The sequence below is a fragment of the Dyadobacter sp. CY261 genome (assembly GCF_021440085.1).
Classification (GTDB): domain Bacteria; phylum Bacteroidota; class Bacteroidia; order Cytophagales; family Spirosomataceae; genus Dyadobacter.
Window position 1 is genome coordinate 1 of the sequence record NZ_JAKCPW010000001.1, and the last position, 57,671, is coordinate 57,671.

Genomic DNA, 57,671 nt, shown 5'->3' on the forward strand with positions numbered 1-57,671 from the left:
GATACTTGGATCAAACCTGGTAAAGTAGGTAGCCGCCACAATACCATTGCATGAAGACCATCTCAAAAGGATGGTCTTTTTTTGTGCCTTAGGGCTTGGTTCGGAGCGACGTTCGCTTCACCTCTTCCAGTGGTACGCCACCCCGGCCCGGAACAGAGAAGTTAAGCGCGGCTGGCTAAGCGCGGCTGGCTAAGCCGGGGGCGGCTAGCCGGGGGAACCTAGCCGGCGGCACCTAGCCGGGGGCGCCTAGCCGGCGGCGCCTAGCCCAGAACCGCCGATGATACCGCGCCGCGCAGGCTTGGATCAAACCTGGTAAAGTAGGTAGCCGCCACAATTTTAACAAACAAAAAGCATCCCCTCAAAAGGATGCTTTTTGCGTTTATAGGCTGTTCTGGATGACTTATTTTACGTTAAAACAACAAAATACAGAACAAGCGATAGCGGTGTGTTCAGGCGAAGTTCTTCCGAAAGTATAAGGAGAGACCACTTTTTGTGATGTATCCCAACTATTTTCTTTTGCTGGGGTCTTTACTGTAATCTCCAAGCAACATTTTATATGCGTCTCATCCTCAACGCTCCATTCTACGGCATCTTATTGCTTTGTTTTTTATCATCATGCTCAAAAGACGAGCAAGACTGCGGGTGTGATGGTTCAACACGCCGTATCTTCGAAAACGTACAAGCAAGGTACGTCGGTGAAGGCATGTTCGTGGTTCCAGATACGATGGCGGGCTTCCTACGCCTGTACCCATGTGATGTAGATACTACCTGGGAAGTAAGTGAAGATCGGAATACCTGGAACTATACGATCTCGGGCAATCTTAAAAAGTATTGTCCCGGCCCTAATCCAGAGCTTGAGCTCCCTTATGGCGGGGGAAAAATTCAGCTTACAAATATCAAAAAGATGTAATATCTCCCTCCATACAGCAAGGTTACGTTGGGAGGCTACTTGTAGCGGCTTTATGTTGCACGGAGGGTTATGCGACAGCGGGAGCAGCTCCCAGCTTCGGCCATATGATAGTCCCTTATCGCACCACCTGGATCATCCCGCTTCCAACTGTTAAATTGTTCTCAATCCGGATCAGATAAGTGCCAGAACTTAGACTCGATACATCAATGTTCTCTCTCTTTTTTAACTTACCTATCTCCTTTGACAAGATCCTTTTGCCGTCTGCTGTAAAAATTGTCATTGTGCCTGGCTGGTTAATCAAGTTGGATCCTACCTTGATTTCCAACTCGTGGCTGGCCGGATTGGGATAAAAAAACATTTCTTCCATACTGGAGAGATCAACAGCAATTATTTTAGAGTAGGCGAAGTCAGCATCGATTTCTATGGATTTTAACCTATAATAATTTAATCCGGCGGCCGGGTTATAATGGGTAAGACTATAAAAAGTGGTATCAATGGCAGGTGTTTCGCTGATGGCCCTGAACGTTTTCGCGTCGGTACTGTGCTCTACAACATACTTTGACATCTCGATCTGATCCGCCACTTTCCATTTCAGCGTCACCAGATTACTTTCCGCAGAGGCCATAAAATCCCGCACCGTTACCGGAAGTGCCGCCTCGGAAGCAAGAATAGATAGTCCATATCGGTTTGCTATCCAGAAGCTTTCGTTTTTATCGATCCAGAGATCACCACCAAAGTCTTTAAAAGGTAGTGCGGCCCCGGCCTTTTCCCAGCTACCACGATTAAATTTGTAAACCTGTGTATCATTGCCTGATGCCAGGATATAGGCGCTGCCGGAAGGCGAAATGCTGAGGCCGGTAACCCGGCTGCCGAAAGGAGCGTTTCCTGAATGGAAACCCGACCAGCTTGAACCGTCATAGTAGGCAATCGAGTTCTGACCAGTGGAATAATCTGTCTGACGGAGCCAGATTTTTCCGTCGTTCCGGATTTCGATCTGTTCGATGAAGTTCCCGATAGCCGGACTGGTTGATGAATTAATGGTGTAAACCTGGTTGGGATTGTTAAGGTCCATTACCAATATCTCACTGCTGTAAACCGGGGATGGAGTTGACTTGAATGATCCATGCCTTATTGTTGTAGAACCGGATGTCTTTAATGGACTGGCTGCCGGACACCTGACGAAGTAAAACCGGGCCGCCAGGTGTTTCTCTGAATATCTCCTTTTGTGTCCAAAAAATTGCATTCTGCGGGTTGTAATCCTGTATACTATTCGTAAAGACCTGCGTCACAGATGCGCCAGGCGAAGGTATTTCATTCACAAGCTTAACCTTACGGAACTCGCCCGAAGCTCCGGAGTTGAGCACATAAACATTCTGGTCATCATCCGTACGAATTGCGTTTTCCAGGCCGACACCCAGCAATCCATCGGTATTATTCCGGTTGAAAGTCTGGTAGGTGAGCGCTTTCGGGTCAATTTTTAGAAATCCTGCATCAACCACCCCGAGCCAGATATGTTCGTTGGAGAGCGTAATTTTCTGGTTCATGCGACCGAAAACGAGTTGGTTCTTTTCGCTCAAAAACGTGTGCGCCGGTGGCGTGTTAAGACTGCCGGTGGTAAATTCAATAGTGTAATCAATCTGATTGCGATCAGGATAATTGATCAAATCATCGGGCCGGCCCTGCACGCGGAGATATAACTTTGTATTGGTCGGCAGGCCCTTGAAAACATCCACAACCTCCATATATGGCGTATAGTTCCTTTGGAAAAGAGGATTGGTCAAACCTGGGTTGTCGGCGATGGTGATGGTGAGATTGGGATAAGTTTCATTGTGCAAATAGGTGAGCGGAAGCGTTCTCGGTACATTGAGCATATCCTCCCGAATGGGTAAGAATAGCCCGACCGCGTTCAGTTCCGGATTAGCCGAAAAGTATCCTGTTTCCGACCATCTTCCTGTTTTTCCGCCTTGAATTGCCTTGACGCGCCATTGGTACCCGCCCAGATAAGTGGAAGCTATAAATTCGTTTTGGGTGATGATCTGGTCCGTCGAATTGGCGAACTCGAAATCATACAGTGTTGTTACCTGAATCCGGTAAGCCGTTGCACCCGGAACCTCAGAGAATGACAGTACAACATTTTGTTGTGAAGAAAAAATTGTCCCTATGGCAGGGCCGAGGATCACAGGCACATCAGGCTGACCGGGATCGATCCTGATTTTGACTGTATTTGACCAGTTCGAAGCGCCGAAAGCGTTGAGCGCCCTGACCCGGACAAAATATTCCGTACCCAGAGTCTGCTTTAATAGCGAGATGCCATTAGATGCAGTCGGCTGGACGATCTCGTTTGCGAAATTACCATTTGTGGAATAGCTGAATTCGTAGGAACTGGCGTTTACAGATACCGGCCAGGCGTAAAAATCCCCTTTGATTGCCGTGATGTCACCAGCAAGGGAAACCTGCATTGGTGCAGATGCTATTGGTAGGAAAGTTGTCTCGGCATGCTCTTTGATCACGGCCTTTATCACCGGATGGAGCGGCCGCCCGGCGACGTTGCCGCCACATAGGCTCATCAACGAGTTCGTCGTGCTTGTTTCCAGCGATTTGTCATAACAGCCGCCTTCCACAACACCGCAGTGGTCGAACGGCCCACCCGGCCAGGAGCAGTTATTGGAATGGTAAGACCCAAAGTTATGTGCCAGTTCATGCAGGATGATCTGAATATTTTCGAGCGGGGACACATTGAAGGTACCGCCAATGAGAGCTAAACCCGCATAACTAGTCACGGATTTTGTATAGAGGTATATTCGTTTATCAAAATCAGAATCGGACCTGACGCGGCTGATCAGGATGTTAAACAGCGTGTTCATGTCGTTCTCTCCTGCGTAAGGATCTGATCCGCCGTCCTTGAAAATCCGGATGTTGGTGACCATCAGCCTGATGTTTGCTTCTCTTTCATAAAATTTTGAAGCCTTTTCGATGTTTTGAGTTACTTTTTGAATGATCGCGGCAGTATCCCGTTCGTACTTCACATAGGTGTCCGAATCGATGTCCACCGTAATGCGGCAAATCCTGGTTTCCCCGGCGGTAGTGCGTGCATTTTGCAGTGCCATAATTGCCGGGAGCCTACTTACCATTTGCTTTACTTCTTGTGGCGCGTCGGCGTCTTTGGTGCCGCACATAAGTGTTTTTTCCTGACTGAAAGCGGATCCCCAGGAGAGTAGAAGGCTTAAAAGAAACTTGAATCCGGTCGAGGAGAAAGTAAATCCGTTCATAATGATGCGAGATTACTTGTGAGGATTATCCGAGGTGTCCGGACAATCAAATGACACGATCGCAAACATCTGCGCTGCACTTGCTTTCTTATTCATTGAATTGTTGCGGAGAGGTTCCGCGCGAAACCGTCTGGCCGTTAGCGGCCGTATGATAATCAGCTGGTAATTAGCCCAATCCCCGGCTCGGCGCTTCCAACCCGCGACCAACTGTGATTTTGATCACAGTTTTTTTGTGATTCACTTCCTTCGAATCAGGTATCAAGTCGACCTAATTTTGAAAGATGAAAAACGAAGACCTTTTGAGCAAAAAACAATCAATCCAGTTTTGTCATGGAATACAGAAAGCTCGGTCATATGGATATTGATGTGTCAGTGATTACCTATGGAAGTTTTGCAATCGGCGATACGATGTGGGGTGGTACGGAAAAGAATGAGGAGCGCTTTTTATCAATACTGAATGTGCGTAAAATCACTTTAATGGCATTTTGCGTAATGATAAGTTTCGCCGCGGATGCAAAGCATGTGGTAGGAACAACCGCAGAGGCATTCGGTACGAGAACCGTCGAGCCAATAGTAGCCAGGCTGACCAGATTTGAAGTTAAACAGGAACGCGAGCAGGAATTTCGTAAAATACTCACGGAAGCCGTGTCGTTTGCAATGACACTGGAAGGGAATATTATGGTGGAAGCCTACCATGAAGTAGATCAGCCTTTGGTACTCTGGTTTCTCGAGCGTTGGGTAGGGCCCGAAGACCTGGAAAAGTTTTCAAAAAGCAACCAAGGGCGCTCGTTGGAAGCAATGCGGAAAGAAGCACTAATTAAGCCGCCTAAAACCTATGTGTTAAGGGACTTAGAGTCACTGACCAAACAACAGTGGCGTGCGGTTCCCCGACGGGAAGACAAGCCGCTTACGGTAATGCTGTTCGTTGACGCCCGGGTAGGCACCCAACAACAGTTTAAAGATACCTACCACATTGCCATGCCGAAATTTCGTGGTGAAACTGGTGTGGTGACTTATCAACTATCTGAGATTGAAGGGGATGGGACGCAGTTCGTTACCTACGAAAAATTTAGAAACCCGGACGCATTCCAATACCACCTGAATTTCCCACCTGTCAAACCAGTAATCGAATACCTGGAATCGAATGTCAAACATCCTCCATTTCAGAATGGCCTTCACAACTTGGTAGAAATCGCGCCTATGACGCGTGAATAGTCTAAAACCAGCGTGTAATTTTTAATTAAATGTCAAAATCGATGAAAAAGTCAATTCTGTCCCTGGGAAGCCTGGTTCTTCTCTTTTTTGCGGGCCAATCCCGTGCCCAGCAAAACACTGCAAATGAGCTCGAAGTGATAAACCAGCTTTCTTCTCATGCAGCAGTCTCCTCGATGCCGGTATCGCAACTATTGAATGCCCCGGGCAACGAAGCATTGAAAGCATTTTTCTTTACACCCGTTAAGAACAAAGCTGCACTGAAGGGTAAAAAGATGGCTGTCCTGGCGGCGGATGGTTTCGAGGAAATTGAACTACTGGGTCCGGTCTGGTATTTCCGACAACTTGGGGCGCAGGTGGATATTGTTGCTCCGAAGTTCAATCCAGCCCCGGCCAGGTATGGCCTGAGCACTCCTGACATGGCTAAAAACCACATCATGGCCATTCAATACCTAAATCCGGTGGGTTGGGTAAAAGTTGACCGTACGGCGGATCAAATAAAAGTGGAGGAATACGATGCTATATTCATTCCGGGAGGGGCTTGGAACCCCGATAACCTTCGATATGATAAGGACATAATACGCTACATCCAGGAATTCAATAAATCCGGAAAACTGATTGCCGCGATCTGCCACGCACCGGTAGTGCTGGCTTCGGCAGATATTCTGAGGGGACGCAAGCTGACTGGCTACTGGAACATCCAAACAGATCTAACTAATGCAGGCGGCATAGTCACCGATGTACCAGTAGTGACAGACGGCAACATTATCACCAGCCGTCACCCGATCGACGTTGCAGATTTTTCGAAAGCTGTTGAAAGTTGGCTAACAAAAAAATAGAAAACCTAATGAATGCACAATCGATAAAGACGACGTATATGTGTTATCGTTAATAATACCGACAGGGTTGATAACCGATGCGCAGGGCAAGTCCTGAGTAAAATCGCCATTGATAAGGGCGACCTCGCTCAATAGTTGTTTGCAAAAACTTAGGCACAAAAAAGCCCGGCTTGATAATCAAGGCCGGGCTTTTTGCACTAGTTCGTGGTGCGGCGCTAGCTGATCCGCTTACTAAAAACAAAAACGCCCAGATAGTGGAACATTAATCCAATGGCCCAGCCGGGGGTTGACCACAGGGGCCACGGATAAGACTTCCCTGTAAAATACCAGATAAGCCACATTGCTGGGGTGACTAACACGAAGGCAAGCAGGTGTATCCTGAATCCCTTTTTTGCCTTCTCTTTCGCTGTCTCGTCCCAATTACTAAGGTTTGTCATATAACTACGTGGATAGGTTTGCCAAGGCTGTAAAGAGGCAGGAGGTGTTGTGCTACGAGCCTGAATATCAATCCAAATTAAGGCATAGCCTAAGTGAAGAACAAGGATTCAAATCACTATAAATGTGTGATTGCAGTCACACAAACGACTGCTAACGGCTTATTGATTACCAGTAGGATATGACTTGCGGATACCAAGCCTTTTGATCATAGAATGCAGCGTGGTGGGTGGAACACGCAATGCTTCGGCGGCACCTCCCGGGCCGGCGACCTTCCCTTCACATAGCCTCAAAACTTGCAGGATGTGTTCTCTGAGTACTTCATCGATTGATTTAATCCTGCCGCCCAACATAACAGAACTTAGGTGCTCGTCATCCGGGGAAAGGAACAGTTGTTCGATTACGGGGCCAGAACTCATCAGCATGCTTTGTTCTATCAGATTTTCCAGTTCTCGTACGTTGCCTGGCCAACTATGTACAAGCAATTTTCTAATGACCCTGCCCGATATACGCGGTACTTTTCTTCCGATTCTCTGGGCGTGTTTCTGTAAAAAGTACTTCGTCAGCGTCCCTATGTCTTGCTTTCGTTCACGAAGGGGTGGGACAATAATCGGGAACACATTCAATCTAAAAAACAAATCGCTCCGGAAATTGCCTTGCCGTACATGGTCTGACAAATCTTTATTGGTGGCCGCAATCACACGGACATTGGTTTTGATCACCGTTTTTCCGCCTATCCTTTCAATCTCTCTTTCCTGCAACGTGCGCAGCAGCTTGGCTTGCACCTCCAGTGGCATTTCACCGATTTCATCCAGAAATAAAGTTCCATTATCGGCCAGTTCCCACTTCCCGATCCTGGTCTCTGACGCGCCGGTAAAGCTACCTTTTTCATGGCCGAATAATTCACTTTCAATCAGATCAACAGGAAGTGCCGCGCAGTTAACTATAACCAGTGGCTGACTGTTTCGGGGCGAGTTCCGGTGAATGGCCTTCGCAACAAGTTCCTTGCCAGTACCTGTTTCACCAAGTAAAAGAACGGTGCTATGTGTGCCCGCAACCTGTGCCATCAACTGCCGCATATGTTCGATTGGAGCTGAACTACCAATTATTTCCGGAAAATTTTCTGGGATTTCCATTTGCGTATAAAGCCAATATATCTTCTAATTTAGTAAAGAATGTCGCCTCAATTGCTTATTTTTATCCCTTATCCCGCAGCACTGCCACATTATGGGTTTGAGAGTATTCATCGTTGAAGATCAGTTCATCGAAGCAAATGACTTGCAACTGATCCTGGAAAGTGCAGGCCACTCCGTGTGTGCTATCGTGAAATCCGTGGCGGCCGCACTGGATTTTTTAAGAACACAAAAGCCCGACATTGTGTTACTGGATATCTTTTTAAAGGGGCCGCAAACCGGTATCGACCTTGCGCCAGTTTTGTCGGCAGCAAACATACCCTTCATTTACATTTCTGCCAACTCCGATCCGCTGACATTTGAAGCTGCAAAGACCACCCGGCCAGACGGTTTTTTGATCAAGCCTTTCAGAAGGCAGGACATTCTCGTGGCGCTGGACATTGCGACCTACCGTCACCAATATTTCGTTGAGCATTTGCTCCAAACAAAGCAAGGAGCCCAGCACGATGTCGGAAAGAAGAAAGAACCCACCGACAACTTCGGTGAAATCATTGGCAGAAGCCCGAAACTTTTGCAAGCGCTCGACCTTGTGAGTCAGGTCGCCCCAATGGATACTTCGGTGCTCATTTTGGGGGAGACGGGCGTGGGAAAGGAGGGCATTGCGAAGGCGATACACCGGCTTTCTAAAAGAAAAAGTAAGCCACTCATCAAAGTCAACTGCGCGGCCATACCACCGACCTTGATCGAGTCGGAGCTGTTTGGGCACGAAAAAGGCGCATTTTCAGGCGCATCAGAAAGGCGCATAGGGAAATTTGAACAGGCTCAGGGCGGCACTATTTTTCTGGACGAGATAGGGGAGATGCCCTTGGAAACCCAGACCAAACTGTTGCGCGTGATCCAGGAAAAAGAACTGGAAAGGATCGGTGGCCGAGCGACGATCAAGCTCGATATCCGGATTGTGACCGCCTCAAACCGCAATCTTTACAAGGAAGTAGCCGCAGGCAAATTCCGGATCGACTTATATTATCGCATCAATGTGTTTTCAATAACATTGGCGCCATTAAGGGAGCGGACCGAGGATATTCCAGCGTTGGTTGATTATTTCTTGCAGAAGAACTCCCGGCTGACCGGAAATCCACCAAAGCGGATCGAGCCGCAAGCACTTGCCCGATTGATTGGGTATTCCTGGCCCGGCAATATCCGCGAGCTTGAAAATGTGATCGAGCGCGAAATTATCCTGGCGCGTTCAGCTGTCATTTCGTCGGTAGACCTGCCCGGAGACGAGATCAACATAAACGATACACATGCCGGAAGCCTCAAACCGGAGCCGGTTGCCGAGCGTGAAAAGCAGCTAATCATAGCGGCATTGTCCAAAAGCAATGGAAAAGTGTCCGGTAAGGGAGGGGCTGCCGAAGTCCTTAATATGCCAGCCCCCACGCTGGTTTCAAAAATGAAAAAGCTGGGCATTACGTGGCGGTTTGTTTCCGATTAACCGCGCCATACACCGAACCTTTCGGCTCATTCCAAATAATACTGCCAATATTCAGAAAGTAGATAGACTTTCGCCGTTTCCTGTTTGGTAACGAGCGCGGGCAAATTGTACCCAGCAAAACGTCTCAAAAAATGACGATATATCGTATTGTAATGTCCCGAAAACTATTTTATTAGTCTGTAAATGAACAGTTTAATTATTGGCACAGTGTTTTCTTATTTTCAATGTTTAATACCACCTCACTGTTGGCTACTCACATTCTTGATATGGAGAAACTGCGAAAACATATTGAAGAAATTACTCCTGTCAGCGATGACGAGTTCGAGTACATAAAAGCTTTTTTTACCAAGAAACGGGTCCGGAAGCACCAATTCTTAATCCAGGCGGGGGAGAAGGTAGCCTGCGAGTACTGGATCGCAAATGGCGTATTTCGTGCGTTTTACACCGACGAGACCGGCAGAGAGCATATCCTGCAATTTGCGCTGGAAAATTCCTGGCTGTCGGATTACAATGCCTTTTTTCATCAAACAGAATCAACCATGAATATCATTTGCATGGAAGAGGCGGAGGTATTAAGCCTTACACTGCATGCCAGAGAGAAATTGGCGTCAGACCTTCATAAAATGGAGCATTTTTTTCGAATGAAAGTTACCAGTGGTTATACAGCACAACAGCACCGGATTATATCCTTGCTATGCCGAAACCCCAAGGAGCGATATGAGGAATTTGGGATCCTTTTTCCCGAGATAGTAAGGCGTATACCCAAGAAATATATTGCGGAATATCTGGGTATCAGCCGCGAAACGCTAAGTAGAATTCACCCCGTCCAAAGGAGAGGTATTCCTGTTAAACAGTAGTCCGCTTTATTTTACCGATCCTTCAAGGCTGTGACTTTGATCACACTTTAATAGTGATTCGCTACCTATTTTAATTCGTACATACAATTGATCTTTGCCATCAATAGACCCCACTAAAATTCCAATTTGCTCATTAGAAACCATGACTCGTTGAGATATGAAAGCGTTGATAATTGGAGCAACCGGTGCTACTGGCAGGGACCTTGTAAATTTATTGTTGCAAGATCCGGAATATACCAGGGTTATCAGTTTTGTTCGTCGCCCGGCAGGTATTGTTCATTCCAAATTAACCGAACACGTTATCGATTTCAGCAACCTCAATGGGGTGGCCGCCTACATTCAGGGCGATATCTGGTTTTCATGCCTTGGCACTACGCTGAAGGCAGCCGGTTCCAAGGAGGAGCAGTGGCGAATCGACTACGAGATACCCCTTACGTTTGCACATATCGCCAGGCGCAACGGCGTATCAACGGTCGTGTTGCTTTCTTCGTATGGAGCTTCGTCGGAAAGCAGTGTCGTGTACTTAAAAATTAAAGGCCAGCTGGAAGAGCAAATTGCCGGCCTGACGTTTGACCGATACATTATCTTCCGCCCGGGCCACCTCTTACGTATAAACACCGACCGTCCGGTAGAACGACTCACCACAGGTTTACTGGCGCTGTTGAACGGCTTACGTATGTTCAAGAAATTCCGCCCCTTGCCCACCCATATGCTTGCTAAAAAAATGGCCAGAGCGCCAAAGTTTCTTGCCAAAGGTGTACATGTTATTGAGCTGGAAGAAATCTTCGGATTCTAGGACTGATTCCGGTAAAACCTATAAAAAACAAATCCATGAGCGAAAGTCAGAAAACATTCAGACGCATTGTGACTGGTCACGATGCAGATGGTAAGGCAACGATTATCTCGGATGCGCCACCGGTTCGTACTCAGCTTGTTGGAGGGCCTGGTGGCCCTACCTTCTTCGAAGTGTGGCATACCCTGGAAACGCCAGCCTTGATCCATTACCAACCCGACGACTCGGACGAGAATGGCTTAGTCCTGCCACCGCCGAAAAATGCGACTCGTATAAGGGTTATCGAATTCCCACCGGAAGGTGAAGAGGTCCGAAAGCTAACGGTCGCCGATGCAGCAGCGAAATTTAAGGCTATGGGCGACGAGAATGCATCAACGTTCGCTGTGGAAGCGCCGCATCCGCTCATGCACCGTACCCAAACCGTTGACTATGGTATCGTACTCGAAGGTGAAATAACGTTGGTTCTCGATCGGGAGGAAACAACCATTTACCAGGGGGACATTGTGATTCAAAACGGAACGAACCATGCGTGGGCCAACCGCTCAGATAAGCTTTGCCGGATGGCATTTGTGCTGATCGACGGGGAGTTTTCCAGTTTATAACATCTTTCAGAAAGCACTTTTATGCGTATTCAACCATTGAATCCCGAAAACCTAAGTCCGGAGCTCCGTTTAGTGCATGACGAAATCGCCAGTCTTGTTTCATCAAGCCAGGGCCAGGTCAGGATGATCGATGATCAGGGAGCATTGCTTGGCCCGTTTATACCAATGCTTCGCTATCCGCAGTTTGGCGTACCCGCTCTAAGTTTTTTGAGAACGCTTGATAGGCATGCCACGCTCGCAAAAAATGTTCGCGAAGTGGCAATTCTCACAGTGGGCGGAACATTTGGTGCGCGATTTGAACTGTATGCTCATGAAATCATGGCCGAAGCCTTCGGACTTTCGGCCAGCGACATTGCCTCGCTGGCGGCTGGTGGCCAGCCTAATGGGTTGACGCCACAGGAATTCGTTGCACACCGCATTGCAACTTGCCTTATCAAAGGCCACATTGTTCCTGATTCAACCTACGATCATGCCGTAAACTTACTCGGCCGTGATGGCGTGGCGGAGCTCTATTTCTTGATTGGCGGCTACACGCTTATTGCATTCATGCTGAATGGGTTCGATATCCCTGCACCCGGCCAATCACTTTGAATAATAATTTAAAATCGATTAGCTCCAATTCAATTTAAAAACAATGAAAACAACAGGCTTAGTGCTGCTATGTGCGGCATTCACGCTTTCAGCCATGGCATCTTGTTCACAAGACGACCATGTTTCAGCCCCTTCGCAGACGTATGTGTTGGTACACGGTGCATGGCAAGCGCCATACGTTTGGGATGATGTTCGTACGCAACTGATCAGTTCAGGTCACAAAGTGATTGTCGTTGAGCTACCTGGTCACGGCTCTGACCAAACCCCAGCCCATCAGCTTTCTTTGGATGTTTACCGGGACAAAGTCATAGAGGCCATTTCTACTGTAAATGAAAAAGTAATTTTGGTTGGGCATAGTATGGGTGGAATGGTTGTGACGCATGTCGCCGAAAAGGTGCCTGCCAAGATCAACAAGCTGGTCTATGTCGGCGCGTTTGTTCCAACAACAGGTCAGGCGCTTACGGACATAACCGATCCTGATTCTAAACTTGGCCCTGCCCTGATTCCATCGGCCGATCAACTGACGCTTGACGTAAAACGCGATGAGCTGACCAACTTATTTATCCAGGATGGCTCGCCCGCGGCCAAGAACAAGGTTACAGCCAACTATCGGGCCGAGCCGGCCATACCGTTCACAAATAAAGTGAACCTGAGTGATCAAGGTTTCGGTTCGGTAACAAAAGTTTACATTAAGACTCTTTCAGATGTAGTAATTTCCCCGGGACTCCAAGATCGGATGATAGCAGCTGCCGGAATTAGATCAGTTTATGAAGTCAACACAGGGCATTCTCCTTTCCTCTCCCAGCCGAAATCTGTGTCCGATTTGTTGATAAAAATTGCCAAATAAAATGCGGTATGGCATGATTAGACATTTCCTTCGATCCCTAAAAGACATTTTTAACGACCAGGCACACAGTCACAAATATCAATTCTTCAATCATAGAAGCCGTGCAGTCGGCTTCTATCGTCTCAGGCCCTTCGGTAATAATCCTTACCGGCAATTCAATTTACGGCAAGGCTCAGGTCGCTTTTGAAACAGATCGGTACTGAGGTCGAATTTCATGTTGGCAGATTGACTGATGGCAATGAAGAGAATAGGAGTTGTTCAGAGTAAATGGGAATGCAGGAGATAATTCGGAACACCGAGTAAAAATAATTTAGCGTGAAACCATGCAAGTATATACGCAAGAAATGCGCGTGTGTTGTAAATTGCCGCGAATTTTACTCATTGTTACATACTCCATACCCATAACCTCCTTTGTTTTGAAACCGCCAATTTTTTTCATTGAAAAGGCCAACGAGTACATTGCCGAAATCGATCGCCTCACTGCCAACTACGTGCCCCCAAGTTCCGCTCGTGAAAAACCTGGCTTGCAGGAACAAACTGATGAAATGTCCGACTTGAAACTGAAAATCAAGTTATTGTTTTTTGAATTCGAGCATGGGCATCTTTTTGTCGAAAAAGTGGTCGGCGCTCAAAATAACAACAAGTATAATAAGGGTACCAATGACCAGCTCCTGGTGATTTTCCGGCGGTATCTGGGCCTGTTTGTCGAGCACCTGCAGCTTTTCAGGGAATGAGTGCCGCATGATGATATCGGCCTGGCTTTCTGTGTTCTGGTCAATCAGAAAGTTGTTAGCAGCATTATAACAAAATAGAGCAGTGGATAGCCCAGTGCTCTATTTGATTTACTCAACGTTATTATGAAGCAAAGTTATGATCCATTCGTCACAAATAAAATTATTTATCGTAGTATTATGTCTACATTACTTCTTTTGTTTGTGCTGGAATCAATGGAAAACCCTGCTTAGAAGCACGCATGCATCAGTTAAGATGGTGTCGCTCAGCCGAAACCACAAACTCCGCAATAAAAAAGCGAATGCCCAATCAATCCCGGCGGCATTCGCTTTTTCTTTGAAACGAAAGCACTAAATTCCTCAGTGACCTTTGGTTTGCAATAATTCCACCCGTTTAATTGTCGGCTGGACCAAAGCACTTCACCGGTTCGCAAATTGTTCCCGTACAGGAACCAGCATTTGTGTAAATATATTAATGCGATAATGCTATTAGCGTTTTGTCCAGCGTCGAAGGCATCGTTTTACTAAGATCGAAAGATAGAAGAAATCGAAGCTGCTTGAACAGACGTAGTATTTATTGGGAATTATTCTCCGCTGGATAGCCTTGCCTGATCACACTGTTCGACATGATGGTACTGGCGGGGGAATTTCTCGAGTAGAGCCTTTTGAAAAGACTTTTACGAGAGTAACCGCTAGATAATTAAATTGTAGAATGTACTATCATTTTTATTTATGGTACGAATTGGTTACTACTTTCATACCGAATTTACTCAACGATATGAAAAAGGGGGTCTTGCGCAATGCAGACCCCCACTTTTTTATCACAGAATCTTCGACAGGCTATTTTGGCATTCCCGACCGTCGCCAGAGGTCTTGCCGATAAGCTCTGACGAAACGTTCCTCCGGAGAGGGGATCTCCAAGAGAATCTAAATCGTCCCGCTTAGTTTGCCTTAAACTTTACAACCTTATTATCCAAGGGTTTCACCGTTTGCAGGTAAGCGAATATCGCACGTAAATCTGTTTCCTTCATGCCCGCATACATCATCCACGGCATGGCGGTGTTCATATCTTTCGGTCCGATCTTATGCGGCTTATAGGTTGAATCCGCATAGGCCTTAAATCGTTTGACGAATGCGTCGGCCGTCCACGAGCCGATACCATTGGTTTTATCCGGCGTGATGTTGGCTGATGTGGTGACGCCGTTCGGCATCGGGAACTCCATCCCGCCGCCATATTCGCTACCCGGCACCTTGGTCCCTTTTTCGCGTTTGCTGTGACATTCCACACAGCCCGCCGCATTGGCCATGTAACGACCATACTCGACAACGTCCGTTTCGGCAGGTCTTGTCGTAAAATTGGGCTTGGCAGGCATAGTGTTGATCAGAATGCTGACCGGAAAATCCGCTTCCGCGGCCGCTATGTCGTGCTTTACGGGAGCGAGCGTGCGTATGTAGGCGATGAGGCTGTAAATATCCTCCTTGTCGAGCTGGCCGTAGTTGAGGTAGGGCATAATGGGGAACAATGCGTGGCCGTCCTTACTCTGACCGGAGGTAATGGCGCGGAAGACTTCACCGTCCGTCCAGCTGCCAATGCCATAGGGCGTTATATTACGGGCATAAAACACGCCTGGAAAGCCTAGGTCGCGGCTGAAGAGCTCACCACCGCCACCGAAATTTCCAGGAGCCAATGGGCCCGAGAACAGCGACCAGTCGCGGGAGCTGTGGCAATCCATACATACATTGACGTGGTTAGCGAGGTACTTGCCCCGTTCTATCCGTTCGGGTGTCCTTTCGATTGTGAGAACGGGTGCATCACCTACATCGGGAAGTGCGGTTTTCACATAAGTGGCAGCAGCAGCGGCGGCCAGAATGACCACCAATAGCAGGATGCCCACGATCTTGAGCAGCTTTTTCATAATAGAGGGGAACGGTAAATGGTGAGTTTGAGGAATAGTCAAAATGTACTACAATTTCTGTAAAGTACAAATACATAATTATTTACCGAACAAGCCGGAAAAAGTCTGCAACGTTTATATGCAACAATGTGTCTGAGTTGAAACTCTAATCAGACCAGCCATGAAAAGGATTTTACTCGCTGTGGGTATCGCGTTGCTGATGGTATCGTGTTATATCCGGGATTCTCAGCCGTTTGTTGGTAGTGTAAAGTTTGAAGGGACTGGCTACCGCCCGGTTTACAAAGATCCCGAGGATGTAGCGAAAGTCGAGGTTTCGGCGGCACAAGCGCTCAAAGAACCCGGCAAGATTTACACCTTTGACCGTTATCTTTTTATCAACGAGCTAGGCAAAGGCATTCATATTGTGGACAATGCCGATCCAAAAAAGCCCGAGAATGTTTCCTTTATCTCCATCATAGGAAACTACGACATTGCGGTAAAAGACAACTGGCTCTACGCCGACAATCTCTCGAACCTGCTGGTGATCGATATCTCAAATCCAAAGGTGCCGAAACTGACGAAAACGATCCCTAATGTAATTCCGGTTGTCAGCTACCCGATGCTGACAGGCGTGTACTTTGAATGTGCCGATCCAAAAAAAGGCGTCGTTGTTGATTGGGAGAAGGTGTCTATGGATGAGCAACCTAAATGCTACCGATAATTTTTAGCGGATACGCATCAATCACTATAAGAAACTAATTGTACCAATGAAAAAACTGATTCCACTATTCTTTCTGGGGCTCGCCGCCATTGGCATGATGCTCATTCTTAATGCTTGCCAGGAAGGTGATGCTTCTAATGACGTGAGCCCCCAAACCGGTACGGGCGGCTCCATGGCGCGTTTCGCCATTACTGGCAACACGCTTTACATTGTTTCCAGGCAATCGTTGGAAGTTTACGATATCAAAGACGGCGGCAATCCGGCCAAGGCAGCGACCCGAAACCTGGGCGTGGGGATTGAAACGATATTCCCGTATCAGCAAAACCTGTTCGTGGGAGCAATGGATGGGATGTACATTTATAATAACAGCACTCCGGACAATCCGGTGCTCATGTCTAAATACACACACGTGATGTCGTGTGACCCGGTGGTGGTGCAGGGAAAATATGCCTATGTGACATTGCGTGCGGGGGTGAATTGCCGGCCGGGAGGGTCTTTCAGCTCGCTCGATGTGGTCGATATTACAGATCCAACGTCACCGAGCCTTGTAAACAGCCAGGTAATGGAATCGCCTTACGGTTTAGGCGTTTCGGGAAACAAGCTTTTTGTATGTGAAGGTGATAAGGGATTTCGCGTCATGGATATCAGCGATCCGACCAAGCCCATCAGGAAGCATTTTTACCAGGAAGTACCTGCTTACGATGTCATCGTCCGGAACAAACACCTGATCATTACGGGCAAGAAAGGGTTGTATCAATACGAATACGACGATTCCGACAGCCTGGATTATCTTAGCCAAATCCCCGTTTTATGAGTGCGGCTTCTGCGATCGGGGTTTTGAAGTGTGTCGGCACGGGTTGAAGTTATTACCATTCCCGTGCCTTGACTAACGCTGAGTAAATAGATTACTCGAAGGTAATTATCAACCGGCAAATTATCTAATTGGTTGTAACTGCTTGTTAATAAATTCTACTTGATTGCCAACATTTATTGATTAAACGGTTGAGTTTTACCCAAATTTGTAGTAGTCCGGCATGTGCAACATGTTGGGGAATTGCATTAAGGTGAGTGTTATTGTGGCGAGACGGGAAAATATGACTTAGAAAGAAGCCGACTGCCACTTGGAATAGGCTTAAACTAAAAATCATTTTTCCGATTGTACGGAAAAATGATTTCAATTACTTACTCAACGTTATCCGATTGCTCGGCTAATGTGACGCAATGTAGTTTTTTATGTCTAATTGCGATTTAAAAGAGTTAGAAATTCGACTAATATTCTGAAACTATCGACTAATGAATGGACTATTTTATTGTAACTGTCCTCGTTCAGCAGAAGTGTTGCCGTTAATTGAAATCAAATCCTGACTTGTTAAGTCAAATAAAAATCCCGTCCGTCAGATGGCAGGATGCCCGGCCCGGGAATAGCTTGTGGCTCGGCGGGTTAGCTTCTCTCAGACGGAATGTCTTCTTTTACTCACTCAATCCGGAGTGCGGCCTCAGCTGCCGGTTTCCGGTTTCTTTTTACTGTTGAACTTTTTCTCAGCCGTTTTAGCTTTCTCGAAATCCAGCACAACGCCATTAATGCAGTAACGAAGGCCGGTAGGGGGCGGGCCGTCGTCGAAAACGTGGCCCAAATGCGATTTGCAGCGGCCGCACATCACCTCAATGCGGCGCATTCCCAGGCTGTTATCGGTTGCTTCGATAATTGATTTTTTGTTGATTGGCTCAAAGAAGCTAGGCCAGCCGCAGCCGCTTTCATATTTGGCGTCGCTCTTAAAAAGCGGGTTGCCGCATACGGCGCAATAGAAGGTTCCGATTTCTTTCGAATGCTCGTACTCGCTCGTAAATGGTCTTTCGGTGCCTTTGAGGCGTGCTACCCGGTACACTTCGGGCGAGAGGACCTTTTGCCAGTCATTGTTGTCTTTTTTGACCGGCGCGGTTTCAGTATGCGAATATTCGGGTGCTTTTTGGGCAGGTTTGGTTTGTTCAGGGGAAGACTGCCCGTAGCAATTTTGCAGCGTCAGGGCGAAAACTCCCGCTATGGCAAACATGAGGATGTTTTTCATGCGTCGTGATCTGTTGTTTACAAGATATACGCTAAAAACACGCGCGTAGGTCAAACAAATTCCCGAAATGTTATAACTAAAATTATTGAAGGCAATCAGATGAAAACCGAAAGGTCGCGGACGCCCAGTTTTCGCGCCGTTGTGAAGCCTTCCCCGTATCTGACGCCGATAGCATGACCCATTTCCTGCGCACGCGCAATCACGAATTCAAGGAACTCGGGCGTCGAAATGTAGCTCTGCGGCTCGTTATCGCCTTTGTAATCGGGCACGTGGAACTGACTTTTGAAGGCTTTAATGGCTTCCACCTTCTTGTCGTGGAAATCGGTGATGTCGACGATGAAATCGGGCGTAATATAGCGGTCCTGAATGGAATGGAAAACTTGCTTGGGACGCCACGCTTCTTGTGGATTGCCTTGCTCGTCGAAAGTCTCGATCATACGTAATCCCGAATAGAAACAAGCTTCGGCTACAAGTGCGCTGCCACGGCCGTGGTCGGGATGGCGGTCGTTGATTGCATTGGTAATGACAATGTCTGGGCGGTATTTGCGGATAAATGGAATGATCGCCTTTTGGTGCGCTTCCTCGTTTTTGAAGAAACCGTCGGCAATGCCCACATTCTCGCGCACTTCCACGCCCAGGATACGTGCGGCGTCGAGGCCCTCCTGAATGCGGCCTTCGGGCGTTCCGCGCGTGCCAAGTTCGCCTCTTGTGAGGTCTACAATTCCTACTTTTTTACCCAGCGCCATTTGCGCAAGCAATGTACCGGCGCAGCACAGTTCCACATCGTCGGGATGTGCTGTGATGGCAAGGATATCTAATTTCATATTTAGTTTCAGATTACTTGATGCGCAGCTTCTGTCCGATCCGCAGGGTAGTTCGGGTGGACATCCGGTTTCTGCGTGCAATGGAAGAAATGCTCACGCCATACTTGGAGGCTATAGAGCCCAGCGTATCGCCGGAACGTACTTTATGTAAAATGGAGCGGGAATAGGCGGTAGGTGCGTCGCCGGCTTCAAATTCGCTTTTCGTCGATTTGCCGCGAATATGGCTCCAAGCTGCGCTCGTTAGCATGAAATGGTCGGAGCGGATCGCTGTCCCCGGCCAATCGAAAATATGCTCAGGGTCGAACGGGTTACCTTCGTAGCGGTTTTCATAATGCAAATGGGAGCCTGAGCTCCGGCCTGTATTTCCCCCCAAACCGATTACTTCACCTGCTTTCACAAGCTGACCTGATTCAACCATTTGTTTGGAAAGGTGCCCATAGAGCGTTTCCAGGCCATTGTAATGCCTTATCACTACGAAACGGCCATACCCGCTGCCGTCCCAGGCTACAATCCGAACCATACCGTCGTAGGTACTACGGACCGAATCACCTGTTTCCAGGTCGAGGTCGGTACCGTTGTGCCAGCGGCCCCAGCGATAAGCGAAATGGGAGGTGACTGGCGTACGTTCCATCGGTGCGGCCCACATGCGGTTGGCAGCCTGGTCATATAGTTTGAGATCCACCGGCTCGTCGAATTCAGCAGGGCTTAGGCCGTAGGGGTTGATGGTGCGCGCATCCCAGATCACGTAATATTCAGCAGCTTTTACCCATTCATCTGCAACAAGCACAGAGTCTTCGGCGATCACAACTTCGGTTTCCCCTTCGTCAATGGTAGTAGTGTCTTCATTCACGACGGGGTTCAGCGGTTTGACCGGCTCAAACTGGTTCTGGAATTTTAGGTTGGAAGTTTCTACTTCGTATTCGTCCTCAGGCTGCGGCGTAGCTTTGGTGGTCGGGCCCTCATTGGCGTTGTTGCCCGACTGGTTGATCTTGGGGTTTCTTCGGAATTTTCCTCGCTCTTGCGCTTGCGTGTTCCAGGATATTAAACACACGACCATTAGCAAACATACAATAAGCTTTACTTTCATAAGTATCATACCAAATCAGACTACGCTGCGGGTGAACATCCAGCGTAGCCTGACTCCTATTTGGGTTGTGCAATTGATTTAAGCTGCTTCTTCTTCGATTATAACGTCCACTTCCCGTTCCACCAGAAATCTTTCCGCATCCAAAGCCGCCATACAGCCTGTTCCCGCGGCGGTGATCGCCTGACGGTAAACATTGTCCTGGGCGTCACCACAGGCAAATACGCCTTTGATGTTGGTGCAGGAGCTTCCTTTAATCGTCTGGATATATCCGGTTTCGTCCATGTTGACGTAACCTTTGAAAATATCCGTATTAGGTTTGTGGCCAATCGCAACAAAGAAACCGGTTGCTTCTAAAAGTTGCTCCTCGCCGGTTTTATTATTTTTCACTAAAACCGATTCAAGTCCGTCTTCGCCGTTCAGCTTCACGGTGTCAGTATTCCAGAGGATCTCAATGTTAGGCAACGTTTCGAGACGTTTCTGCATGATCTTCGACGCGCGCATTTCGTCGCGGCGGACGAGCAGATACACTTTCCGGCAAAGTTTGGCCAGATAGCTGGCTTCCTCGGCCGCCGTATCGCCGGCACCTACAACCACCACATCCTGTCCGCGGAAGAAGAAACCGTCGCAAACGGCACAGGCAGATACGCCGCGTCCGTTCAAGCGTTCCTCTCCTTCAAGGCCAAGCCATTTGGCAGAAGCGCCGGTAGAGATAATGACTGCGTCGGCGGTGATTTCGTGCTTGTTGTCGATGATCACTTTATGCGGGTAACCCGTAAAATCAACCGAAGTTGCCAGGCCGTAGCGAACGTCCGTACCAAAGCGCTTCGCTTGTTTTTCAAAATTGATCATCATTTCCGGGCCGGTAATACCGTCGGGATAACCAGGGTAATTGTCAACTTCTGTCGTGATGGTCAATTGGCCACCCGGCTGGGCACCTTGGTAAAGTACAGGATTCAATCCCGCACGTGATGCATATATGGCGGCAGTATAACCGGCAGGGCCGGAGCCGATAATTAAGCAGGAAACTTTCTCGGATGACATGATATTATAAAAACTACTGTTAATGACGAATGTTCTCTATTTAACTGGAAAACCAGAGGTACCATGAAAGGCGGATCTTCGTGTGTGAACGTGGATTTTACCTTTGTGTACCTATCGGTACAACATTGTTGGACTGACAAAAGTGCAAAATTTCAGCCCGTTATGCAAATGCAGTTAGAGTATACGCCATTCGATTCTTCGGTTTTTCTGGCGGTCTTCATCCGAATCATTGGGCGTCATCGGCTTGGTTTCACCATAACCTTTGGCCAAAATCCGGTCGGCCGCAATTCCGGACTGTTGTAGATAATATTGGACCGACTGCGCCCGGCGTTGGGACAGTGCCATATTCTCGGTATCCGAGCCCACATCGTCGGTGTGGCCGGAAATTTCGATCTTTATGGTTTTGTTTTTATTCAAAAAATCGCCCAGCTTGTCCAGCTCTACTTTCGACTTATCGTCCAGAATGTATTCACCTGTTTTGAAAAATATGTTGTTCAAAATCTCAGCGCGGTCTTTTTCTATCGCTTCGAGCGGAATATCGAGATCGACCACCGAATGATCGTCATTGACAGAAAAAGACAGGCTTTTAAAAAGATAGCCCTGTCTTGAAACATAAAATGCATATTCCCCGCCGCTATTAAGCACGGCCAGAAACGAGCCATTTTGGCTATCGGAAGTGAATGAGCCGACTTTGGTCTGCGTTTTCAGATCGAAAAGGTCGATGTCGGAGGCCAGCACAGTGCCCGTTTTTTTGTCAAAAACTTTACCCTTTGCATAGCGCGTCGGCGTGATGATCTTTTGGAGGGATTCGGGTACCTGGAAGGTGTATAGCAACGAGCGGCCATTGCCTTTATCGGAATTGTCATCGGTATAATAGGCATTCTTTCCATTGGAAGCAATGAAAAGGCCCACCTGGTCGGAAGCAGTGTTGATGGGGTAGCCGATGTTGGTGGCGGGCGCCCAGGTCGTGTCTATTTTTTGAGTAACAAATATATCGAAACCACCCATGCCCGGCAGGCCATTGGAAGAATAGAATAATGTGCGGCCGTTGGCATGAATGAATGGGGCGTTCTCCTCGTCGCTGGTGTTAATGGCCGGGCCCAGGTTTCGCGGCGCAGTCCACTGTTTTTTGTCATTCAGATAACTCACCCAGATATCCCGCTTACCCACGCCTCCTTTTCGGTCGGAGGCGAAATAGAGCGTGTGGCCGTCGGCAGACAAGGAAGGCTGTGACTCCCATTCGCGGGAATTAACTTCCTGGCCAAGGTTTACGGGCTGACTCCAATCTTTGCCTTCTTTATGGGAAAGATACAAATCGCAGCTACCTAAGCCGTCGGGCCGGTTGCAGGCCGTGAACACGAGCGTGCGCCCATCAGCGGAAACTGTGCAAGTCCCTTCGTTGTTAGTGGTATTGATGGTTTTGGAAATCTCCTCGGGCACATCCCAGCGGTCCGCCGCGCGGCCGTCTTTTATCCGTTGTGTAAAATAGATGTTTTCGTCTCGGTTCTCCGTTAATCCAGTGAAAATCAATGTCTCGTCATCGGCCGTCATTACCGGGAAATACTGTGTTCCGAGGAAATTGACCGTGTCGCCCATGGATCTTTTATCAATAGGCAGCGGATTCTTAGCAGCCTGCTGCGCAAACTTTGCCGACGCCAACGATTTTTCGGCTAACCGTCCCAAGCTCGATTTTACGGGAAAGAGCGCCAAGGCCTTTTCGAAATAAAACTGGGCTGAATCGTAACGTTGTGCATTGAAATGATCTCGGCCAGTCCATTGCAATGCAGGACCAGATTGCGGCGCGTCCGGTTTGAGCCGGATGGCCTTATAGTAATGCTTGCGCGTGAGATCGGTGTTTCTTTGGAGCTCATAGATCTGCGCGAGCCGTAAATGTGTGTCGTAGCTATTCGGCTCGATTTCCAGCACTTTCTCGAACAATTCGATCGCTTCCGGAAGCTTTCTTTCCTGCCATGCTTTTTGTGCCTTGTCGTATACTTGCCGGGCTGTTCTGGATAATGTAACGTCTTGGGATAAAACGGGTTGAAGAGTAAAAATGCCTAGTGCGAGACAAAAAAGAATTATTCGATGCATTATGGAATGTTCATAAATTTGTGAGTTTGTAACGACATTTTCCATTTGGGATTGTCTTTGATATAGTCGATTATCAAAGGCAACATGACCTCCTGCTTACTCCATTCGGGCTGCATGAGCAGTGTGCAGTCGGGCGAAACCTTGGCTGCGTGCTCTTCCGCAAAGTCGAAATCACTTTTGTTATAAATGATCGTTTTCAGCTCATCGGCATTGGTGTAAATGTCCGGGTGCGGGGTTTTAAATTTTTTAGGAGAAAAACAAACCCAATCCCAGTGTCCGGTAAACGGATAGACGCCCGAGGTTTCGATATTGGTTTTGAAGCCCGCGGCCTGCAACGCGCCGGTGAGTTCGTCGAGATTATACATCAGCGGCTCGCCACCGGTAACGACCGCCAGGCGACCGGGATATTGCAAAGCACCTGATACAATATTGTTTATATTGAATTTGGGATGCAGGCTCGCGTCCCAGGATTCCTTCACGTCGCACCAGTGGCAGCCCACATCGCAGCCGCCGAGGCGGATGAAATAGGCGGCACGACCGCTGTGCTGACCCTCACCCTGCAAGGTGTAAAAGGCTTCCATCACCGGTAGTTCGGATGTAACGATAGGCAAAGTTTCGGTAAGCAAAATCTTGAAATTCTTAATGTTGTAAAAATAGGTAACACGCCGGGTCGGCGGAAAAATCCCGTAAAGGTACAAAATTCAAACTTCCTGCCTTCGATATGGGTTTTCTCAAATAGTAGCATATTTGCAGTTATGAATATAGTACCCATCCATCAGCAAGAAGTAATTTGTGCGCTGGCGACGCCCTCGGGTGTAGGCGCGATCGGCGTTATACGTGTATCGGGCCTGGGCGCTATCGCCATGGTGAACAGCGTTTTCAAAGGTAAAAACCTCGAAAACGTCGAAACCCACACCGTGCATTTCGGTACCATCAACGCCGGCGACGAGATCATCGACGAAGTACTCGTTTCGGTTTTCAAAACGCCGCGTTCATTTACCAAAGAAGATTCCGTCGAAATTTCCTGCCACGGCTCCGACTACATTATCCGACAGATATTAAAGGTACTCATCACGAAAGGCGCCCGCATTGCTAAACCGGGCGAGTTCACCCAGCGTGCATTCCTGAACGGCCAATTCGATCTGGTGCAAGCCGAAGCCGTCGCCGACCTCATCGCTGCCGACTCGCAAGCCAGCCACAAAACCGCGTTGAACCAACTGCGTGGCGGTTTTTCCAAAAAACTCGCCTCCCTTCGCTCAGAGCTCATCCATTTCGCCTCCATGATCGAGCTCGAACTGGATTTCGGGGAAGAAGACGTAGAATTCGCCCAGCGCGACGATTTGCGCAGGCTCATCATCGCTTTACTTGACGCCATTAACCCCCTCATCAGCTCTTTCGATTTTGGCAATGCCATTAAGGAAGGCGTGCCCGTTGCCATCATCGGCTCTCCGAATGTCGGAAAATCGACATTGTTGAATGCATTATTAAATGAAGAGAAAGCCATCGTCACGGCTATTGCAGGCACGACGCGGGATGTGATTGAAGACACGATGGTGCTGGACGGCCTGAAATTCCGCTTCATCGACACGGCGGGTATTCGGGAGACTACGGATTTGGTGGAATCGATCGGCATCGAGCGTTCCAAATCGGCGATGGACAAGGCGGATATTGTGATTTTCCTTTTTGACAGTGTTGAAACGCTCGCGGAGAACCGTGCCTTGGCCGCATTGCTGCCAGCCGGGAAGGAAGTCCTTTTTGTTTTGAATAAAACGGATATTAATCCTGCTTTGGCCGACATGCTATCTTCTGCCGATGTAAGCATTATTCCTATTTCTGCCCATACGCAGCAAAATTTACCTGCGCTAACCCGGAAGCTTGTTTCATTAGTTCACGGGCAAGCCGCTGGCGATACGGTTGTAACTAATTTGCGGCATTACGAGCATTTGGTAAAAACTTCGGATTCTTTAACGGAAGTTTTGAACGGGCTGGCGCTGGGCGTCACTGGCGACTTTCTGGCGCAGGATATAAGGCTGGCGCTGCATCATTTGGGAGAAATTACGGGAACCATTGTGACGGATGATTTGCTGGATAATATCTTTTCCCGCTTTTGCATTGGCAAATAAATCAAAGAAGGGTGTTGATAACTGATTGTTAATCCATGTGTTATATATTTTCGCGATCTGTTTTTTTATTTCGCCATTTTTATAATTTACAGCATGACATCAAACTTAGCCATATCCGCAGCAAGCCTACACGCTCTTTCAAAAATCGTGTCCAATGCAGGCATTCAGCGTATAATGCTCGATCAAGATTTCCGATCAAGTGGTGATCAGATAAAGAGCTTACTTAAAATAGTGGTGCTTCGTTGGATCACAAATGTACACTTGGGGGAATGATTGAATATGCTCACTCACATTTGCTGAACAATTATCGTCATGAATACCTTTATAAAGCTGCCTTACGGAATAGCTACATTTTAAAGAATCATTCACTCGCAAACTCAATACTACTTAATGAATTCCGTGTGGCGCAGTCCAAAGCGGATGCTGTTAGCGGAATGTGGACTATGAAGAGTCTGAGGACGAAATTTTTTCCAGTGACTACTTTTACTATCGAAATGAAGGGTTTTCTGCTTTCCCGGACTACCTTACAATTGGAACCGAGTACATTGAGGGAGGGATGTTGCCATATGCAGTTGTAATTCATCTTACCTACAAAGATAAGGAGAGCGAGAATGTGAGGATCAGACACTTTTTGTCCGATAACAATCTTGATACAAGCGATACGGCGGGAAAGTTTGGTGAAGCGCTCGCGAAGTTAGTTGAGTTCATAAACGAGCAAGACATTCACACTCTTGCATCAGAACAATTCCGAGATTAGCACTTTTACGAAATCATGAAAGTGGTTTTTGTGAATAATTGGAAGTGTCAATAATCTGTCTCCTCCGGAAGGAATCGCCTTATGCAAATTTCTTTGTAGTTGCGGCCGACAGGGAGTCGGTGTCCATCAATAATGACATGATTGGGATGAAGGCGCTCGACTTTGTCCAATGGAACAATAAATGAACGATGAATGCGCATGAACTTACCAGTAGGCAGCAGCTTCTCAGCCAGGCTTATTTTTTGTTTCGAAATAAAAACTTCATTGCCAGTGACCACTTTCAGGTAGTCTTTCACGCTTTCAATCCAATGGATGTCATTGGTATTCACCTTCACGTAACGCCGGTCCACCCGAAGGTACAAGTAGTGTTCCTTTGGAGGCTCGGCCTCCGGCTGGTCTTGCATGATTGGCTTGATACCTTTAAATGTAAAAAGTATTTTGTCAGCCGCCCGAAGGAATCGGGACAAGGAAATGGGCTTTAGCAAATAGTCAACTACATTCAGCTCGAACCCCTCCATCGCGTGCTCCGGATATGCCGTTGTAAGCACGACCATAGGTGGTGCGTTTAAGCTGCGGACCAAGTCTGTGCCCGAAAGGCCTGGCATTTTGATGTCCAGAAAGATCAGGTCTACCTGCGTGGTCTGCAGGAGCTGATATGCTTTGATCGCATTTGAACAAGTTGCTATGATCTCGATTTCCGGCACATGTGCAGCCAGCCGTTCCATGATTTCAATGGCATGCGGTTCGTCGTCGACGATAAGGGTGTGGATTCTCATTATTTGTTACCTGGTTAGTGCAGGCGATAGTGAAAGTTCCAGCTCAGCTAAAAACACGTCCTGTTCGTCAATCCATTCAAAATGGTGCCTGCCCGGATAAAGCAATTCGAGCCGCATACGGATATTTTTCAAACCAATTGCCTGTGGGCTGCCGTCATTTTTTCCGGGTTGTGGAACATCTGATTTGCTATTACTGATCTTGAAGCTAAGGCGCTGCTTATCCACATTGATCTCAATATTGATCCAGGGCATACCGACCGTCTCGCTCGCTCCGTGTTTGAAAGAATTTTCAACCAGGGGAAACATCAGCAATGGTGCGACTTGTTGTGAGCGGATGTTACCGGAAATATCCAGATTCAGGTCGAGCCGACTTTCGTAGCGCATTTGCTCCAATACAATGTAATCTTTGAGAATCTCAATGTCCCTTTTGAGCAGCACTTGATCAGAAGAACATTCATAAAGCATATAACGAAGCACATTCGATATCTTCAGGATAATCTCGGGCGTCCTGGAAGAGCCGGCCAGCGCGAATGCATACAGGTTATTGAGCGAATTGAAAAGAAAGTGCGGATGTAATTGCCCTTTTAAAAAGTTAAGCTCCGCCTCAAATGCAGCTTCCCTGCGCTCAAACCAGAGCAGTACAAATTTGAGCGCAATACCAATCCAGACGATCACATTACTCCTTTCAACCGCATTCACAAAATCGATAGGACTGAACAATTGGCTGTGCCAGGTGCCGTCCAGCTTTGCCCAGGTGAAATGCGGATCTTTTTGCGCATAGTACCGGAATACGAAAGGGTCCGAAACGAAGATCTCTGCCAGCCTGTACAACAGCGCCGCCAGCAGCAAACAAATACCGATCGCTACCAAGGTTTGCACATATTTTCCGGGCAGGAAGAGGTGGGCAAATACCGGCCCTGACAGTACGTAGTAATAGCAAATGTGTACAGGTAGCAGCATATGTACTGTACTGATTCCCAGCCAGTAGCTCTGGTAAGCCGTGCCGTATATGAAAGTCAGCAGCAAGACCGCACACAGCCAAAACAGGGTTTGTCTGAAGACGGGCTTTACTAACAAAAGGGGCAGACTTCTCATTCTGCAAAAATACCTTTTGCAGTTAGTTTAAGAAGAAAAACGTCGACAGAAAGCGATTTTCGGCGACGAAAATTTCGTTTTAATTTTACCTGTCCGGAATTGCAAGCAATCCTTTCATTTCTTGTTGATGAATGGGCTTCCCCTTGATAAGGTCTTTGATGGCAACGTCGATGAATGCACTGATTTCCATCGCCCGCGGCTGCAAAGCCACGCCGCCATAGTCTTCGTAGTTACACTTTTTGTTTTTGAGCATCTTCACCAGGTCTCTGAGGGCCGGGTGGTCTGTGACAATAGGCTGTTCTTCGTACTCATAACCTGTTGACGAGCTTCGCGACCCGTTTACACAGGACAACATCAAATTGACGACGTATTGCCCGGCGGGCACCTCGATCGTCACTGCGGTAACTAAAATCCCATTTTGCGCTTCCAGGCTTTTGCTGATAAACATCAGCCCTGGCGGCAGCGTCAATTTGATGGATTCGTCGGTTTCATTGTAAAAATTAAGACAGAGCTGCACCTCCCCGCCGTGTCCGTAGTTTCTGTTCTGTTTGTGAATGGCGTCAAAGCACTCCTCGTATTCGCCCGGTTTTTCTAAAAGCCTGATCCCCTTTGGCCACACAAAAGGTACACCTTCCGGACGGTCAGTTGAGGCCCCGAAACCTTTTACTGACTGGAAACCCGGGTCCTGATCTTTTCCCTTTTTACTGCACGCTGATATGATCACGAGCCCCATTAATAGCAGATTTAATTTTCTCATGGCGTTTTTAAACTTTCGCCAAAGTTGAAAACGTTCACTGAAATTCTATTCCTACCGGCGACAAACCGCGGCTTTCGTCGACAAACGTGGGCCTACTGTTTAGCCGCACATAGGCCGTTAAGATCGCAGGAAGAAACCGGCAAACTCAAATTTTCTGAGACGTCACATTCCGACAAGCATTCTAAACGCCAAATTTTACAATAGTGCTGATATTTACACCTTTTCGACGCTTCTATTTAAATGATATCAAAATACAGTCACTGGTCGTCAAATATTGCAAAAGGTTTGGTATTATTTGTACTTAAAATTGTACTGTTAATGTTTTCCTAAATTAAACACATTATCTAGGACGCGTTCGTATATATACCATCGTTACAGTCATTTTTCTTGGTTAGCTCTTGATTGTTTCCGGAAACAACCGATGGGAGCATCGCCATGAAAAAGTGTGATAGGACCGTTATATGCCGGGCCAGGTCTGATGAAATGTGTAAATAAAATAACTATAAAGTGCCTGAGATATTAACAGTTAACTAAAACAGTTGCCTACTATGATTACAAATCGACTAAATCCCCTACCGGGGTTTGGCAGGCCTCTTTGTGCCATGCTAATCGCGGGATCCATGCTTTCGTACCAGGTGAAAGCTGCTATATCCTCGCCTTTTTCCTATAAAGTGGAAGCGACTGCGGAAAAAGTACTCAAAGGCAAAGTGCTCGATGATAAAAACGCGACGTTGCCGGGAGTGAGTGTTGTGGTGAAGGGTACTTCAACCGGGACTATTACTGATCCTGACGGTAATTTTGAATTGAAAGTGGAAGACCAGGCTGTCACGCTTGTTTTTTCTTTTATCGGTTACGTTACTAAGGAGGTTGCCATCGGAAATCAGTCCAGCTTCAATGTCACACTGGCCACGGATAGCAAGGAACTCACAGAAGTGGTGGTGGTGGGTTATGGAAGCCAGCGTAAGGGAGACATTACCAGCTCGGTCGTGCGCGTTTCGCAGGAGAATTTTGTAAAAACACCGGCGCTGGATGCGGGTCAGTTGTTGCAGGGAAAAGTGGCCGGTCTTACCATTTCAGCGCCAAGCGGTGACCCTACCCAAGGTTCCCAGATCCTGCTTCGGGGAAATACAACGCTGCTGGGTGCCAACTCCAATCCATTGGTATTGATTGACGGTGTGCCAGGCGACCTCAAAACCGTAGCGCCAGAAGACATTGAGTCCATGGACGTTTTGAAAGACGGTTCTGCGGCTGCGATTTATGGAACACGAGGTACGAATGGGGTGATTATTGTGACCACAAAACGCGCCAGCGGCAATTATAACAGCGCAGTAGAATACAATACTTCGTTTAGCACGCAGATGGTCGCTCGCAAGCTGGACCTGCTCACAGCCGCAGATTACCGCGAGCATATTAAACAGGGTATCCGGGAACCGTCGTGGGACCTGGGATCGGATACGGACTGGATGAAAGAAATCTCTAAAAAAGCATTGAGCCAGGTCCATAACCTGACTTTTAGAGGCGGTAGTCACCGGACCAATTATCTGGTAAACCTTAACTACCGCTATCTGGATGGCATTTTTATTAAATCAGAAAACAAGACCTTCAATGGCCGCGCAGATGTAAACCATACCATGTTTAACGACAAATTGAACATCAACCTTGGTTTTATCAACTCTTACAACAGCTATCCGACCACCGGCGACGGGGTGAGTTTCAATGGTTATACTTACCGCCAGGCGATCATTCAAAATCCGACAGCACCATTGCAGAATGAGGATGGAACCTGGTTCCAGCAAACTGGGATCTTCAATTATGATAATCCGGTGGCACGCTTGCGGGAAAGTGACGGTAAGAACAATTCGCAGAATACCCGGGTTACGACCAATCTGAGCTATAATCCCATTGAAGACCTGAAACTATCCGCCCTGTTCTCTTATAATCAATATAATCAAAATCGGGGCTACTCAGAGACTAAAAGTCACATATCTGCATTGCGGGACGGGCGAAACGGGTACGCGTCCATTGGTTCGGTGCGATCGGTGGATAAGCTGATGGAGCTTACTGCGCAGTATTCTAAGAATCTGAACCGTCACAAAATGTCTTTACTCGGCGGTTATAGCTACCAGGATAACTCATTCTCAGATTCTTTTATGCAGAACTGGGATTTTCCGACCGACAAGTTTTCCTATAACAATATCGGGATCGGGGACGCACTGAAGACGGGACTTGCCCCGATCGGAAGCTCCAAAAGAGAGACCAACCTGATCGGTTTTTTTGCAAGAGCTACCTACAACTTCGATGACCGCTATTTGTTGTTGGCAAGTATCAGGCACGAAGGTGCAAGCCAGCTTTACGGCACCAAAAATCCTTGGGGAACGTTCCCGGCGGTTTCGCTGGGCTGGCGCATCAGCAATGAAGCTTTCATGAAAGGGCAGACGATTTTTGACGACCTGAAACTGAGGGCAGGGTACGGCGTTACAGGAACGCAGCCCAATAACCTGTTCCTGGGCGTAGCGATCTTGAACTATCAGAAGTTTTTTTACAGCAATGGAAAGTGGGTGCAAACACTTGTACCGGCACAAAACCCAAACCCGGACCTGAGATGGGAAGAGAAACATGAATCCAATATCGGACTTGATTTCGCCATTCTTAAAAACAGGGTTAACGGGAGCATCGATTTTTATAACAGGAAGATCAAAGGACTTTTGTACGATTTCCAGGTGCCAAGTCCGCCGAACTTGTACACGTCGACACGGGCCAATGTGGGGGTGATGGAAAACAGGGGACTGGAAGTTCTCGTGAACTTTGTGCCGGTGCAAACCAAGAATTTTACCTGGAATTCGAGCGTCAACTATTCGACTAATACCAACAAGCTGGTGAGTCTTTCAAACGACATTTACAAAGCGACCAACAACTATTTTACCACGGGTGCAACCGGCGACCCGGTCCAGACCTTTACGCACATTGTGCGGATCGGCGATCAGGTGGGTGATTTCTACGGTTTCAAAGTGGTGGATATATCCGATGACGGGAAGTGGATTTACGAAGGACGCGATGGCCAGCCTCAGCCGTATGACCAGTTTCAGCATGCATTTGAGGACAAGCGGGTGCTGGGTAACGGTCTGCCCAAATTCTACCTCAACTTCAATAACAACCTGCGATACAAAAACTTCGACCTGGGCGTAACCATGCGTGGGGCATTCGGATATCAGATCCTGAACTACCAGCGGATGTTTTTTGAAAGCACCGGCCTTCAGCAGTACAACAACCTAAAATCGTCTTATGATAAGGTTTTTGGAAAAGCAGTCCTGAGTCCGACCATGCCGCAGGAGTTCAATAGTTACTACATTGAAAATGGTGATTTCTGGAAAATCGACAACATTACGCTGGGTTATGATATCAGGAAGCTCAAAACAAAATACATCAAATCCATCCGCATTTACGGCTCTACACTGAATACATTCACTTTTACCAAATACAAAGGGGTAGATCCGGAAGTGGACAGGCTGGGCCTATCTCCCGGGAATGACAGCCGGGACAAATATCCGATGACACGGACCTTCACACTTGGACTGAACCTGTCACTGTAAAAACTTTTAAAATATTGATTATGAAAAATATACACTTTGGATTAAAAGGTAAAATCGCGGTTGTAGCGTTGCTGCTGGGCACCTCATGTACCGATCTGAAAGATGAAAGTTTTGACCGCATTATTGCCAATCAGTTCACACCTTCGTCAGGTGATGTGGCCTCATTGGTGGGGGCCGCCTACACCAACTGGCGTGACGTGATGCAGCAATGGAACGGGCTTTTCCGCACGCAGGAAATTTCCGGTGACCAGCTGGTGATCCCGTCGCGTCCCAATGGCTGGGTCGACGGTGGCGTTTACCGCAGAATCCACGACCACAAATGGACGGCCGATGACGAAATTGCGATCAATAACTGGAACAGATCTTATGCAGGAATCGCCAACTGTAACAGGCTGATATACCAGATTGAATCGGGGAGTATTCCATTTACAGATGGAAAAGAAGCGGTGATAGCCGAACTGAAAGTACTGCGCGCATCCTATTATTATGTGCTTTGCGATCTTTTCGGAAATGTCCCGATTATCACGCAGTTTGATGTTCCGGCTGGCTTTATCCCGGAGCAAAGCACGCGGAAAGAAGTTTTTGATTTTATAGTAAAGGATATCCTTGACAATGCACCGCTGTTATCGGACAAAAATGACCCGACTACATACGGCCGCTTTAACAAATGGGGCGCCCATACTTTGCTTGCCAAAATGTACCTCAATGCAGAAGTTTACACCGGAACGCCCGCCTGGGAAAAGTGCATTGAACAATGCAACCTGGTGATCAACTCCGGCGCTGGATATGCGCTGGAAGCGAATCAAAAAGAGGTGTTTAAGACAAATAATGAGTCTTCCAAAGAGATCATTTTTGCAATACCTTTTGATATCAAATATGTGACCGACTGGAACGGGTTTTCGATCCACATGGAAACGCTGCAACCTGCCAATCAGGCTACTTATAATCTGTTAAACACCCCCTGGGGCGGCATATGCGCTATCCCTCAGTTTATCGATTCTTTTGATAAAGACGATGAACGTCTGGTAAGCAACTGGATCCAGGGCCCGCAGTATTCGGCGGGCGGCACTCCCCTGAAAAGTACACTGGGTGCATTTGCAGGAAAACCATTGAGCTACATCAACCAGCTGCCCGGTGTGGACCAGTCAGAAGAAGTCCATGGGTTCAGACTTGGAAAATTTGAAATCGAAAAAGGTACCACCGTGAACCTGAGTAACGACTGGCCACTGCTTCGTTATGCAGATGTGTTACTGATGAAGGCAGAATCACTTTTACGCAGTGGAAAGGCCGCGGAGGCTGCGGTCATCGTTACTAATGTGAGAGAACGTAACTTTAAGAACAACCCAGCAAAAGCTGTTGTTACTGGTGCCGACCTTCAGAAAGGAAGCAGTTATGCTTACGGATTAAAAAACCATACGACAACCACGAACGAGGGCGGAGCGGACATCAAGTTTGGTCGTTTTTTGGATGAGTTGGGCTGGGAATTTGCACAGGAAGGCCGACGCAGGCAGGACCTGATCCGGTTTGGTGTGTTTACAACCAAGTCGTGGCTGTCGCACGTGCCCAATGGGGCCTACCGTAGCCTGCTCCCGATCCCCAGGCCGGAGTTAAACAAAAATGCAAATCTGACCCAAAACAATGGGTACTGATCTATTTTGCTGAAATTTGCAACGGTGATATACTCACACATAAATGACAAATCTTAACTAGTAATGCCGTTTATGTGTGAGTGTCAGCTTTAATCCGGTATTAGATGTCGATGATTTCTCATTTGGTTGTTGCGATTTCATCGTCCCTGCTTATGCCCTGGCCCCAAAGTTGAAAAGTATAAGCCTTCCATAGATATATATAAGCCCGCCGACCGGGCGCTTCCCACCTTTGTATCATTCAATCAAACAAACAAAATGATGACAAAGACGGTATTGATTACAGGGGCTTCTTCGGGATTTGGGAAGGATGCTGTGCGGTTATTTCAGAAAAATGGATGGAATGTGGTTGCTTCAATGCGGTCGCCGGAAAGGGAGGCTGAGCTAGGGGTACTGGATAATGTGTTGCTTGTGCGTTTGGACGTGACCGATAGCGGCAGCATTCAACAAGCAGTGGAAGAGGGCATTGCGCGTTTCGGACGCATCGATGCATTGGTGAATAATGCGGGCCATGGTTCGCTGGGGGTTTTGGAGGCGGCCCCGGCGGAGGTGGTGCGCCAGCAGTTTGATGTTAATGTGTTTGGGCTCATCGAGGTGACGAAGGCGGTTTTGCCGCATATGCGCAAGAACAGGAGCGGGGTCATTGTCAATGTGTCGTCAATGGGCGGGCGTGTTGCTTTTCCGTTTTCTACGTTATATCATGCCACCAAATATGCCGTGGAGGGACTGTCCGAATCGCTGCAATTTGAGCTGGGACCGCTCGGTATCCGGGTGAAACTCGTCGAACCTGGGGGGTATAAAACGGATTTTGCAGGGCGTTCGCTCGCAACTTTTGGGGCGGGTGATCTGTTGGATTACCAGCCTGCCTACAACGACTTTGCCGGTAAGGTGGACACCTGGCCAATGTCGGAGCGGGTGTGGGAGGTAGCCGAGGCCATATTTGAAGCAGCCAGCGATGGTTCGCAGCAGCTGCGTTACCCGGTAGGTGCCGATGCCGTGCAGCTCCTCGAGGCTAGTAAGCAAATGGACGATCTGGCAGTCAAAAACATGATTTCCAGTTTCTTATAAGATTAATTAACCCTCGTCACCGAAGTTATGGCCAGCCAGTTCCGCGACATCGAGTCCATCGCCGACCTCCACCAATATGTAGGCGCGCCGAGCCCAAGGCACCCACTCATTAGCCTGATCGACAATACGGGCTTCTATGCCCAATGTCCGCGCGAACTGACGGCGTTCCGGTTTGGCTTTTACACCATTTCCTGCAAACGCATCCACGGAGTGCTCAAATACGGCAAGGGCCATTACGATTTCAGCGAAGGGTCGCTCATGTTCACGGCACCCGGGCAGGTCATAACCGGAAGCATAGATGAGGGCGGGGTGGAGGAGGGATGGGCGCTGTTTATCCATCCCGATCTGCTCAATGCCACCGAACTCGGCACGAAAATGCACCAGTATTCATTCTTTAACTATGACGTAAATGAGGCACTGCACATTTCGGAAGACGAAAAACAGGTGATCCGCGATTGTGTGGCGAAGATCGAAAGGGAATATTCTCAAAATATCGACAAGCACACGCTCCGCCTCATTACCGGAAATATCGAGCTGCTGCTCAATTACTGCGACCGGTTTTACGACCGTCAATTCTATACCCGCGCGAAAGTCAGCAACGATATGGTGCAGCATTTCGAGCGGTTATTGAATACCTATTTTGCCGAAGATACGCTCATTGACAAGGGTTTGCCCAATGTCAGATACTTCGCTTCGGAGCTGAACCTCTCGCCCAATTATCTGTCCGATCTGCTAAATCGCTTTACCGGCAAAACCACCCAGGAGCACATTCATTTGCGAATGATCGATAAAGCCAAGTCGCTGCTCTGGGGAACGGAGCATTCTATCAGCGAGATCGCCTACGAGCTGGGTTTCGAGCATCCATCGCATTTTACCAAAATCTTCAAAACCAAAACCGGCAAATCCCCAAGCGCATTCCGGCACTTGAACTGACGGTAGTGTTTGGTGCTAATCTGAGTTCTGCCTAATCGACCTTCTGAACGGTAGCGGTTGGCGGGAAATGCTATATTCTTGGCGTGAAATATCAGTTTTTGAGCGATACTGACCGGTTTCCTTTGTACCCGATCAAATTAATCAAAAATTAGCCATGAAAATCAGAAAAGGAATCCAATCACACATGATGACCAATCCAGACAGTGTTGCCAAAAGGCGCTTTGTCCAGGCGTTGCTTACAGGGTGTTTATTGTTTGGAATAATAACCGGATGTAAGGAGAGCGCTGAGGACGTAAGTCCGGGGAAAGGCGACGGTGGGGGCGCCACTGAGGTCGGGGTGCCGGATGGAGCCGCTGCGAGCAAAACGATTGGTGCGGCGGGTGGAACGCTTGTTTCGGCGGATAACCAGGTGACGCTTACCATTCCGGCAGGTGCATTGTCGAAGGATATGGAAATCAGCATCCAACCGATCACTAACGAAGCGATGAACGGCCTCGCCCAGGCATACCGTTTTTCACCGGATGGCACCACCTTTGCCAAGCCTGCATTGCTGATGTTCCGTTATGACCCACGAAGCGTTTCCGCGAACAGCCCCGACGCATTTGGCGTTGCCACCCAAGGCACCGATCGGGTTTGGTACCGCACCCCGGAGGTGACTGTGGACACCATGACGCATACCATCACAACCCCAATGCCGCATTTCAGCGATTGGACGGCCTATGAACTGTTCAAGATTGAAAGTATCTCCCTGGCAGGTGCCAACTATGTCGAACTGGGCGGCTCAGTAGATCTCGAAATGCTATTCTTTGACTTGGTCGAGCCGATCGACATTCCTTCCGAAGGGAAGAATATTACAATCGAAAAGGTTGAGTTCAGGGTGGCCGGCGGCTCGGCAAACGGGAGTGTCAAGGCGGCAGAAAATCCCGCGCAAAATGAGCGCGGTGTGTTTCCTGCCCGCTACTCCGCGCCTTCCAAAAATCCGCCAAGTAACCCGGTAACGGTTGTGGCAGATGTGACGCTCAAAGGGAAAAAAGCCAAAATTCAGGTTGTAAAACAGATATTAGTAGGAAAGGATTATTTCCGGGGAACATTCGCCGACACACCGTTCGATTGGCAAAACCTCCATTTCATGCGCAATGGGAACGATGTACACGTGGGTGGGTACAACGATAACCCTTCGCAGTCTCTGAATATTCTGCTTAATAGCATAGACCTCACTGCCCCAAACCGGACCTATGCGTATCAGGACAGGGCCGACAAAGGTGCCTGGGCGGAATTTGCGAGTAACTACACCGACGAGCATGGCGGGTGGATCTCAGCCAATTTCGATTGCGCGAAAAAGGCCGTGCGCGTTTCACCCGGGGGCGTCACCATCACGCAAATCAGCATCGTGAATGGGGTCGAGTACATTCAGGGGCGTCTGAGCGGCACGTTTTACAATCTCCCCGGAACTTGCCCCACTGCCTTACGCTATTTCCCGATTGAGGGCGAATTCAGAATAAAAAATACATTCAGCAGTGGCCGTAAACCGGCTTCCCTGGCTAACTTTAAAGGTAAGTAACACCTTTAATGACCAGCCTATGAATATCAAAACAAAGCGGATTTATGAACCCGCCGCGGCCGCCGACGGCTACCGGATACTGGTAGATCGCCTGTGGCCGCGCGGGCTCACCAAGGAAGCGGCCAACATCGACCGCTGGATGAAAGAAGTGGCCCCGTCCAATGCGCTGCGCACCTGGTTCCACGCCCATATGGAGCAATGGGATGAATTCATTTCGCGTTATTCAGCGGAACTGAAAGGCTCGGACGCATTGGAGGAGCTGCGAGAGCTGGCCACGGATTACGAAGTCGTTACTTTGCTGTTTTCAGCCAAAACCGAAGACCGTAACCAGGCGCTCGTCTTAAAACAATTGCTTGAAAGAGCCTGATCAGAATTGACCTCAACGTTCCAATCTTACAATTAACCCCTCATCACCGCTTAGTAATAGATTGTTGTCGACGCGTAACCCAATGCGTTCGGCCTCGGTGCTGACGATGATCTCCCCCTCGAAATGCTCATTCTTTGGCCTTAGATATGCCGGCCTGTGGCTGAGGTTAAGTACCACCAAAAAGCGGTCGAGGTCATTCTCGCGGATGTAAGCGATCAGCTGCTTGTCGGAATAGACAGGCGTGTATTGGCCGGTTTGAAATGCAGGCTGTCTCTTCCGCAATGTGATCAGGCTCCGGTATAAGGACAGCATGGACTCCGGATCTTCTTTTTGCAGATCCACATTCACGCGGCGGAAACTATCCGGTAATCGCAGCCAGGGCTTGGCATCGGAGAAACCGGCATTCTCGCCGGCATTCCATTGCATAGGCGTCCGTCCGGGATCGCGGCTTATGTTGCGGTCGGGCATATTTAATCCCTGTGGATCTACGATTTCATCCGGCGGGATCGGCACGTCGCGCATGCAAATTTCATCTCCGTAGTAGATGGTAGGCGTTCCCCGGAGCGTCAGGAGCAACATCGCGGCCACCCGCGCCTGCGAGCGGCCGACCCGGCTGGCAATGCGGGGCTGGTCGTGGTTGCCGAGCACCCAGTTGGGCCAGCCATCCGCTGGTAATGCGCCTTCATATTCGTCGATCGCCCCGGCGATTTGCTTCGAATCCCATGGTAATGAGAGCAACTTAAAATTGAATGGCAAATGTGCGCCCGATTGATTTAAACCATAATAGGTTACGAGTTTTTGAATGGGTAAATAAATTTCGCCGATCAGCACACGGCCTTCATATTCGTTGGTCACTTTCCGCATCATGCGCACGATTTCGTGCACTTCGGGCTGGTCGGTAGAGTACACCGGATCGTGGTATTCGTAAATCAGGTCATTTTCGTCGAATGCGGAATTGGGTGCGACGGGATTGTTGCGGAGTTGCGCATCCTTCACCATATGCCACATTACATCCACCCGGAAGCCATCCACGCCCTTCCGAAGCCAGAAATGCATCACATCCATCATCGCCTGCTGCACCTCCGGGTTGCGCCAGTTGAGGTCGGGCTGCTGTTTCAGGAACGCATGGTAATAGTATTGCTGCGTCGTTTCGTCCCATTCCCAGGCATGGCCGCCGAAAACACTCAGCCAGTTGTTAGGCAGTGCGCCATTCTCGCCGCCGTCGTGCCAGATGTACCAGTCACGTTTCGGATTGTCACGCGACGAACGCGATTCGAGAAACCACGGATGCTGGTCGGAAGTATGGTTAGGGACCAGGTCGAGGATCAGTTTCATACCCCGGCCGTGCACGTGATCGAGCAGCTCGTCGAAGTCCTCCATTGTTCCAAAAAGCGGGTGAACACCCTGGTAATCGGAAATGTCGTAGCCGAAATCGGCCATGGGCGACGGGTAAATAGGCGACAGCCAAATGCAGTCCACGCCGAGCCATTGCAGGTAATCGAGCCGTTGGATGATGCCTTTCAGGTCGCCGACGCCATCGCCGCTTGCGTCCTGAAATGAGCGGGGATAAATCTGATAGATAATGCCGGTTTGCCACCAAAGATGGTCTTTGTTTGTCGGATTGGTGCCCGTAAGTGCTTCCATGCTTTTACAGATTGCTATTGCCGACCGCCCTCAAAAATCACACCACAATCTATTGAAAATTTTATAGGAATTATTTGATAAAAAACATAGATAATCAAAGTGTATTTACTATATTTCAGTAAATCAAAAATTCTCAGATCATGATGCCATTCATAAAGCTTACCGGCGAATTCGACGAAAGTCTGATTGTAAGTGTGGAGAAGATTCTGTATTACATGGGGTACAGTCAAGGCTGTACGATATGGCTTGCCACGAGCGTTTCCCTGCGGGTGAAAGAGTGTGAAGAGGATCTCAAACGACTGATTGAAGAAGCATATATGCAGACGGCCTGAACCGGCAGTTCGCCGATACTGCAACTAAAACCTCATTTCAGGAATCGCTGACAGGCCATGGGCGCCGGTCAGCGATTTTTTTGTACACCAGCACTCGGTGTTCTTTCGGTTAATGGTATTATTCTAATAAAATAAAAGGGCTATAAAAGAATTTTACCCGGATAAAGAACGAAACTTCTTTTTTGTAAACTATTGATAGACAATAGTAGTTTTAGTATTAAGGTGGTGTGGTAACAGCTGTTTTACGTGAGCAAGGGTAAGAATGATTTAGTATTTTACCATTTCTTAACATTAGAAATTCAATGAGCAGAAACCTCCTTAAATATTTGCCACAGCGGCACAAATTAAAATTCAACACTATGAAACAAGTACAGAAAAGTAAAAACAAGTTTGCGCCGGCAGGTTTCCGGACATTCCTAAGTCAGTTTTTTACTGACAATGCCCAAGTAGAAAAATATTCAGAAAACCGGTATTCGGTTTTATATATGCTCAACGATCAGTATCAGCACGTTGGCTGCCCTACGCAGGAAGAAGCACAATTGGTTCAAGGTTTAATGCTGACAGACGAAAATCGCGTTCCGGTGGGTATTTATGATTCAAAAACCGATTCGTTCGAATGGGAAATTGTAGGTGAATACCTGGCTGGAAAAGGCGCGGACGATCATCAGCTCAGCCGCCAGGAAACGATCCTGACCATTGCTCGTGCATTGCGCCGCAGGGATGCGAGCTGGCATCCCGAATACCTGCAACGCCCCGGCCTTTTCGCATAAGGGATGACCGGCTTCGTCCGGTAAAGCTAGTTTCCGATTTGCGGCATCCGCAGTTTCAGTTAACTTTCAGGAAATTTCAAAATCCTGGATCCTGATGAAAAAACTGCTGCTTTTCCTCGCATTGATCGTCATTGCAGGTGCTTCCAAAACAAGGAAGATCACCTGGGTGGCGATCGGCGACTCTATCACTTACCTCAACGACCACCAGAACGAGACGGGGAACCGTGTTACAAAGGGGTATCTCACATTGATCGCGGAGAAATTTCCGCAGGTTACCTACATCAATCAGGGGCACAATGGCTGGACGTCGGTTAACATAGCCGACAAAATAGAGTCGCTGAATCTTGTAAAAGCTGATGTGTACACGATTTTCCTGGGCACTAATGACTGGTGGCAGGGAAAGGCATTGGGCACAATTGCCGATTACGAGCAGGCGAAAGGCACCGGCACAGTCTACGGCGCATTCAGGATCATTACCGATAAACTGAAAGCGCTCAGTAAAAAGTCGAAGATCATCCTCATTACGCCCATGCAGCGCGGGGATTTTGTGTATATCAACAGTTATAAAAACAATGCATTCGGCTCCTACAAGCCCAAAAACGATCAGACATTAGAGCAATTTGCGAATGCGATCGTGGAGATAGGGAAGAAGGACAAGATACCCGTCGTCGATTTATTCCACGACAGCGGCATTACGCTGGATAATATGGTCCGGTTCAAAAGGCTGAAAGATCCGCAAACCGGCGCCTATAAAGATCTGAAATATCCCGATTACGTGGATGTGCCCTTCAACCCGGAAACAGACGAATATCCTTACCCGGAAGAAGCGATCGACATGACATACGATGGCCTGCATCCTTCGGATAAAGGATATGAAGTAATCGCGGATTTGCTCGTGAAGAAATGGAAGGGGCTTAAATAATGGCCCCCTTGATTATTCAGCGGCGGGTTTCGCGATATAATTTTTGAGGTCGGCGAGCAGATTGTATAAGGATGTGCTGATGCCGTCGTTGTCGGCTTTTGACATTTGCAGCTCAACTTCGGCATCTTTGCGTTTTTTACGGTTGCTTTCCGTTTTGACTGTCTGCTCTTTCGCAATAATGTCGTCGTTTTCCTTTCCATTCAGGCGAACCGGGCTATGCTCCGCCGAAACGCCGTCGAGCGTGGTGATGCGGGCTTCGTACTGATTGTCTTTATACTGCACGCCCAGGTCGAAACGGACATACTGGTACTGGGAATGGATGACGGGTATGTAGCTCGTAATGAGTACAATGCCTGCTTCTGTGTCATCGCTGGTGATCGCATTCTCGGCATTACCGAATTTTTTTTCTACCCAGCCTCTGATCTTTTGATGAAGTTCGGACTTACGTAATTTGGGCTGTCCGGAGTCGGTGTAACTGATGTTATTTTTGGCATCCAGCGGCAATTTGCCGTCCTGTGCGAAAGTATGGGTCGCTGCCGATAGCAGCGCGAAAAGAAGCAAATTTTTCAAGGCGAGAATTAAATTGGTGAGTGGGCAAATATAGTGGAAAAGATTTTGGCGGGGGCGGACATGCACTTTGTAAATGGTCCGGTTTTTTAAACGACAGGATTTGGTTACTTTTAAACACACTAAACTCAACAGTTTATGGCTAAGCTCACAAAAATTTCGCTTGCATTGGCGCTGCTTATCTGCGCTTCGTTCACAGTCCTGCACCACGGCTGGGCCGATTACGACCAAACCAAACCGACCGATTTCAAAGCTAAAATCGAAGACCTCACCTACGAAAACCCGCACGTGTTGGCCAAAGTAAAGTACAATAAGGAGCTGACGACCGTTTACCTTGCGCCTGTAACGCGCATGGAATCGCGCGGATTGAATGCGGACATGATCAAAAAAGGTACAACCATACGGTTTGTCGCTTATCCGCACAAAACCGAAAAAAATGAAATGCGGGCCGAGCGCGTTTTTGTCGGCGATGATAAATATGAATTGCGATAAGCGTGCAGAATTATCATCAATGGCTTGAATGGCTTGAAAAATCTTCCTGGGCAGTTGGGATCAGGCAGTCGTTGTGGCTGTATCCGGCTTTGGAGATCGTCCACATATTAGGCATAATCATGCTCGTAGGCGCAGCGTTCCTCTTCGACCTGCGCCTGCTGGGCTTTTCGCGTAACCTGCCATTGACAGGACTTTCAAGGCATTTGTTGCCGTGGTCACAACGCGGCCTCATTCTCATCATCCCTTCCGGGCTTCTCCTATTTATAACCAATGCTCAGGCGCTGGGAACTGATCCGGTTTTCTGGACAAAAATCGCTTTGATCGCGGTGGCAGCATTGAATGTGTTTGTATTCCACCGCCTGGTTTACAGTACTTTCAAACGCCGAGGCGCATCCGGCGATCTGCCCGGAATGGCCCGCTTATGCGCCTGCGTTTCGATCGTGGTTTGGATCGCGGTGGTGGCTTGCGGGCGGTTGTTGGCTTATTAAAGTAATGCACACTGTTATAGAAGGAATTTATGGGAACGGCAAGATGACTGTGACATAAAATTCTTATTGGACACACACGCTTTACTATGAAAGTCTTCCTGATATCTTGGACCATCGCGATCCATTCGATCGCATGATCATAGTAACTGCCTTCGCGGAAAGTGCTGCTTTGATCAAATGCAGGTCCTAAATTTAGCCGTAATCTGGGCTACGTAAACGTTATTTGGTAGCCAAAATTTGATGTTGCCGGAACGACAAAGCGGTTAAAAAGTGTTACCCCAGTACAATAGCAATTTTCATTCTTCCTATGGCCTTCGGTGATTTTTATCGTACCTTTGCGCCTTAATTGGACATCATGATTTACTTCTTCACAGGCGGGGACGACACCGTCTTTGCACTACAAACCGAGCGAACGCTCGATGCCTCCGATTCTTCCAAATTAAGCTGGCTTTTCGGCGGCGCAGAACTCCGAAAGGAAACCGTTCTCACCGAATATTTCGTAGGGCCGCGTGCAGCGATGATCACGCCTTGGAGCACCAATGCCGTCGAAATTACCCAGAATATGGGGCTGGAAGGCATTGTGCGCATCGAGGAATTCAAGAAAGTGGGAGCTGATTTCACGGACTTCGATCCGATGCTTTCGCAGAAGTACAGCGAACTGAACCAGGATATTTACACCATCAATATCAAACCTGAAAGCGTTCGGGAAGTGGTTGATATTGATACCTATAATAAGCAGGAAGGACTTGCGCTGAACGACGAGGAGGTGGATTACCTTACCGGGTTAGCCGATAAGCTCGGCCGTAAACTGACCGACTCCGAAGTGTTCGGTTTTTCGCAAGTTAACTCCGAGCACTGCCGCCACAAGATCTTCAACGGCGTATTTGTGATCGATGGGGAGGAGCAACCGGTTTCACTTTTCAAGCTCATCCGCAAAACGTCCGAAAGCAATCCAAATTCGATTGTTTCGGCCTATAAAGACAACGTAGCATTTCTTAAAGGCCCGGTAGTTCAGCAATTTGCTCCCAAGCGCCCGGATGTACCTGAATACTACGAGATCAAAGACTTTGAATCCGTTCTCTCTCTGAAAGCGGAAACCCACAACTTCCCTACTACCGTGGAGCCGTTCAACGGCGCCGCGACCGGTTCAGGAGGTGAAATTCGCGATCGCCTCGCAGGCGGACAGGGCTCGATCCCACTCGCTGGCACGGCCGTATACATGACAGCGCTCTCGCGTCTGGAAGAAAACCGGGCCTGGGAGAAGGGTGTCGAAGAACGCCAATGGCTGTACCAGACGCCGATGGACATTCTTATTAAGGCATCCAATGGTGCAACCGATTTTGGTAACAAGTTTGGTCAGCCACTCATCGTTGGCTCCGTACTCACATTTGAGCACGAAGAAAACGGTCGCAAGCTAGGTTATGACAAAGTGATCATGCAGGCAGGCGGTATCGGTTACGGTAAAGCTGAGCAAGCTAAAAAACATACACCTTCCACTGGCGACAAGGTGGTGGTAATGGGTGGTGAAAACTACCGGATCGGGATGGGCGGCGCGGCCGTTTCTTCTGCGGATACCGGTGCGTTCGGTTCGGGTATTGAATTGAATGCCATCCAACGCTCCAATCCTGAGATGCAGAAACGCGTAGCCAATGCGGTACGCGGGATGGTTGAAAGCGGTAATAACACCATTGTTTCTATCCACGACCACGGCGCAGGGGGGCATTTAAACTGCTTGTCCGAACTGGTGGAAGAAACGGGCGGCAAGATTGACCTTGATAAATTACCGGTAGGTGATCCGACGCTTTCTGCCAAGGAAATCATCGGCAACGAATCCCAGGAAAGAATGGGCCTCGTGATCAGCCAGAACGACATTGACTTCCTCCAACGCATCGCCGACCGCGAGCGCGCGCCGATGTACACGGTTGGAGAGGTGACGGGCGACCATCGCTTCACATTCGAATCGTCGACCACTGGTGCCAAGCCGATGGACCTGGCAATGGACGAAATGTTCGGCAGCTCGCCAAAGACTTACATGCGCGACAAGACTGTGGAGCGCAACTACGAGCCGGTTCAATACGAAACTGCGAAACTGCACGAGTACCTGGAACAAATGCTTCAACTTGAAGCGGTGGCATCCAAAGACTGGCTGACGAACAAAGTCGACCGTTGTGTGGGCGGCCACGTGGCGAAGCAGCAAACAGCCGGACCATTGCAATTGCCACTGAACAACGTCGGCGTAATGGCCCTTGATTTCCAGGGCAAAGACGGCATTGCCACTTCCATTGGTCACGCACCGCTTTCAGCATTGATCGACCCGGCTGCGGGTAGCCGCAATGCGATAGCCGAAGCGCTTTCTAACATCGTTTGGGCTCCATTGAAAGACGGCTTAGCAACGGTTTCGCTCTCGGCGAACTGGATGTGGGCTTGTAAGAATGAAGGCGAGGACGCGCGTTTGTACAAAGCCGTGCAAGCCTGCTCGGATTTCGCCATCAGCCTCGGAATCAACATTCCGACAGGAAAAGACTCCCTGTCGATGAAACAGAAATACAAAGACGGAGACGTCATCGCGCCGGGAACTGTCATCATTTCGGCAGGCGGCCATTGCGACGATATTACAGCCGTTGTGGAACCTGTACTTCGCAAATCGGGCGGTTCTATCTATTATATCAACCTTTCAGGTGACCGTTTCAAACTGGGCGGATCGTCATTCGCTCAAATCCTGAACAAAATCGGGTCGGAAACGCCGGACATTCAGGATGCCGCGCAGTTCAAAGCGACATTCAATGCAATCCAGCAATTGATTAAAGCAGGGAAAATCCAGGCGGGCCACGACATTGGTAGCGGTGGTTTGATCACCACACTCTTGGAAATGTGCTTCGCAGACCGCGACCTCGGTGCTTCCATTGATCTGTCGGCACTCGGAGATCAGGACATTATCGAAAAGCTATTTGCTGAAAACATCGGTATTGTATTTCAAGCCGATGAATCAGCTGAGGCGGCACTGGCAGAAGCCGGAGTTGCATTCCATAAGATCGGAACGGTAAATCTGGCCTCAACACTTACAGTGAAAGACGCCACTGGCAAATGGGATTTCGATATCGACCATTTGAGGGATGTTTGGTTTAAAACCTCTTATTTATTAGACCAAAAACAGACCGGCAACGGTCTCGCGAAAGAGCGTTTCGATAATTACAAGCATCACGTATTGCGTTACAAATTCCCTGCGCAATTCGACGGCAAAAAGCCAGTAATCGACGCCTCGAAACCCCGCCCGAAAGCAGCAGTGCTCCGTGAAAAAGGCAGCAACTCCGAACGTGAGCTTGCCAATGCCATGTATCTGGCTGGTTTCGATGTAAAAGACGTCCACATGACCGACCTCATTTCGGGACGCGAAACCCTGGAAGATATCCAGTTCATCGGCGCAGTAGGAGGGTTCTCCAACTCCGACGTACTCGGTTCCGCCAAAGGATGGGCCGGCGCATTCCTTTACAACGAAAAGGCTAAAATCGCGCTCGAAAACTTCTTCAAACGCGACGACACGCTTTCGGTCGGCATTTGCAACGGCTGCCAGCTCTTCATCGAGCTAGGTCTGATCAACCCGGATCACGAGGACAAGCCGAAAATGCTCCACAACACAAGCCATAAACACGAAAGTATTTTCACTTCGATGACAGTTCAACCGAACAACTCGGTTATGCTTTCATCACTCGCGGGCAGCACATTAGGTGTATGGGTATCGCACGGAGAAGGTCGTTTCCAGTTGCCGCTTGCTGAAAATCAGTATAATATCGTTTCCAAATACGGTTACGAAACCTACCCGGCGAATCCGAATGGTTCGGATTATAACACCGCTATCCTATGCGACAACACCGGTCGTCACCTGGTAACCATGCCACACATCGAGCGATCACTTTTCCAATGGCATTGGGCCAATTATCCTGAGGGACGCAAAGATGAAGTTTCGCCCTGGATGGAGGCATTTGTGAATGCGAGGAAGTGGATTGAGGAGAGGAAACGCTAGTCCCGGGTTAGGGGCTGGTCAAGGCTCATTGATTTAATTTCAGGCCATGCCAGGACAGTAACAATGTCCTCGGCATGGCCTTCTACGATTAGCAAGTTTGTAAGGTTTCCTCCTTTAAGAATTAGCGAATGCGCGCGCAGCCTCTCTTTGATATCACCAAACTCGTGCTCGACCGCATTTTTCTTGTTATTAATTAATGCCTGCCTGTACGCTTGTCTGGTTGGGAAATTAGCAGGGTGAGGCGAGAAAGGTTCTGATCGGCGTTCGTTCGCGGAATTCAAAACCACAACAGTCCTTAAAAGATCTTCGCGTTCCGCAGTTTCAAGTCTATCGCGTAATGACGAATCTATTTTTGCTGCCTGTTGATCTGAAAGGGTCATTGATACAATGGTTTAGCCTGAATAAGTCCACTACCTTGTCGCTCGGGTGGGTAATTTAGCGTTTTCTTACTTACAATGTTCTTATAGGCCAGGTTTTTGCATGAGGTAACGATTCCTTCAATTAGATCAGTCACGGTGATTTCCGGGTATTTTTCCAGAATCAGCGCTGCAACGCCGGATACGATGGGTGTTGCCATGGATGTTCCGTCCCACGCTTCATAGCCACCGCCCATCACGGAGGACCATACTTGCTCTCCCGGCGCGACCACATCCGGAACTTCATAGCGGTGATTGTCAGCTACCAAAACACCCCCGCTGCTGAAGCTGGATACTTTATTTTCCTGATTGGATGCGCCTACGGAAAGTGAATCGACATAATTTCCCGGGCTTCTGGTTTTATTCCTTCCTTCATTTCCGGCTGCAATGACCGGCAGAATTCCTATTCCCAACAAAGCTGCAACCGATGACATCATGTCCGGTACATTACCCGGGATGCCAGCAGAAATGTTTACAATCGAAATAGTCGGATCGGAAGCGGCCCATTCCAACGCAAGAATGAAGTCCGAAATATTGCCTCTTCCCCCCGGTAGCATAGTTCCACTCACAACTTTTGCCTCGGGAGCTACACCGACATTTTTACCGCATATCAGACCGGCCACATGCGTTCCGTGCCCCTGCGTATCAATGGAAGTGCCATTGAAACTGGTTTGCCAGGTATTTACATTGAACGTATAGGCGCCCATCACTTTACCACTCAATTCAGGGTGGGTAGCATCAATGCCCGTATCCAAAACAGCAATAGTTACTCCTTTTCCGGTGCCGGTGAACCCGCGTTTCTTTATGTCGGTCAGGCCAATGGCGTCTAAATGCCACAGGTCCTTCTTCAGTACCCTGGTTTTCGTTGTGCTATTAGTTTTTGCCGGTTCGATAAGCCCAACAGGGCGATCCCGCATGATTACCAGGTCGGGCAGATCTTGTCTCAGTTTGGTAGCCTCTTCTTCGGACATATCAACAATCTTGGTGCCAGTTACGGGCGTTCTTGCTTCCGGCGCTAATGAAGTTACAGATGCAGGGGACTGGTCTAGCCATCTGTTCAATTCCTTGTAACAGGGATCTTCGCTTCGGAGCCCGACTAATTCAGAAATTTGCCGTTGCCTATCCTCAGGTTTAAAATTTTTGGAAATCAATCCCACCGTGCGACTCCCGAGGGAGCTTTTGGGACGTACTATGAAAATTGCCATGATTTAGTTTTTTTCAGGTTAAGGTTTAAGACCAAAGAATGCTTATGCAGCCGCCACCGCTGACCCGAACCAGGATGTGGCAACGGCAGTCAGTTCAGGAATCTCATTTTTGATATTCCTACTAAAAAACAACGGTTACGGCTGCTATCCGGATGTCAGATAAACTGCAACGGACTGGCGGTCGCCAGAAGCCCTATTTGCAGCTGTCGGCGAACAGCATCGAGTGCATCAAGTGCATCGACCCGCAAATAGTCTACGCGGGTGGGAGTAACGTTATTCACTTCATCGTCGCCATCATGGATTTTTACGGCTCCGTTTCTCAGGCATTCAACCAGAAAATCGACCTCGGGTAGTTTGCGTGTCGTTTTGAGAAAATATTCTTGCATGAGCATTAATACGCCGCTTATCACCGGCGTCGCCTGGCTGGTGCCATCCTGAACGGACTCGCCCATATCGGAGGAAATGCCGCTTGAAGTGATGGGTGCGCCCGGAGCAAAAATGTCTGTCCGGCAGTGAGTGTGACTGGTTTGATGTAGCCTTTGTGAAAATGGCGTTATACAGTCGGCGGCCGTAGTTTCTGCTTGGGCACCGCTTTGATAACTTCTAGGTCCCACGTTGGCATCGTAAACCGCGCCAACGCTCACGCACTCGCGGATGATCGCCGGAAACGACATTCCCTGTTGTTGAAATCTGAAATATTCGTTTCCCGCAGCAATCACGACCGGAATACGTAGATTTTTCAATTGAAGTATACGCTCATGCAGGTCGCTGTTACGGAATTCTTCATCACCTGCGTAGTTCGCTGTGTTACCCAGCGAAAGGCTCACCACTGTGATATTGTATTTTAAATGGTTGTCCAAAACCCAGTCCAATGCATCGACAACTGCCTCGAACGAACCACCGCCATTATTGGAAAGGACTTTGAGCGGGATGACTGACGCCATGGGGGCAATGCCATTATGCAACCCACTGGCCACGATGATGCCCGCAACATTTGTACCGTGCCCGTTGCCATCGGATGCGTTGTTTGGATCTCCGTTATTGTCGGCGGTAAAATTTCGTTGGGTAGGTACGCGACCTGCGAAATCCTGATGCGTAACCCGTAAACCGGTATCGAGTACCGCGACAGTGAGCCCCGCGCCTGACACGCGGAATGCACGACGTGCTTCTACCGTACGGATAAGCGTGTCTACCTCCCGGTCGAGGATCAGAAGTTGGGGAATCTGGAATTGCACCGGCGGCACGGGCACCGGGATGAGATTTTCTGCGTCTGTTAAGGCCATTTTGTTTGTAGTCAAGTTTCATTACAAAACTATAAGGGCCTCGTTCGTGCGACAATGTGGTTTTCCCGGGTTTTCGCGGGGTAGATTTACGGTAATTGCGGAAGGTGGATAGACGGTGTTTATTGTTTTAGCTCAGCCTTAAACCGCTCAATATCCTCCAACCCTTTCTTCGTGGCATAAGGCCGCAACAAATGGGCCTTCATCCTCAAATAATGGGTCATCTGATTGGCGAGGTTTTGCCGCGATTCGGTGAGCACCGCTTCCGAAAGCCAGAAACGACTTTGGAGGCTATTGCTGGAAATAATGAGCAGCTTGTCGTCTTCGGATCCGAATTTCAAGTATTTGGTTTCTTCCAAGCGTTCAATGTCGTGCGTTAGCCCCGACATCCGGTTCCGCATTACATTGCCTTGGTAATTGGCGGCGATGCGGGTGTTTTGCTCCATTAAATGCACCATGCTTAGCAGCAAGCATTGGTATTTCAATCCGTTTTCAAACAGTAATTTGTTTTTGGTAAGAAAATCATATAAGCTATTAATAGGTAAGTCGCTGTGAATTTTGGAATTGGATTCGGTGTAGGCCTGGCTGAGGTTGAAGACAAGGTCGTCCTTGGTCGGAAAATAATAGGTGAGATTTCCGATCCGTATGCCCAGGTCGACAGCCAGTTCGCGCATACCCACATACTCGATGCCTTTAAGGTTGAAGAGCTCCAACGCCCGTTTACTAATTTTCTCCTGTGTTGCGTTCATCTGAATTTGGTCAATGTCCTAAATCGTTGTAATTTTAGGTCGTTGTCCAAAAATATAACATTCTGATCTTATGACGAAAACATTCCCGAATTTCCTGCACATTCTGGCATCGATTGCTTTTATTACGATCATCGGTGCCGCCATTTATGAACATGCTGCTGTGGTGCCCGCGTGGAGCGCCGCGCCGCCGCGATCGCTTTCGATGTTCCAGGGCGAGTATGGCTTGCAAGCCGTTAACTTTTGGAAACCGGTACATCCCGTGGCCATTTTATTGCTCGCGGCTGCATTGATCACCAACTGGCGGCAGCCTCGCCGCAAGCAATTGCTGATCGTAGTGGGCGGTTACGTGCTGGTACTTGTGATCACCGCGGCCTATTTTGTTCCCGAACTGGTCGCCATTACCAACTCGGCCTACTCGCCGGCTGTGAGCGACGACCTCGCCGGACGTGCCCAAACATGGGAGAAGCTCAGCCTCGCCCGTTTAAGCGGAATGCTCGTACTAGCCGTTATATTGTTGTATGGTTTTAAGTGTAAAACAGGCAGAAAACTAATGGGGACCCTCACAATGGAAAAAGTATATCCAATAACCATCGACAATGGTCACGGCGAACGGCTGACATTCCTTGGCCGTAAGCTCAGGGATGGCGTCGAATACATCCAGGTCGAAAACCAGGTAAGCCCCGGTGCCGGTCCGCCGATGCACGTGCATCACCAGCAACACGAGAGCCTGAATATCCTGGAAGGCAAAATGGGTGTGGAAGTGCTTGGTCAGAAACCGTACTATCTCCACAAAGGCGAATCGGCAACATTCGAGGCTGGGATAGCCCACCGGTTCTGGAATGCAGGTGACACCACGCTGTACTGTGATGGCGAAATCTGGCCACCGCATAATATCGAGTATTTCCTGTCGGAAATCTATCGCTCCGCACGCGAAAACGGAAATGGCCGGCCAGAGGCATTTGACGCCGCCTACCTGCTGCGAAAATACCGGACAGAATTCGATATGCTAGGCATTCCCGCCTTTGTGAAAAAGGTCATCTTTCCTTTCATATTGTTTTTAGGAAGAATCCAGGGAAAAAGCAAGCGGTTTAAAAACGCGCCGGAAGCACAACCGGCACGTTGACTTCCCGCCGTTACTTGCTCAGGTGTAGCAATTTTCTAACCGTATAATTCTCATTGATTTTTAACCTACAATACAAAATTTCATTTACACTATCAGGCAGCTCTTTGATTTCGTATTGCCATTTTCCTTTTGCGTGAGGATTGTCGACTACGGTTTTCAGCACATTACCCTGGCAGTTGATAATGTCTAGTTTGACGTAACTATTTTCATTTGGGACATCAAATGTGATAGTAAAATTTGTTGTGTAGGGGTTGGGGTAGGCGTTGAGTTCAAAGCCCGGTTGTTCGTTTTCTTTCTCTTCCAAAACACCAGCCCCTTCACGCTGATTATCATACTTTCCGACATTAAGGGCTTGAGATATGTGCCAGTTTCCTGTCGCATCTTTCATGTAGCAGCGAATGCCGAGGTATTTGTCTTGTGTAGTGAGTGAATTCCCATTCCCTCCCGGCACGGGCGGACTGTTGATACCGATATTACTCCACGAGTACTGAACTGCATTGCCAAATACGGTGAGCGTTCGCCAATCGGCATTCTTCGAATAGGTTAGTTGCGGTACCCAGCTTGCTGCAACGGGATTAGCCAGACTTCCAATGGTGGGAAACCACTTGTTGGCAAGCCAGGTAAGCCCTTTAATCGATCCGGGTCCTTCGTAAAAATGGGTGGTATCAACTCTATATCTGTCAGCTCCAACGATGTCGGTTTTCGCCCCGGCGCTACCGTTAACATAGTCTGTATCGGGACCGCTGAGGTTTGGCGAGCCTGTCGCAACATTGCCTTGCCCCGTTCTGATCGTAGCGTTGAACGGCCCAAATTTGCTGATGGATGCTTTGGAAACATACCATGTAAGATTGGGTGACCCAAAATCAGTGCGGGATTTGGTGATCACAGCCAGTAATTTGGCTTGATAATCGGCGGCGCTGGTTGCTTTGTAGATCGGGCTGACATTCAAATCCGCATCGGCTTCTCCCTGATGCCAGAGCACAGCCCGGACGCCGAACAGCGACCCATAATAATTCAGGGCATTTTTCAATGTTGTGTACGGGAGGCCATAGTAATCCGAAGGAATTACAGATCCTCCCTGGTAACCCAAACACACTTGGGCTTCCGTGTAGGGATGTTTGGCTTCCACACCATCGACACCCTGTTTCCATTCCGTGATGCTGGACCCACCCGTAGCTGCATTAAAAAACGCCACAGGCATTCCTCCATTCGCATCAGAGATTAGCTTGCCCAATGTAGCATAAGCCCAAATTCCATTACCGGATGGCCCTAATTTACCATGCCGTTTTGCTTCATCGGGCGTATTTAACGAAAACATGCTCGTGAAAGATGCAGGAAAGGTTTTCGTGCAGGTCTTGTCTTCCGAGGTGCCAACAACCCATTCCGGAATGCCGGCACCGCTAGGTAGTAAGTAATTGAGCTTTTCAACTCCTTGCGCATTAGATTGGCCAGCAATGATGAAAACATCGCCTACCCCGAATTTAGCAGATGCGTATACGACGCCGTTAAAGAGAATTTCACACAAATACCAGCCTTTGCTAATCACCTGCGTAACGTAAAACATGCCATTGGCAGCCATACTAAGGTTGGTGGCCGGCCCGGGTGCGCTTGCAACCCCCGTAGCGCTGACCGACCTGATCCTGTAACTTAAAATAACGGCGAGCGTATTGTGGACAAGCTGGCCTGCGAAAGTTATTACTGCATTATTTGATGTGCCACGTTGGAGCACGGAATTATTGATCGGATAAGACAGCGACACTGTTTGTGCATCGCAAATATTTGCCCGGAAACAAGTGCATACGACTATGCACGCAATAAAAAATTTCATAATAAAGGAATAAATGTGTGTTGAAATTGGAGATAGGTAGCTATTAAGCTCAATTGGCCTTGACAAATCCGGCAACATCGATCAAAGGAATTTTGGCACCGTAATGCTGATTGATCGCCTTGATCACCTCGTTGGCGATAATCGCGTGTCCAAGCGGAGTAGGGTAAATTCCGTCCGACGAAAAGAAATTACCGTGCGCAGTCCCGTCGATTAAGATCCCATCATCCGTCTTATATCCTCCCAGGTGAATGCGCTGATAGAGGTCAAAGAGATCAACTACGGCCAGGTCTTTTTTCGCCGCATAATCCCTGATTTTCTGATTATAGTAGAGCTGGGGATCGGAGTGATAGGTTTCACCGTAGTCAATTACTTCAATATCTTCCAGATTAGCCGCAAAAGCGCCTCCTTTGAACCTCTCACATAGGGTATGTAATTTGGCTGTTGGGATTAACGAAAATGGTTTTGAAATGTTTATTACCCCATCCGCGATATCATTTCGATTAAAGGTTATGTACACGTTACCAAATTCTTTCATCGAATACCAATTCATATAAGGCAAATCTTGATACCGTGGAACTGTAAAAATTACCCCCTTTTTACCTCTTAAATGGTAATTGATGGCGTAGTCCGTAATTGTGCCTGAGTTCAATACTGAACCATTAAAGGTATCGTTCCAAAGCCCAATTTCCTTGGTTCTTTGAATCCCTGCCATCCAGCGGTCGAAAAATTCTTCGACAACTATAAAATTATAGGGAAGTTCAGCTGGTGAATTGCCCTTAAACCGTGATGCTAGGAGTGTGGGCAAGTCGCAGTATTCACAGCCCCAGCCAGGGACATACCATTCAATGCCTCCTTCGAACAGTCCGTAATTAGAAATCTTTCCCTGGTATGGGGGCATAGTCGGCGTACTGCCCGGAGCGAGCGAAATGGTATTGTTAGTAACGCGATCCCAGTTCGGATACCCACTTTCCGTACTACTACGGTATACGTAATAACCTGTACCATTGTAATGCTCTTTGTCGAAAAGCGGCATCGCAAAATTTTTGATACCCATTTGATGGGCCAGCAAGTTGGTGTAATTGGTTTGCTGGCTTTCTCTGGTAATGCCGCCGTTCATGACGCCGGCCGTTAATCCGCCTCCGAATGCGACCATTTCCATTTCCTGCCCCGGTTTGAGGGCTCGCCCAAAATCGGCCAGCGGGACCGGTGTGGATAGCCATTCTTCAATTTTGAGGCCCGGCTGCCGGTCGAGGTTGTCATGAATCAACTCAGGGAATCGCCCCATCGGGTGAATGCGCATAAAAGGCCCGTTCGTTTTGGCCGAGTCTTCGGCTGTCGGTATATAGATCGGCTTAATAGGCTTAGGATCGGGCCAGCCGGTTGTGGGCTGATTGCATGCGGCCAGGGCGAATAACAATAACATTTTCTTCATAGTAAGTTTGTTTTAAGTGGAACATACATGCAAAAGGATGGAACATGGGTGACAGAAACCCGGACGCGGCAACACCTGGCTGCCGCCAAAACAGATTAGCGCTTCCTCTTTTGGCTGTTACAAGTACTAGAAGATGATGTTGAGTCCTGACCGGTCGAATTACTGCTTCGTCAGGTGTGATGCAATAGAAGATAATTTGGATTGAAAGTCAAGAGTATGTCGTCACGCAATGTACAAGCGGAAGTGGGGCGATGATCAAGCGGATCTTGATATCAGCTTCATCCTGGAAATCCATCGGACGGCTTTTGGGGAATTGTATAGTTGGGCGGGTAAAGGGCGTACTATTGACGTTCAGGTTGGAAAGCTCTCTCCACCCCATCCGTCACAGGTTCCGGCGCTGATGTATCAGTACGCCGATGATGTCAATTATAGGTTGAAATGGGTGGAGGAAAAGCAGGCAGATGCGGGGGCTCCTCTTCCTTATCTCGCATTGCCCTGTACTGATATATTAGTGCCCTGATTTTTATTTCCGCTCGTCAGATTGAATGTAAAACTTACGAATGCACCGGCGCGCCAGGCGGGGGTAAGGGAGACGGCGCGGGTGACGGGGTAGTCGGCGGCGTTGAATTCCTTACCCAGGGATTGTGATTGCACCGGCACTTGCAGTTGCGTGCCGGCAAGTCCGGCGGTGATAATCACGCGCTGGCTTCTTCCTTGCATGGTCGAAATGCCGATATAGTATTTGAGGGATTTTCCGTCAAGACCGGTGCTGGCGCCGAGGGAGCCGCCCAATTTCGAGCCCCTCGAATAGAAATGGAAGAGGTAACCGATCGTGGGTACGTACCGGTTTGGGTCGCGGCGCTTGCCTACTTTGACGGTATTTTGAGAAATTTGTTCGAAGAAATACTCGGATTGTGGTAAAAAATTGACGAATAACCCCGTGCTAAAATCGACTTTCAAACCCCGTTTAAGTGGAAGGGAAAAAGGCACATTAATCGGTTTGGCAGACATGGAGTAAACCGAATTCTGTACAGGTTCGCCTGTAATAACGAAATTGACTTCGGTAGCTTCGTCGTCGAACTGATGGCTCTGATGGGTAATGGTAAAATTCTGTTCGTTGATTGCGTCATACAGTTTGACGGTATTCTCAATGCACGTTTTAAGGGTCTGGTAATCAATCTGCTTGTGATATTCCTTGATCTTCGTTTCCTGATTCTCCGCAGTTTGCTTGTAAAGCCTAAATGCTTCCTGACGAAGTTTGATATCCTCGCTTTTAGGAATCTTTGGCTCAGTTTCATAGGTAGCAGCCCTGCCGTTTACAAAATAGATCAGATCTTGGGAGCCATCTAGATACTGCCCGAATTTGTTTTCGAGATTTCGTTTTCGGTCGTTCAGTATGCGTATCAGTTCCGTTTTGTCGGTAGTACCAAAGCTCTTAAGTGCCAAGTTGTTTTTCAAAAGTGGCATTGATTCAGGGTTGGTGCTTTGTGAATAGACAATGGATAACAGCTGTTGGTAAAACAATTCTATTTCCTGCAACTCATACACCGATTTCTTGTATTCATTCAACAGCAACGCGACGGATTCTACTTTAAACTTTAAATCAGAACTTGATTCCGCAGCTTCCTTGTAACTTTTTTCTGCTGCATCGAGCGCTGTTTTGTTTTCTTTGATTTTGGTCGTCAGTTGGTCAATTTCTTTGGTTGAAGCCGTTATTTTATCATCTATCAAAAGGATTTCTTTATCTATCAAAGTCTTCTGTTGCGTTGCGCCGGTATCAGGTAGAGCACTTTTGTTGTTTTGTAGGAGCAATTTGCCTGGCAGGATTTTGGCGATTTCCAGCCTTTTGTTTCTTAATTCGGTAGTATCAGCAATGTAGGTATTTCGGGCATTCTGCAAATTCTCGTCCGCCTTTTGTACCGTGGCATCGGTTCTAGTCAGCTTTGGGATGTCGGCGGATAGATAATTGAGGTTAGAGAGTCGCCCAAAATCGATCTGGGGCTGATTCTGGCCGAATGTCGTGAGGGGGTCGTTTTTCCCCTGAGCTTCGTTGGAGATCAGAATGGTGTTCTTGTGCTGTTCCTTAATGGAAATTTTGTAAAGAAATGGGTTGACGTTCTTCAAGACGATCATTGCGCCATGTTTCCAATCGATGGAACGTCCGAAAGGAGGCCGGTTCAGGAATTGGCTGGTGAAGCAGTCGTAGGTAATGAACACTTGTTTGGCTCCATCGTTGGACTGTCCGTCTTTCTTATCAGACTGTTGGGCGGAGGATTGGGCAGGTGCAAAAAGT

At 48.3% G+C, this 57,671-nt stretch carries 51 protein-coding genes (1 of these 51 running past the window's edge); 28 read left to right on the plus strand and 23 right to left on the minus strand.

Features of this window, described 5'->3' with window-relative positions:
• The first annotated feature begins 556 nt into the window (after positions 1-556).
• Positions 557-910 (plus strand): hypothetical protein, encoded by a 354-nt coding sequence (locus LZD49_RS00005; protein ID WP_234665250.1) that lies wholly within the window; start codon positions 557-559, stop codon positions 908-910.
• Positions 911-1,025: 115 nt separating this feature from the next.
• On the opposite strand, the gene LZD49_RS00010 is transcribed toward LZD49_RS00005, so the two are convergent.
• Together LZD49_RS00010 and LZD49_RS00015 are read right to left on the minus strand one after the other, a co-directional pair.
• The gene (locus LZD49_RS00010) at positions 1,026-1,982 is read right to left on the minus strand and encodes a T9SS type A sorting domain-containing protein (protein WP_234665251.1); all 957 of its coding nucleotides are present in this window, start codon (positions 1,980-1,982) and stop codon (positions 1,026-1,028) included.
• Positions 1,983-1,992: 10 nt separating this feature from the next.
• Entirely contained in the window at positions 1,993-4,179 is a 2,187-nt protein-coding gene (locus tag LZD49_RS00015; RefSeq protein WP_234665252.1) for a M12 family metallo-peptidase, read from the minus strand.
• 330 nt (positions 4,180-4,509) lie between these two features.
• On the opposite strand from LZD49_RS00015, the gene LZD49_RS00020 reads away from it, so the two are divergent.
• Both LZD49_RS00020 and LZD49_RS00025 read left to right on the plus strand, forming a co-directional pair.
• The gene (locus LZD49_RS00020) at positions 4,510-5,394 is read left to right on the plus strand and encodes a putative quinol monooxygenase (protein WP_234665253.1); all 885 of its coding nucleotides are present in this window, start codon (positions 4,510-4,512) and stop codon (positions 5,392-5,394) included.
• 41 nt (positions 5,395-5,435) lie between these two features.
• Positions 5,436-6,230, plus strand: coding sequence for a DJ-1/PfpI/YhbO family deglycase/protease (locus tag LZD49_RS00025; RefSeq protein WP_234665254.1), 795 nt, complete (start codon positions 5,436-5,438; stop codon positions 6,228-6,230).
• A gap of 215 nt (positions 6,231-6,445) precedes the next feature.
• On the opposite strand, the gene LZD49_RS35950 is transcribed toward LZD49_RS00025, so the two are convergent.
• Entirely contained in the window at positions 6,446-6,667 is a 222-nt protein-coding gene (locus LZD49_RS35950; protein ID WP_409021287.1) for a 2TM domain-containing protein, read from the minus strand.
• 159 nt (positions 6,668-6,826) lie between these two features.
• Positions 6,827-7,801: a sigma-54-dependent Fis family transcriptional regulator gene (locus LZD49_RS00030; protein ID WP_234665255.1), complete on the minus strand. Its 975-nt coding sequence runs from the start codon at positions 7,799-7,801 to the stop codon at positions 6,827-6,829.
• Positions 7,802-7,892: 91 nt separating this feature from the next.
• Here LZD49_RS00030 and LZD49_RS00035 point away from each other — a divergent pair, with 91 nt between their 5' ends.
• The 7 genes from LZD49_RS00035 to LZD49_RS00065 all read left to right on the plus strand — a co-directional run bounded on the left by LZD49_RS00035 (position 7,893) and on the right by LZD49_RS00065 (position 13,714).
• On the plus strand, positions 7,893-9,290 hold the full coding sequence (locus LZD49_RS00035; RefSeq protein ID WP_234665256.1) for a sigma-54 dependent transcriptional regulator: 1,398 nt from the start codon (positions 7,893-7,895) through the stop codon (positions 9,288-9,290).
• A 266-nt stretch (positions 9,291-9,556) separates the two neighbouring features.
• Positions 9,557-10,147, plus strand: a complete 591-nt coding sequence (locus tag LZD49_RS00040; protein ID WP_234665257.1) for a Crp/Fnr family transcriptional regulator — start codon at positions 9,557-9,559, stop codon at positions 10,145-10,147.
• 157 nt (positions 10,148-10,304) lie between these two features.
• Positions 10,305-10,943: an NAD(P)H-binding protein gene (locus tag LZD49_RS00045; protein ID WP_234665258.1), complete on the plus strand. Its 639-nt coding sequence runs from the start codon at positions 10,305-10,307 to the stop codon at positions 10,941-10,943.
• A gap of 35 nt (positions 10,944-10,978) precedes the next feature.
• A complete protein-coding gene (locus LZD49_RS00050; RefSeq protein WP_234665259.1) occupies positions 10,979-11,542 on the plus strand; it encodes a cupin domain-containing protein in 564 nt (187 codons plus the stop codon).
• A 21-nt stretch (positions 11,543-11,563) separates the two neighbouring features.
• Positions 11,564-12,133 (plus strand): carboxymuconolactone decarboxylase family protein, encoded by a 570-nt coding sequence (locus LZD49_RS00055; RefSeq protein WP_234665260.1) that lies wholly within the window; start codon positions 11,564-11,566, stop codon positions 12,131-12,133.
• 43 nt (positions 12,134-12,176) lie between these two features.
• The gene (locus LZD49_RS00060) at positions 12,177-12,980 is read left to right on the plus strand and encodes an alpha/beta fold hydrolase (RefSeq protein ID WP_234665261.1); all 804 of its coding nucleotides are present in this window, start codon (positions 12,177-12,179) and stop codon (positions 12,978-12,980) included.
• 416 nt (positions 12,981-13,396) lie between these two features.
• Positions 13,397-13,714: a hypothetical protein gene (locus LZD49_RS00065; RefSeq protein ID WP_234665262.1), complete on the plus strand. Its 318-nt coding sequence runs from the start codon at positions 13,397-13,399 to the stop codon at positions 13,712-13,714.
• Between the two features lie 938 nt (positions 13,715-14,652).
• Here the strand turns inward: LZD49_RS00065 and LZD49_RS00070 are convergent.
• Positions 14,653-15,627, minus strand: coding sequence for a c-type cytochrome (locus tag LZD49_RS00070; protein ID WP_234665263.1), 975 nt, complete (start codon positions 15,625-15,627; stop codon positions 14,653-14,655).
• A 160-nt stretch (positions 15,628-15,787) separates the two neighbouring features.
• On the opposite strand from LZD49_RS00070, the gene LZD49_RS00075 reads away from it, so the two are divergent.
• Entirely contained in the window at positions 15,788-16,327 is a 540-nt protein-coding gene (locus LZD49_RS00075; RefSeq protein ID WP_234665264.1) for a hypothetical protein, read from the plus strand.
• Between the two features lie 46 nt (positions 16,328-16,373).
• Complete coding sequence (locus LZD49_RS00080; RefSeq protein WP_234665265.1) at positions 16,374-17,141, plus strand: LVIVD repeat-containing protein; 768 nt, start codon at positions 16,374-16,376, stop codon at positions 17,139-17,141.
• A gap of 682 nt (positions 17,142-17,823) precedes the next feature.
• On the opposite strand, the gene msrB is transcribed toward LZD49_RS00080, so the two are convergent.
• The 6 genes from msrB to LZD49_RS00110 form a co-directional block, all read right to left on the minus strand.
• The gene (gene msrB, locus LZD49_RS00085; RefSeq protein WP_234665266.1) at positions 17,824-18,393 is read right to left on the minus strand and encodes a peptide-methionine (R)-S-oxide reductase MsrB; all 570 of its coding nucleotides are present in this window, start codon (positions 18,391-18,393) and stop codon (positions 17,824-17,826) included.
• Positions 18,394-18,488: 95 nt separating this feature from the next.
• Complete coding sequence (gene bshB1, locus LZD49_RS00090; protein ID WP_234665267.1) at positions 18,489-19,217, minus strand: bacillithiol biosynthesis deacetylase BshB1; 729 nt, start codon at positions 19,215-19,217, stop codon at positions 18,489-18,491.
• A gap of 13 nt (positions 19,218-19,230) precedes the next feature.
• Positions 19,231-20,304, minus strand: a complete 1,074-nt coding sequence (locus LZD49_RS00095; protein ID WP_234665268.1) for a peptidoglycan DD-metalloendopeptidase family protein — start codon at positions 20,302-20,304, stop codon at positions 19,231-19,233.
• A 78-nt stretch (positions 20,305-20,382) separates the two neighbouring features.
• Positions 20,383-21,345 (minus strand): thioredoxin-disulfide reductase, encoded by a 963-nt coding sequence (gene trxB, locus LZD49_RS00100; RefSeq protein WP_234665269.1) that lies wholly within the window; start codon positions 21,343-21,345, stop codon positions 20,383-20,385.
• A gap of 174 nt (positions 21,346-21,519) precedes the next feature.
• Entirely contained in the window at positions 21,520-23,436 is a 1,917-nt protein-coding gene (locus LZD49_RS00105) for an OmpA family protein (protein ID WP_234665270.1), read from the minus strand.
• The gene (locus LZD49_RS00110) at positions 23,436-24,017 is read right to left on the minus strand and encodes a 7-carboxy-7-deazaguanine synthase QueE (RefSeq protein WP_234666660.1); all 582 of its coding nucleotides are present in this window, start codon (positions 24,015-24,017) and stop codon (positions 23,436-23,438) included. Before LZD49_RS00110 ends, LZD49_RS00105 begins: the two co-directional genes overlap by 1 nt.
• A 174-nt stretch (positions 24,018-24,191) precedes the next feature.
• On the opposite strand from LZD49_RS00110, the gene mnmE reads away from it, so the two are divergent.
• The gene (gene mnmE, locus LZD49_RS00115; protein WP_234665271.1) at positions 24,192-25,559 is read left to right on the plus strand and encodes a tRNA uridine-5-carboxymethylaminomethyl(34) synthesis GTPase MnmE; all 1,368 of its coding nucleotides are present in this window, start codon (positions 24,192-24,194) and stop codon (positions 25,557-25,559) included.
• Positions 25,560-25,995: 436 nt separating this feature from the next.
• Complete coding sequence (locus tag LZD49_RS35955) at positions 25,996-26,316, plus strand: sce7725 family protein (protein WP_409021288.1); 321 nt, start codon at positions 25,996-25,998, stop codon at positions 26,314-26,316.
• Positions 26,317-26,363: 47 nt separating this feature from the next.
• On the opposite strand, the gene LZD49_RS00120 is transcribed toward LZD49_RS35955, so the two are convergent.
• The 3 genes from LZD49_RS00120 to LZD49_RS00130 all read right to left on the minus strand — a co-directional run bounded on the left by LZD49_RS00120 (position 26,364) and on the right by LZD49_RS00130 (position 28,944).
• Positions 26,364-27,092 carry a LytTR family DNA-binding domain-containing protein gene (locus LZD49_RS00120; protein WP_234665272.1) on the minus strand — a complete coding sequence of 243 codons (729 nt, stop codon included), beginning with the start codon at positions 27,090-27,092 and terminating at the stop codon, positions 26,364-26,366.
• 6 nt (positions 27,093-27,098) lie between these two features.
• Positions 27,099-28,187, minus strand: a complete 1,089-nt coding sequence (locus LZD49_RS00125) for a sensor histidine kinase (RefSeq protein WP_234665273.1) — start codon at positions 28,185-28,187, stop codon at positions 27,099-27,101.
• Positions 28,188-28,272: 85 nt separating this feature from the next.
• Positions 28,273-28,944: a hypothetical protein gene (locus LZD49_RS00130; protein ID WP_234665274.1), complete on the minus strand. Its 672-nt coding sequence runs from the start codon at positions 28,942-28,944 to the stop codon at positions 28,273-28,275.
• A 620-nt stretch (positions 28,945-29,564) separates the two neighbouring features.
• Between LZD49_RS00130 and LZD49_RS00135 the strand changes: the two genes are divergently transcribed.
• The 6 genes from LZD49_RS00135 to LZD49_RS00160 all read left to right on the plus strand — a co-directional run bounded on the left by LZD49_RS00135 (position 29,565) and on the right by LZD49_RS00160 (position 38,109).
• A complete protein-coding gene (locus LZD49_RS00135) occupies positions 29,565-32,534 on the plus strand; it encodes a TonB-dependent receptor (protein ID WP_234665275.1) in 2,970 nt (989 codons plus the stop codon).
• Positions 32,535-32,554: 20 nt separating this feature from the next.
• Complete coding sequence (locus LZD49_RS00140) at positions 32,555-34,183, plus strand: RagB/SusD family nutrient uptake outer membrane protein (protein ID WP_234665276.1); 1,629 nt, start codon at positions 32,555-32,557, stop codon at positions 34,181-34,183.
• A gap of 255 nt (positions 34,184-34,438) precedes the next feature.
• Positions 34,439-35,248, plus strand: coding sequence for an SDR family oxidoreductase (locus LZD49_RS00145; protein WP_234665277.1), 810 nt, complete (start codon positions 34,439-34,441; stop codon positions 35,246-35,248).
• A 27-nt stretch (positions 35,249-35,275) separates the two neighbouring features.
• Positions 35,276-36,181 carry an AraC family transcriptional regulator gene (locus tag LZD49_RS00150; RefSeq protein WP_234665278.1) on the plus strand — a complete coding sequence of 302 codons (906 nt, stop codon included), beginning with the start codon at positions 35,276-35,278 and terminating at the stop codon, positions 36,179-36,181.
• Positions 36,182-36,335: 154 nt separating this feature from the next.
• On the plus strand, positions 36,336-37,742 hold the full coding sequence (locus LZD49_RS00155; RefSeq protein WP_234665279.1) for a hypothetical protein: 1,407 nt from the start codon (positions 36,336-36,338) through the stop codon (positions 37,740-37,742).
• Positions 37,743-37,761: 19 nt separating this feature from the next.
• Positions 37,762-38,109, plus strand: coding sequence for a DUF488 domain-containing protein (locus tag LZD49_RS00160; RefSeq protein WP_234665280.1), 348 nt, complete (start codon positions 37,762-37,764; stop codon positions 38,107-38,109).
• A 12-nt stretch (positions 38,110-38,121) separates the two neighbouring features.
• Here the strand turns inward: LZD49_RS00160 and LZD49_RS00165 are convergent, their stop codons facing one another.
• On the minus strand, positions 38,122-39,753 hold the full coding sequence (locus LZD49_RS00165) for an alpha-amylase family glycosyl hydrolase (RefSeq protein ID WP_234665281.1): 1,632 nt from the start codon (positions 39,751-39,753) through the stop codon (positions 38,122-38,124).
• 140 nt (positions 39,754-39,893) lie between these two features.
• On the opposite strand from LZD49_RS00165, the gene LZD49_RS00170 reads away from it, so the two are divergent.
• From LZD49_RS00170 to LZD49_RS00180, 3 genes are all read left to right on the plus strand, one after another.
• Positions 39,894-40,085, plus strand: coding sequence for a hypothetical protein (locus tag LZD49_RS00170; protein WP_234665282.1), 192 nt, complete (start codon positions 39,894-39,896; stop codon positions 40,083-40,085).
• Between the two features lie 359 nt (positions 40,086-40,444).
• Positions 40,445-40,855, plus strand: a complete 411-nt coding sequence (locus LZD49_RS00175) for a hypothetical protein (protein WP_234665283.1) — start codon at positions 40,445-40,447, stop codon at positions 40,853-40,855.
• A gap of 94 nt (positions 40,856-40,949) precedes the next feature.
• Positions 40,950-41,777, plus strand: coding sequence for an SGNH/GDSL hydrolase family protein (locus tag LZD49_RS00180; RefSeq protein ID WP_234665284.1), 828 nt, complete (start codon positions 40,950-40,952; stop codon positions 41,775-41,777).
• 12 nt (positions 41,778-41,789) lie between these two features.
• On the opposite strand, the gene LZD49_RS00185 is transcribed toward LZD49_RS00180, so the two are convergent.
• Positions 41,790-42,347: a DUF4468 domain-containing protein gene (locus LZD49_RS00185; protein ID WP_234665285.1), complete on the minus strand. Its 558-nt coding sequence runs from the start codon at positions 42,345-42,347 to the stop codon at positions 41,790-41,792.
• A 135-nt stretch (positions 42,348-42,482) separates the two neighbouring features.
• Here LZD49_RS00185 and LZD49_RS00190 point away from each other — a divergent pair, with 135 nt between their 5' ends.
• The 3 genes from LZD49_RS00190 to purL all read left to right on the plus strand — a co-directional run bounded on the left by LZD49_RS00190 (position 42,483) and on the right by purL (position 47,345).
• Positions 42,483-42,836: a DUF6152 family protein gene (locus tag LZD49_RS00190; RefSeq protein ID WP_234665286.1), complete on the plus strand. Its 354-nt coding sequence runs from the start codon at positions 42,483-42,485 to the stop codon at positions 42,834-42,836.
• A gap of 2 nt (positions 42,837-42,838) precedes the next feature.
• Complete coding sequence (locus LZD49_RS00195; protein ID WP_234665287.1) at positions 42,839-43,324, plus strand: DUF6644 family protein; 486 nt, start codon at positions 42,839-42,841, stop codon at positions 43,322-43,324.
• A gap of 355 nt (positions 43,325-43,679) precedes the next feature.
• Positions 43,680-47,345: a phosphoribosylformylglycinamidine synthase gene (purL, locus tag LZD49_RS00200; protein ID WP_234665288.1), complete on the plus strand. Its 3,666-nt coding sequence runs from the start codon at positions 43,680-43,682 to the stop codon at positions 47,343-47,345.
• On the opposite strand, the gene LZD49_RS00205 is transcribed toward purL, so the two are convergent.
• The 4 genes from LZD49_RS00205 to LZD49_RS00220 form a co-directional block, all read right to left on the minus strand.
• Complete coding sequence (locus LZD49_RS00205) at positions 47,342-47,725, minus strand: hypothetical protein (protein ID WP_234665289.1); 384 nt, start codon at positions 47,723-47,725, stop codon at positions 47,342-47,344. The genes purL and LZD49_RS00205 overlap by 4 nt on opposite strands.
• The gene (locus LZD49_RS00210; protein WP_234665290.1) at positions 47,722-48,966 is read right to left on the minus strand and encodes a S8 family serine peptidase; all 1,245 of its coding nucleotides are present in this window, start codon (positions 48,964-48,966) and stop codon (positions 47,722-47,724) included. Before LZD49_RS00210 ends, LZD49_RS00205 begins: the two co-directional genes overlap by 4 nt.
• A gap of 155 nt (positions 48,967-49,121) precedes the next feature.
• Positions 49,122-50,249, minus strand: a complete 1,128-nt coding sequence (locus LZD49_RS00215) for a S8 family serine peptidase (protein WP_234665291.1) — start codon at positions 50,247-50,249, stop codon at positions 49,122-49,124.
• A gap of 119 nt (positions 50,250-50,368) precedes the next feature.
• Positions 50,369-50,995, minus strand: a complete 627-nt coding sequence (locus tag LZD49_RS00220) for a TetR/AcrR family transcriptional regulator (protein ID WP_234665292.1) — start codon at positions 50,993-50,995, stop codon at positions 50,369-50,371.
• A 70-nt stretch (positions 50,996-51,065) separates the two neighbouring features.
• Between LZD49_RS00220 and LZD49_RS00225 the strand changes: the two genes are divergently transcribed.
• Complete coding sequence (locus LZD49_RS00225; protein WP_234665293.1) at positions 51,066-52,118, plus strand: cupin domain-containing protein; 1,053 nt, start codon at positions 51,066-51,068, stop codon at positions 52,116-52,118.
• A gap of 10 nt (positions 52,119-52,128) precedes the next feature.
• Here the strand turns inward: LZD49_RS00225 and LZD49_RS00230 are convergent, their stop codons facing one another.
• Both LZD49_RS00230 and LZD49_RS00235 read right to left on the minus strand, forming a co-directional pair.
• Positions 52,129-53,877 carry a sialate O-acetylesterase gene (locus LZD49_RS00230; RefSeq protein WP_234665294.1) on the minus strand — a complete coding sequence of 583 codons (1,749 nt, stop codon included), beginning with the start codon at positions 53,875-53,877 and terminating at the stop codon, positions 52,129-52,131.
• Positions 53,878-53,995: 118 nt separating this feature from the next.
• Positions 53,996-55,378 (minus strand): hypothetical protein, encoded by a 1,383-nt coding sequence (locus LZD49_RS00235; RefSeq protein ID WP_234665295.1) that lies wholly within the window; start codon positions 55,376-55,378, stop codon positions 53,996-53,998.
• A 229-nt stretch (positions 55,379-55,607) separates the two neighbouring features.
• On the opposite strand from LZD49_RS00235, the gene LZD49_RS00240 reads away from it, so the two are divergent.
• Positions 55,608-55,898, plus strand: coding sequence for a Fic family protein (locus LZD49_RS00240; protein ID WP_234665296.1), 291 nt, complete (start codon positions 55,608-55,610; stop codon positions 55,896-55,898).
• Here the strand turns inward: LZD49_RS00240 and LZD49_RS00245 are convergent.
• Positions 55,859-57,671, minus strand: partial view of a hypothetical protein gene (locus LZD49_RS00245; protein WP_234665297.1) — the 3' portion only. Its footprint extends 32 nt past the window's final position; the window shows 1,813 of its 1,845 coding nt (coding positions 33-1,845); its start codon lies off the right edge, out of view — the gene reads right to left on this strand; the stop codon is at positions 55,859-55,861. The two genes, LZD49_RS00240 and LZD49_RS00245, sit on opposite strands and share 40 nt — an antisense overlap.

Coding starts and splice junctions, on each gene's coding strand:
- LZD49_RS00070 (WP_234665263.1), bottom strand. CDS start 15,627: ATGAAAAAGCTGCTCAAGATCGTGGGCATCCTGCTATTGGTGGTCATT.
- purL (WP_234665288.1), top strand. CDS start 43,680: ATGATTTACTTCTTCACAGGCGGGGACGACACCGTCTTTGCACTACAA.
- LZD49_RS00190 (WP_234665286.1), top strand. CDS start 42,483: ATGGCTAAGCTCACAAAAATTTCGCTTGCATTGGCGCTGCTTATCTGC.
- LZD49_RS00050 (WP_234665259.1), top strand. CDS start 10,979: ATGAGCGAAAGTCAGAAAACATTCAGACGCATTGTGACTGGTCACGAT.
- LZD49_RS00160 (WP_234665280.1), top strand. CDS start 37,762: ATGAATATCAAAACAAAGCGGATTTATGAACCCGCCGCGGCCGCCGAC.
- LZD49_RS00020 (WP_234665253.1), top strand. CDS start 4,510: ATGGAATACAGAAAGCTCGGTCATATGGATATTGATGTGTCAGTGATT.
- LZD49_RS00025 (WP_234665254.1), top strand. CDS start 5,436: ATGAAAAAGTCAATTCTGTCCCTGGGAAGCCTGGTTCTTCTCTTTTTT.
- LZD49_RS00105 (WP_234665270.1), bottom strand. CDS start 23,436: ATGCATCGAATAATTCTTTTTTGTCTCGCACTAGGCATTTTTACTCTT.
- mnmE (WP_234665271.1), top strand. CDS start 24,192: ATGAATATAGTACCCATCCATCAGCAAGAAGTAATTTGTGCGCTGGCG.
- bshB1 (WP_234665267.1), bottom strand. CDS start 19,217: ATGAAATTAGATATCCTTGCCATCACAGCACATCCCGACGATGTGGAA.
- LZD49_RS00055 (WP_234665260.1), top strand. CDS start 11,564: ATGCGTATTCAACCATTGAATCCCGAAAACCTAAGTCCGGAGCTCCGT.
- LZD49_RS35950 (WP_409021287.1), bottom strand. CDS start 6,667: ATGACAAACCTTAGTAATTGGGACGAGACAGCGAAAGAGAAGGCAAAA.
- LZD49_RS00215 (WP_234665291.1), bottom strand. CDS start 50,249: ATGGCCTTAACAGACGCAGAAAATCTCATCCCGGTGCCCGTGCCGCCG.
- LZD49_RS00220 (WP_234665292.1), bottom strand. CDS start 50,995: ATGAACGCAACACAGGAGAAAATTAGTAAACGGGCGTTGGAGCTCTTC.
- LZD49_RS00150 (WP_234665278.1), top strand. CDS start 35,276: ATGGCCAGCCAGTTCCGCGACATCGAGTCCATCGCCGACCTCCACCAA.
- LZD49_RS00095 (WP_234665268.1), bottom strand. CDS start 20,304: ATGAAAGTAAAGCTTATTGTATGTTTGCTAATGGTCGTGTGTTTAATA.
- LZD49_RS00080 (WP_234665265.1), top strand. CDS start 16,374: ATGAAAAAACTGATTCCACTATTCTTTCTGGGGCTCGCCGCCATTGGC.
- LZD49_RS00210 (WP_234665290.1), bottom strand. CDS start 48,966: ATGGCAATTTTCATAGTACGTCCCAAAAGCTCCCTCGGGAGTCGCACG.
- LZD49_RS00015 (WP_234665252.1), bottom strand. CDS start 4,179: ATGAACGGATTTACTTTCTCCTCGACCGGATTCAAGTTTCTTTTAAGC.
- LZD49_RS00155 (WP_234665279.1), top strand. CDS start 36,336: ATGAAAATCAGAAAAGGAATCCAATCACACATGATGACCAATCCAGAC.
- LZD49_RS00130 (WP_234665274.1), bottom strand. CDS start 28,944: ATGAGAAAATTAAATCTGCTATTAATGGGGCTCGTGATCATATCAGCG.
- LZD49_RS00035 (WP_234665256.1), top strand. CDS start 7,893: ATGGGTTTGAGAGTATTCATCGTTGAAGATCAGTTCATCGAAGCAAAT.
- LZD49_RS00235 (WP_234665295.1), bottom strand. CDS start 55,378: ATGAAGAAAATGTTATTGTTATTCGCCCTGGCCGCATGCAATCAGCCC.
- LZD49_RS00010 (WP_234665251.1), bottom strand. CDS start 1,982: ATGGACCTTAACAATCCCAACCAGGTTTACACCATTAATTCATCAACC.
- LZD49_RS00075 (WP_234665264.1), top strand. CDS start 15,788: ATGAAAAGGATTTTACTCGCTGTGGGTATCGCGTTGCTGATGGTATCG.
- LZD49_RS00240 (WP_234665296.1), top strand. CDS start 55,608: ATGTACAAGCGGAAGTGGGGCGATGATCAAGCGGATCTTGATATCAGC.
- LZD49_RS00060 (WP_234665261.1), top strand. CDS start 12,177: ATGAAAACAACAGGCTTAGTGCTGCTATGTGCGGCATTCACGCTTTCA.
- LZD49_RS00135 (WP_234665275.1), top strand. CDS start 29,565: ATGCTTTCGTACCAGGTGAAAGCTGCTATATCCTCGCCTTTTTCCTAT.
- LZD49_RS00175 (WP_234665283.1), top strand. CDS start 40,445: ATGAAACAAGTACAGAAAAGTAAAAACAAGTTTGCGCCGGCAGGTTTC.
- LZD49_RS00005 (WP_234665250.1), top strand. CDS start 557: ATGCGTCTCATCCTCAACGCTCCATTCTACGGCATCTTATTGCTTTGT.
- LZD49_RS00225 (WP_234665293.1), top strand. CDS start 51,066: ATGACGAAAACATTCCCGAATTTCCTGCACATTCTGGCATCGATTGCT.
- LZD49_RS00120 (WP_234665272.1), bottom strand. CDS start 27,092: ATGAGAATCCACACCCTTATCGTCGACGACGAACCGCATGCCATTGAA.
- LZD49_RS00165 (WP_234665281.1), bottom strand. CDS start 39,753: ATGGAAGCACTTACGGGCACCAATCCGACAAACAAAGACCATCTTTGG.
- LZD49_RS00170 (WP_234665282.1), top strand. CDS start 39,894: ATGATGCCATTCATAAAGCTTACCGGCGAATTCGACGAAAGTCTGATT.
- LZD49_RS00040 (WP_234665257.1), top strand. CDS start 9,557: ATGGAGAAACTGCGAAAACATATTGAAGAAATTACTCCTGTCAGCGAT.
- LZD49_RS00140 (WP_234665276.1), top strand. CDS start 32,555: ATGAAAAATATACACTTTGGATTAAAAGGTAAAATCGCGGTTGTAGCG.
- LZD49_RS00145 (WP_234665277.1), top strand. CDS start 34,439: ATGATGACAAAGACGGTATTGATTACAGGGGCTTCTTCGGGATTTGGG.
- LZD49_RS00045 (WP_234665258.1), top strand. CDS start 10,305: ATGAAAGCGTTGATAATTGGAGCAACCGGTGCTACTGGCAGGGACCTT.
- LZD49_RS00205 (WP_234665289.1), bottom strand. CDS start 47,725: ATGACCCTTTCAGATCAACAGGCAGCAAAAATAGATTCGTCATTACGC.
- msrB (WP_234665266.1), bottom strand. CDS start 18,393: ATGAAAAACATCCTCATGTTTGCCATAGCGGGAGTTTTCGCCCTGACG.
- LZD49_RS00030 (WP_234665255.1), bottom strand. CDS start 7,801: ATGGAAATCCCAGAAAATTTTCCGGAAATAATTGGTAGTTCAGCTCCA.
- LZD49_RS00180 (WP_234665284.1), top strand. CDS start 40,950: ATGAAAAAACTGCTGCTTTTCCTCGCATTGATCGTCATTGCAGGTGCT.
- trxB (WP_234665269.1), bottom strand. CDS start 21,345: ATGTCATCCGAGAAAGTTTCCTGCTTAATTATCGGCTCCGGCCCTGCC.
- LZD49_RS00110 (WP_234666660.1), bottom strand. CDS start 24,017: ATGGAAGCCTTTTACACCTTGCAGGGTGAGGGTCAGCACAGCGGTCGT.
- LZD49_RS00125 (WP_234665273.1), bottom strand. CDS start 28,187: ATGAGAAGTCTGCCCCTTTTGTTAGTAAAGCCCGTCTTCAGACAAACC.